Source organism: Pseudomonas sp. JC1203 (assembly GCF_056175065.1).
Map to the genome: position 1 here is coordinate 55431 of NZ_JBWCAM010000026.1, position 46511 is coordinate 101941.

At 65.0% G+C, this 46511-nt stretch carries 42 protein-coding genes (1 of these 42 only partly in view); 30 read left to right on the forward strand and 12 right to left on the reverse strand.

From position 1 onward, the window contains the following. A protein-coding gene (locus tag AC0SZ7_RS28770; RefSeq protein WP_475507565.1) for a type II and III secretion system protein family protein crosses the window boundary here: on the reverse strand, positions 1-299 show its beginning. It extends 940 nt beyond the left edge of the window; only the first 299 of its 1239 coding nucleotides appear in the window; its start codon is at positions 297-299; its stop codon lies beyond the left edge, outside the window. 20 nt (positions 300-319) lie between these two features. Continuing rightward, the gene (gene cpaB, locus AC0SZ7_RS28775; RefSeq protein WP_475507566.1) at positions 320-1258 is read right to left on the reverse strand and encodes a Flp pilus assembly protein CpaB; all 939 of its coding nucleotides are present in this window, start codon (positions 1256-1258) and stop codon (positions 320-322) included. A 321-nt stretch (positions 1259-1579) separates the two neighbouring features. Here cpaB and AC0SZ7_RS28780 point away from each other — a divergent pair, with 321 nt between their 5' ends. The 4 genes from AC0SZ7_RS28780 to AC0SZ7_RS28795 all read left to right on the forward strand — a co-directional run bounded on the left by AC0SZ7_RS28780 (position 1580) and on the right by AC0SZ7_RS28795 (position 4140). Further along, positions 1580-1780: a Flp family type IVb pilin gene (locus AC0SZ7_RS28780; protein WP_475507567.1), complete on the forward strand. Its 201-nt coding sequence runs from the start codon at positions 1580-1582 to the stop codon at positions 1778-1780. Positions 1781-1861: 81 nt separating this feature from the next. Then, the gene (locus AC0SZ7_RS28785; protein WP_416422240.1) at positions 1862-2275 is read left to right on the forward strand and encodes a response regulator; all 414 of its coding nucleotides are present in this window, start codon (positions 1862-1864) and stop codon (positions 2273-2275) included. Between the two features lie 194 nt (positions 2276-2469). Next, complete coding sequence (locus tag AC0SZ7_RS28790) at positions 2470-2763, forward strand: hypothetical protein (protein ID WP_455924164.1); 294 nt, start codon at positions 2470-2472, stop codon at positions 2761-2763. 39 nt (positions 2764-2802) lie between these two features. Further along, complete coding sequence (locus AC0SZ7_RS28795) at positions 2803-4140, forward strand: MATE family efflux transporter (RefSeq protein WP_475507568.1); 1338 nt, start codon at positions 2803-2805, stop codon at positions 4138-4140. Positions 4141-4173: 33 nt separating this feature from the next. On the opposite strand, the gene AC0SZ7_RS28800 is transcribed toward AC0SZ7_RS28795, so the two are convergent. From AC0SZ7_RS28800 to AC0SZ7_RS28820, 5 genes are all read right to left on the reverse strand, one after another. Then, the gene (locus AC0SZ7_RS28800) at positions 4174-5016 is read right to left on the reverse strand and encodes an alpha/beta hydrolase (protein WP_475507569.1); all 843 of its coding nucleotides are present in this window, start codon (positions 5014-5016) and stop codon (positions 4174-4176) included. A 36-nt stretch (positions 5017-5052) separates the two neighbouring features. Continuing rightward, positions 5053-6966: an arginine decarboxylase gene (speA, locus tag AC0SZ7_RS28805; protein WP_475507570.1), complete on the reverse strand. Its 1914-nt coding sequence runs from the start codon at positions 6964-6966 to the stop codon at positions 5053-5055. Between the two features lie 139 nt (positions 6967-7105). Beyond that, complete coding sequence (locus tag AC0SZ7_RS28810; protein WP_475507571.1) at positions 7106-7477, reverse strand: translation initiation factor Sui1; 372 nt, start codon at positions 7475-7477, stop codon at positions 7106-7108. Between the two features lie 299 nt (positions 7478-7776). Beyond that, on the reverse strand, positions 7777-8307 hold the full coding sequence (locus tag AC0SZ7_RS28815; RefSeq protein WP_475507572.1) for an NUDIX hydrolase: 531 nt from the start codon (positions 8305-8307) through the stop codon (positions 7777-7779). Positions 8308-8310: 3 nt separating this feature from the next. Further along, positions 8311-9399 (reverse strand): DUF2333 family protein, encoded by a 1089-nt coding sequence (locus AC0SZ7_RS28820; RefSeq protein ID WP_475507573.1) that lies wholly within the window; start codon positions 9397-9399, stop codon positions 8311-8313. Between the two features lie 244 nt (positions 9400-9643). On the opposite strand from AC0SZ7_RS28820, the gene AC0SZ7_RS28825 reads away from it, so the two are divergent. The 12 genes from AC0SZ7_RS28825 (at position 9644) to AC0SZ7_RS28880 (ending at position 26206) form a co-directional block, all read left to right on the forward strand. Further along, positions 9644-11257: a GGDEF domain-containing response regulator gene (locus AC0SZ7_RS28825; protein ID WP_475507574.1), complete on the forward strand. Its 1614-nt coding sequence runs from the start codon at positions 9644-9646 to the stop codon at positions 11255-11257. A 170-nt stretch (positions 11258-11427) separates the two neighbouring features. Beyond that, entirely contained in the window at positions 11428-13203 is a 1776-nt protein-coding gene (locus tag AC0SZ7_RS28830; protein ID WP_475507575.1) for a protein-disulfide reductase DsbD, read from the forward strand. 447 nt (positions 13204-13650) lie between these two features. Then, a complete protein-coding gene (gene accB, locus AC0SZ7_RS28835; RefSeq protein WP_475507576.1) occupies positions 13651-14106 on the forward strand; it encodes an acetyl-CoA carboxylase biotin carboxyl carrier protein in 456 nt (151 codons plus the stop codon). A 17-nt stretch (positions 14107-14123) separates the two neighbouring features. Next, complete coding sequence (accC, locus tag AC0SZ7_RS28840; RefSeq protein ID WP_475507577.1) at positions 14124-15485, forward strand: acetyl-CoA carboxylase biotin carboxylase subunit; 1362 nt, start codon at positions 14124-14126, stop codon at positions 15483-15485. 176 nt (positions 15486-15661) lie between these two features. Next, positions 15662-16540: a 50S ribosomal protein L11 methyltransferase gene (gene prmA, locus AC0SZ7_RS28845; RefSeq protein ID WP_475507578.1), complete on the forward strand. Its 879-nt coding sequence runs from the start codon at positions 15662-15664 to the stop codon at positions 16538-16540. A gap of 40 nt (positions 16541-16580) precedes the next feature. After that, positions 16581-17822: a DUF3426 domain-containing protein gene (locus AC0SZ7_RS28850; RefSeq protein ID WP_475507579.1), complete on the forward strand. Its 1242-nt coding sequence runs from the start codon at positions 16581-16583 to the stop codon at positions 17820-17822. A gap of 245 nt (positions 17823-18067) precedes the next feature. Continuing rightward, positions 18068-19081, forward strand: a complete 1014-nt coding sequence (dusB, locus tag AC0SZ7_RS28855) for a tRNA dihydrouridine synthase DusB (protein WP_455924176.1) — start codon at positions 18068-18070, stop codon at positions 19079-19081. Then, positions 19078-19398 carry a DNA-binding transcriptional regulator Fis gene (fis, locus tag AC0SZ7_RS28860; RefSeq protein ID WP_008368706.1) on the forward strand — a complete coding sequence of 107 codons (321 nt, stop codon included), beginning with the start codon at positions 19078-19080 and terminating at the stop codon, positions 19396-19398. The genes dusB and fis overlap by 4 nt, the downstream gene beginning before the upstream one ends. 79 nt (positions 19399-19477) lie before the next feature. Then, positions 19478-21085 (forward strand): bifunctional phosphoribosylaminoimidazolecarboxamide formyltransferase/IMP cyclohydrolase, encoded by a 1608-nt coding sequence (purH, locus tag AC0SZ7_RS28865; RefSeq protein ID WP_475507580.1) that lies wholly within the window; start codon positions 19478-19480, stop codon positions 21083-21085. A gap of 138 nt (positions 21086-21223) precedes the next feature. Further along, positions 21224-22510, forward strand: a complete 1287-nt coding sequence (purD, locus tag AC0SZ7_RS28870; protein ID WP_475507581.1) for a phosphoribosylamine--glycine ligase — start codon at positions 21224-21226, stop codon at positions 22508-22510. Between the two features lie 126 nt (positions 22511-22636). Then, complete coding sequence (locus AC0SZ7_RS28875; protein WP_475507582.1) at positions 22637-25411, forward strand: response regulator; 2775 nt, start codon at positions 22637-22639, stop codon at positions 25409-25411. 198 nt (positions 25412-25609) lie between these two features. Then, positions 25610-26206, forward strand: coding sequence for a MarC family protein (locus tag AC0SZ7_RS28880; protein WP_475507583.1), 597 nt, complete (start codon positions 25610-25612; stop codon positions 26204-26206). 10 nt (positions 26207-26216) lie between these two features. On the opposite strand, the gene cobJ is transcribed toward AC0SZ7_RS28880, so the two are convergent. From cobJ to cobG, 4 genes are read right to left on the reverse strand one after another with little or no spacing between them, the layout of a single operon-like run. Next, positions 26217-27917, reverse strand: coding sequence for a precorrin-3B C(17)-methyltransferase (gene cobJ / locus AC0SZ7_RS28885; protein WP_475507584.1), 1701 nt, complete (start codon positions 27915-27917; stop codon positions 26217-26219). Next, positions 27917-28648 (reverse strand): precorrin-2 C(20)-methyltransferase, encoded by a 732-nt coding sequence (locus AC0SZ7_RS28890; RefSeq protein ID WP_473006809.1) that lies wholly within the window; start codon positions 28646-28648, stop codon positions 27917-27919. Before AC0SZ7_RS28890 ends, cobJ begins: the two co-directional genes overlap by 1 nt. Beyond that, positions 28648-29274, reverse strand: a complete 627-nt coding sequence (locus tag AC0SZ7_RS28895) for a precorrin-8X methylmutase (RefSeq protein ID WP_027979650.1) — start codon at positions 29272-29274, stop codon at positions 28648-28650. Before AC0SZ7_RS28895 ends, AC0SZ7_RS28890 begins: the two co-directional genes overlap by 1 nt. Next, complete coding sequence (gene cobG / locus AC0SZ7_RS28900) at positions 29271-30569, reverse strand: precorrin-3B synthase (RefSeq protein ID WP_475507585.1); 1299 nt, start codon at positions 30567-30569, stop codon at positions 29271-29273. The genes AC0SZ7_RS28895 and cobG overlap by 4 nt, the downstream gene beginning before the upstream one ends. 118 nt (positions 30570-30687) lie before the next feature. On the opposite strand from cobG, the gene cbiE reads away from it, so the two are divergent. The 7 genes from cbiE (at position 30688) to AC0SZ7_RS28935 (ending at position 38270) form a co-directional block, all read left to right on the forward strand. Continuing rightward, entirely contained in the window at positions 30688-31899 is a 1212-nt protein-coding gene (gene cbiE / locus AC0SZ7_RS28905; RefSeq protein ID WP_475507586.1) for a precorrin-6y C5,15-methyltransferase (decarboxylating) subunit CbiE, read from the forward strand. Further along, the gene (locus tag AC0SZ7_RS28910; protein ID WP_475507587.1) at positions 31892-32977 is read left to right on the forward strand and encodes a cobalt-precorrin-5B (C(1))-methyltransferase; all 1086 of its coding nucleotides are present in this window, start codon (positions 31892-31894) and stop codon (positions 32975-32977) included. Before cbiE ends, AC0SZ7_RS28910 begins: the two co-directional genes overlap by 8 nt. Next, positions 32974-33684: a cobalt-precorrin-6A reductase gene (locus AC0SZ7_RS28915; RefSeq protein ID WP_475507588.1), complete on the forward strand. Its 711-nt coding sequence runs from the start codon at positions 32974-32976 to the stop codon at positions 33682-33684. The genes AC0SZ7_RS28910 and AC0SZ7_RS28915 overlap by 4 nt, the downstream gene beginning before the upstream one ends. Before the next feature lie 141 nt (positions 33685-33825). After that, on the forward strand, positions 33826-34272 hold the full coding sequence (locus AC0SZ7_RS28920; protein WP_475507589.1) for a copper chaperone PCu(A)C: 447 nt from the start codon (positions 33826-33828) through the stop codon (positions 34270-34272). Between the two features lie 3 nt (positions 34273-34275). Further along, a complete protein-coding gene (locus AC0SZ7_RS28925) occupies positions 34276-34692 on the forward strand; it encodes a DUF2946 domain-containing protein (RefSeq protein WP_475507590.1) in 417 nt (138 codons plus the stop codon). Positions 34693-34780: 88 nt separating this feature from the next. Further along, entirely contained in the window at positions 34781-36838 is a 2058-nt protein-coding gene (locus AC0SZ7_RS28930) for a TonB-dependent copper receptor (protein WP_475507591.1), read from the forward strand. Positions 36839-36896: 58 nt separating this feature from the next. Continuing rightward, positions 36897-38270: a PepSY-associated TM helix domain-containing protein gene (locus AC0SZ7_RS28935; protein ID WP_475507592.1), complete on the forward strand. Its 1374-nt coding sequence runs from the start codon at positions 36897-36899 to the stop codon at positions 38268-38270. A 159-nt stretch (positions 38271-38429) separates the two neighbouring features. Here AC0SZ7_RS28935 and tenpIN read toward each other — a convergent pair whose 3' ends face one another. Continuing rightward, a complete protein-coding gene (gene tenpIN / locus AC0SZ7_RS28940) occupies positions 38430-38873 on the reverse strand; it encodes a type III toxin-antitoxin system TenpIN family toxin (protein WP_475507593.1) in 444 nt (147 codons plus the stop codon). 538 nt (positions 38874-39411) lie between these two features. Here tenpIN and AC0SZ7_RS28945 point away from each other — a divergent pair. The 7 genes from AC0SZ7_RS28945 (at position 39412) to AC0SZ7_RS28975 (ending at position 46497) form a co-directional block, all read left to right on the forward strand. Continuing rightward, complete coding sequence (locus AC0SZ7_RS28945; protein WP_475507594.1) at positions 39412-39669, forward strand: DUF3077 domain-containing protein; 258 nt, start codon at positions 39412-39414, stop codon at positions 39667-39669. 288 nt (positions 39670-39957) lie between these two features. Next, positions 39958-41223 carry an urea ABC transporter substrate-binding protein gene (gene urtA / locus AC0SZ7_RS28950; protein WP_475507595.1) on the forward strand — a complete coding sequence of 422 codons (1266 nt, stop codon included), beginning with the start codon at positions 39958-39960 and terminating at the stop codon, positions 41221-41223. A gap of 104 nt (positions 41224-41327) precedes the next feature. After that, complete coding sequence (gene urtB, locus AC0SZ7_RS28955) at positions 41328-42869, forward strand: urea ABC transporter permease subunit UrtB (RefSeq protein WP_475507596.1); 1542 nt, start codon at positions 41328-41330, stop codon at positions 42867-42869. Continuing rightward, positions 42869-43948: an urea ABC transporter permease subunit UrtC gene (gene urtC / locus AC0SZ7_RS28960; protein ID WP_475507597.1), complete on the forward strand. Its 1080-nt coding sequence runs from the start codon at positions 42869-42871 to the stop codon at positions 43946-43948. Before urtB ends, urtC begins: the two co-directional genes overlap by 1 nt. Then, positions 43945-44805, forward strand: a complete 861-nt coding sequence (gene urtD, locus AC0SZ7_RS28965) for an urea ABC transporter ATP-binding protein UrtD (protein WP_473005215.1) — start codon at positions 43945-43947, stop codon at positions 44803-44805. Before urtC ends, urtD begins: the two co-directional genes overlap by 4 nt. 123 nt (positions 44806-44928) lie before the next feature. After that, positions 44929-45627: an urea ABC transporter ATP-binding subunit UrtE gene (urtE, locus tag AC0SZ7_RS28970; RefSeq protein ID WP_475507598.1), complete on the forward strand. Its 699-nt coding sequence runs from the start codon at positions 44929-44931 to the stop codon at positions 45625-45627. Between the two features lie 30 nt (positions 45628-45657). Continuing rightward, on the forward strand, positions 45658-46497 hold the full coding sequence (locus tag AC0SZ7_RS28975; RefSeq protein ID WP_475507599.1) for an urease accessory protein UreD: 840 nt from the start codon (positions 45658-45660) through the stop codon (positions 46495-46497). The last annotated feature ends 14 nt before the right edge of the window (positions 46498-46511 follow it).

Consider the following 46511-nt stretch of genomic DNA (forward strand, 5'->3'; position numbering starts at 1 on the left):
GTGGAGCAGACCGTCCACACCATCAGGCTGGTGGTGCCCTGGGCGACACCGGTGAGCAGAAAGCCGCTGTCGCCCGCCGGGTGCACATCGGCGATTTTCGGGTCGCCGATGGCCACGCGGGTGATGGCAACCGGGCTGTGCAATTCGTTCTGCAGGCCCTGCTGCACTTCGAACACGCCGGGCAAGGCGGACAGTTGCGCGCACCCCGCCGGGGCGGCCTGCACCGCAGGCACACAGAGCCCCGCCAACATCACGCTGTAGATCAATCGCTGGAAAACCGGCACGGTACGACAGCTCATTCAAGGCATCCTTGCTGTATTCAGGGCGTTTGCGCAGTGGCCTGGTCGGCAGGCTGGTTGCCACGTATCACTTCCATGCCGCGCCGGGCGGGGCTTTCCGCCTGCCCTGTACGCTGCGGTGTGGGGTTGCTCAAGGCCAGTTGGCTGAACTGCAGCAACTGCCGGTTGGTACTTTCCACCACGGGCGCGGTGTCGTCCTGATTGGCCCAGTAGCGGGCCAGGCGTTTTTCCTCGACGCTGCGCACGGCCAGGCGCAGGGTGCCGGCCTGGGCCGCCAGCATCAGGCGGCTGACCAGGGTTTGTGGCACCGCCAGCACCACGGTGCGGGCGCCACGGGTGTTCCTGCTGTCGCTGGCCGCACCAGGCGCCGCCGGGTGGCCATCGTTGGCCAGGCCCACCAGGTCGCCAACGCTCAATACCCGCACGGCCGGCACCACCACCTGGGCCGAGGCCGCCGGGTTGTTCTGCTCTTGCCGCAGGTACAGCATCACGTCCACGTAGTCGCCGGGGGCCATTTGCCCGGCGGCGCCGATCACTTCGTCCACGGCAACGGCCAGGGCGCGCTCATCGGGGCGGATCATGCGCGCCAGCGGGCCGCCGGGGCTGAAGGCATCGTCGCTGAGCCAGGTGCCAGCGGGCAGCGCCCGCCAGGTGGAGCGGCCCACGGCCTTTTCGACGCTGGCGAAGCTGCCCGGCGGGGCAACGCGCACGCGCTCAACCACAAGGTCGGCGGCGGTCAGCGGGGTATAGGGGGCTATTTCATGGGCCAGCACCACCACCGGCTGCAACAGGTCTGGCGCCGGCGCTGCGGCCGGTGCCGGCTCGGCGGCCACTGGTTCTGCCGCTACAGGCGCAGGGGGCGGCGCGGCCGGCTTGCTGAGCACGATACCCCAATACCCGGCCACCAAGGCACCCACCAGGAAAAGGCCGGCCAGGATCATGGTGAATCGACTGCTCATCGAGGGCGCCTCCTTATGCCTTGAAACCGTCTGCCGTCCGAAGCGTGGTCATGTGCAGGTGTTAAGTGCGTGAAACTATTTCGCTATTTCAAGGTAGTAGAGGTAGGACGAAACGCCATTACTGGAGCGAACAAAATCAACGCAAACGTTGGCGGGTTGTAAAAACAACGACTTGTTGACGCGCGGGGGCTGAGCACAACTTTAGCGCTAATGCTTTCTTACAGTTGTGGGGCGTCAGGTTGTTGTCGATGCTGCTGTTGAAGGGAACTACGTCGCAAATTCTGGAGTAGCAGCGTCATCAAGCGCTAAGGAGAGGTCCGCATGTCCCTCATCAAGTTTTTTGTTCAGGCGCAAGTCAAGGTGCAGGCTTTTCTCCAGGACCAGGAGGGGGCATCGGGCATCGAATACGCAATTATCGCGGCCATGGTTGCGGTGATCATCATCGGCTTCAGCACCGACATTCAAAATGGTATCACCAACGTCTTCACCCAGATCAAAGACGCACTGCCTGCTGCGTCCTGAGCGAATTGTCCTACACTGTGTTGAACCCCTTGTCCTGACATGGCTTCAACTCATGATTTCACCTTGCACCAGGTATTTCCTATGAGTCCCTCTCCTCCCCCACGCCAACAACTGCTTCTCGTGGACGACGAGGAGGACGCGCTGCTGGAGCTCGCCGAGCTGCTGGAAGGCGAAGGTTTCTGCTGCTTCACGGCGACCTCGGTCAAGCTCGCCCTGCACCACCTCACCCGCAACCCCGACATCGCGCTGGTCATCACCGACCTGCGCATGCCGGAGGAAAGCGGCATGTCGCTGATCAAGCGCCTGCGCGAACACACCTCGCGCCAGCACTTGCCGGTGATCGTCACCTCGGGCCACGCCGACATGGAGGACGTCAGCGACATGCTGCGCCTGCAGGTGCTGGACCTGTTCCGCAAGCCCATCTACCACGTGCGCCTGCTGGAAACCCTGAACAACCTGTTCCCCGAGCCGAAAATCCATCTCGTTGGCCATTAGAGCTGCCACCGCAACCTCTTCTTACCTCCTGTAGCAGCTGCCGAAGGCTGCGTCACGCCCTGACGCAGCCTTCGGCAGCTGCTACAGGTCGGCGCGTTGAGCGTCATCCGGCTACGATGTAGTTGAACTTGGTGCCGTTGGTCGTGCCCAAGGCTCTGGCCGGCAGCACGCCGGTAATCGATCGGGAAACACACATGCACGCAGACGGTTTTTTCGAATGGCTGGGCCAGGCGCTGGGCGCCATCATTCGTTTCGTGGTCGACAGCCTGAGCTGGCTGTTCAATCTGCTGGCCCACGCCGGGGGCAATTTCGTCGATGGGCTGTCGCGCACGCTGGGCATGGACGCCTCGCTGATCAGCATCATCGCCCTGGTCATTGGCCTGATGTTCCTGTACTCGGCGCTGCGCGCGTTCATGCGCGCCTCGATCTTCCTCGGCGTGATCTGGCTGATACTGGGCCTGTGGCTGCTGAGCTGGATCATTCACTGACGCCAATCAGGTAGGATGGCGGGCCCGCAAGGAGCCTGCATGAGCACACTGCTGAACGACTGGCGCGACCGCCCCACCCACCGCCGGGTATGGGCGCTGGCCGCGCCGATGATCCTTTCCAATATTTCCGTGCCGCTGGTGGCGCTGGTGGACAGCACCGTCATCGGCCACCTGCCGCACGCCCATCAACTGGGTGCGGTGGCCGTGGGCGCCAGCCTGTATGGCTTCCTGGCGTGGGTGATGGGTTTCCTGCGCATGGGCGCCACCGGCTTCGCCGCCCAGGCCGCCGGGCGCAACGATGGCGCCGGGCTGCGCCAGGTGCTGGCGCAGGGCCTGATTCTGGCGCTGCTGTTCTCGCTGTTGCTGTGGCTGCTGGCCCTACCCTTCAGCCACCTGGCCCTGAGCCTGATGCAACCTTCCGCGTCATTGGCGCAAAGCACCCAGGCATTCTTCCAGGTGCGCCTGCTGGGGCTGCCGGCGGCGCTGGCCAGCTATGCGTTGGTGGGCTGGTTCCTGGGCACCCAGAACGCCCGCGCGCCGCTGGCGATTCTGCTGGTGACCAACATCACCAACATCATCCTCAACCTGTGGTTCGTGCTTGGCCTGGGCTGGGGCGTGATCGGCTCGGCCTGGGCTTCGGTGCTGTCGGAATGGCTGTCGGTGGCCATCGGCCTGGCGCTGACCCGCCCGGCCCTGCGCGCCTACCCCGGGCAGGTGGCATGGGCAGCACTGCGGGTGTGGCAGAACTGGAAGCCGATGCTGGTGGTGAACCGCGACATCTTCCTGCGCAGCCTGGCCCTGCAACTGGTGTTCTTCCTGATTACCGTGCAGGGCGCGCGCCTGGGCGACGCCACCGTGGCGGCCAATGCGCTGCTGCTCAATGGCCTGATGGTGACCGCCTACGCGCTGGACGGCCTGGCCCATGCGGTGGAGGCCCTGTGCGGCCACGCCATCGGCGCCGGCAAGCGCGACGAACTGCGCCGTTCCATGACCGTGTCCTGCGGCTGGTCGCTGCTGGCCAGTGTCGCTTTCGCGCTGGTGTTCCTGTTGGGCGGGCACCTGTTCATCGCCGCGCAGACCAACATCCCCAGCGTGCGCGCAACCGCAGACATCTACCTGCCGTACCTGGCGGTGCTGCCGCTGATTGCCGTGGGTAGCTATTTACTCGATGGGCTGTTCATTGGCGCCACCCGCGCGCGGGAAATGCGCAATGCCATGCTGCTGAGCGTGGCGTTGATGCTGCCGGTGGGGGTGGTGACCATGGGGTTGGGCAACCACGGGTTGTGGTTGAGCTTCCTGTTGTTCATGGCGCTGCGCGCCGTGACTTTGGGCGTGGTCGGCTGGCGCCTGCATCAGCGCGACGGCTGGTTTAACTGACAGCCCGTGGGAGCTGGCTTGCCAGCGAGATTTTCAGGGTCTCGAAGAACTCGCTGGCAAGCCAGCTCCCACAAAGGCAACCACATCGGGCAGCACCGGGGCCAGCCAGCGCAGCGGCTTGGCCAGGCTGCCCACCAGGGTGATGTGGTTGACGCGGCCGTAGTAGAAGTCCTGCACCGGCACGCCCAAGGCACGCAACCGCCCCGCCAATTGATGGGTATTGCGTTGCGGGTTCACCAGGTTGTCACTGTTGGCGGCGATCAGCAGCGCCGGCGGCGCGCTGGCACTAAGGTGGTTGATGGGCTGGGAATCGGGCGGTTCGTGCGGGGCGAAGAACACCGGCTTGGCCTCGGGGTTTTCAATGGGCAGGAAATCATACGGCCCCGCCAGGCCTATCCAGCCGTGCAGAACCGCCGGGCTCAACCCTTCGGCCGCCAACCAGCGCGGGTCCAGCGCCAGCATCGCGGCGTTGTAGGCCCCCGAGCTGTGGCCCATGAGGAAAAAGCGCTGGGGGTTGCCACCGTAGTCGCCGATGTGGCGGTAGGCCCAGGCCACTGCCGCCGCGTTATCCTTGAGAAAATCCGGGTAGCGCACCTGTGGATAAAGCCGGTAGTCGGCCACTACCGCCACCACGCCTTGCGAGGCCAGCGCCTCGCCGACAAAGCGGTATTGCTGGCGCGAGCCGCTGTTCCAGGTACCCCCATAGAAAAAAACCACCACCGGATGATCCGGCAGTGGTTTCAAGGGCTGGTAGATGTCGAGCATCTGCCTGGGGTCGGGGCCGTAGGCCACCCCCGCGGTCAGCCGGTAGCTGTCCGTGGGGGTGACGCGGTCCACCAGTTTCAGCGGCGAGCAGGCGGCCAGGGCAGCCAGCATCACGCCGCCCAGGACTGCCAGCAGCCCCTTCACAACTTACGACGACAGGTACGAGGAACGGGTCAGGCCCAGGCGCAGCGCGTCCAGGTACTGGGTGCGTTCACGCGGGCTGATCTTGGCGCTGGCCACCTTGTCGCGGTAGTGGTTCATCAGCTCCTCGGGCGACAAGTGCACGTAGCGCAGCATGTCCTCGATGGTGTCGTGGGTCTCGATGCCGGCGCTGTAGGCGCTGCCGTCGGCGTTCTGGTAGATGTTCACCGAGTCGGTGTCACCGAACAGGTTGTGCATGTCACCGAGGATTTCCTGGTAGGCGCCCACCAGGAAGATGCCCAGCAGGTAGTCTTCGCCCTCGTTCACCGAGTGCACCGGCAGGCTGGTCTCGATGCTCTGCTCGTCGACGTACTGCTTGATCTTGCCGTCGCTGTCGCAGGTCAGGTCCTGCAGCACGGCGCGGCGCAGGGGCTCTTCGTCCAGGCGATGCAGCGGCAGGATAGGCAGCACCTGGCCGATGGCCCAGGTGTCGGGCAGGCTCTGGAACACCGAGAAGTTGCAGATGTACTTGTCGGCCAGCTTGTCGTTGAGCTCGTCCAGCACCATGCGGTGCGAGCGCTGGCGCGCTTTCAGCGAGTTGTGCAGGCGGCGGCACACGGCGAAGTAGCACTGTTCGGCCAGGGCTTTCTGCGCCAGGGTGATCTTGCCGTCAGCGTACTGGGTGGCCACGTCGCTCATGTAGTGCGTGGCGCGCCAGTAGGTCTCGGTGACCATCTCGATGTCGGTCGGGCCCAGCAGGTCCACCAGCCACTGCACGGTTTCGGGCAGGCTTTCCTTGTCGGCGATTTCCGGCACTTCGTCGTTGTGCTTCTCGACGTCGGTCACCTGCACCACCAGCATGGCGTGGTGCGCGGTCAGCGAGCGGCCGCTTTCGGAGAAGATGTGCGGGTGCGGCAGGCCCTGCGCGTCGCAGAACTCCTTGAGCATGCCCACCACCACGCCGGCGTAGTCATCCATGTCGTAGTTGATGGAGCTGGCGTTGCGCGAGTGGGTACCGTCGTAGTCCACGCCCAGGCCGCCGCCCACGTCGATGTGGTCCACGGGCAGGCCCAGGGCGCGCAGTTCGCCGTAGTAGCGAATGGCTTCCTTGAAACCGTGCTGGTAGTCGGCCAGGTTGGCGATCTGCGAGCCCATGTGGAAGTGCAGCAGGCGGATGCCGTCGTCCAGGCCCGCAGCGCGGAAGCGCTCCACCACCGAGATCAGCTGCGCGGCCGACAGGCCGAACTTGGACTTCTCGCCACCGGTGTCGGCCCACTTGCTCGAAGCCAGGGACGACAGGCGCACGCGCAGGCCGACCTGCGGCTTGACCTTGAGCTCGGCGGCCTCTTCGATCACCAGGCCCACTTCCGATTCTTTCTCGATGACGATGAAGACGTTGTGGCCCAGTTTCTGGCCCATCAGCGCCAGGCGAATGAATTCGCGGTCCTTGTAACCGTTGCAGACGATGGTGCCGCCCTTCGGCGCCAGGGCCAGCACGGCCAGCAGCTCAGGCTTGGAACCGGCTTCCAGGCCGATGGACACGTCCTGGGTGGCGATGATGTTTTCCACCACCGCTTCCTGCTGGTTCACCTTGATGGGGTACAGCGCGGTGTACTTGCTCTGGTATTCCAGGCGCTCGATGTTGGCATCGAAGGCGCCGGTCAGCTGGCGCACGCGGTCTTGCAGAATGTCCGGGAAGCGCACCAGCAAGGGCAGCGACAGGCCGCTCTTGCGCAGTTCGTCTACCTGTTCGAACAGGTCGATGGGCGCGCTTTGCGGCCCATTGGGACGCACTTCCACGCGCCCGGCCTCGTTGATCGCGAAGTAACCGGCCCCCCAATGGCGTATCCCATAAACGCTGCGGCTGTCCGCAACTGTCCATTGGCTGCCATCGTCTTTGCGTGTGCGTCGTACGGACATCGAAGTCCCCTATAGAAAGTCAGAATCCACCGGTGATTCGGCCGGTGCAGTGTAATAAGCGAAGATGACGATTACCTGCCAGTGCAGGGTAGACCCTGCTGGCCGCGTCAAGTTTAGAAATGGAAACGCGTGGGGCTGGTCAGCCGCCAGACTTTTTGGCCTTGAAACCCTGCTTGACCAGTTCGGCGAGCAGCAGCTCGACGTGGTCGCCCTGGATTTCAATCACGCCATCCTTCAGCGCGCCGCCGGTACCGCAGCGGCGCTTGAGGGTGGTGGCCAGTTCCTTGAGGTCGTCGGGCGCCAGCGGGACGCCGGTGATGGTGGTCACCGTCTTGCCGCCCCGGCCCTTGCTTTCACGACGCACACGGGCAATCCCGTCACCTTCGGGGATGACGGTCTGCTTGCAGGTGCAGGCATCCATGGGTTGACGACAGTCCGGGCAATGCCGGCCAGCATCGGTGGAGAACACCAGGCCGCCGAGAGCGGCGAAGGATGTGGTTTTCTTGGCCACTGGCAATCCTCAGTTGAGGACGAAAAAACTGGCCGGCGCACGGGGCGGGTCCGACCGCGAAGCCCCACTCAGGCAGGGGCAGCGCTACTGCGCCATGGGGATGGCTGCAGCTTGAAAAGGTCGCGCAGTGTAACGGCAAATGCAAGGCTTGCTAAGTGCCAAAACGCGCCATTTATCAAAGGATTCGCGACGTGCACGACCGGTGAATGTGGGAGCGGGCTCTGCCCGCGAAAAGCACACCGCGCCCTGTCATGGAATATGCGGCGCCATTTTCGCGGGCAGAGCCCGCTCCCACGGGCTTATGGCGCGACTACGCGTTGCAGGGCCACCAGGGAATCGGGGCAATAAGGCCGCGTCTCGCTTTCAGCGAGGGCCTGGGCCACGGGGATGAATTTTGCCTCCAGCACCTCTTCCGGCTGCACGTTCAACGGCCCGTCCCACACCGCGGAAAACACCGCGCACCAGGCGCGGTTCTCGGGCTGGTCGAAGAAGAACTGGCCGTGGGGCGTCAACGGCACTCCCGTCACGCCCAATTCCTCGTGCAGCTCGCGCGCTGCCGAGTCGGTGTAGCTTTCGCCGGCGCTGACCATGCCGCCCGCAGCCACGTCCCAGTAACCGGGGTAGACAGCCTTGCTCAAGGTGCGCCGGTGCACGCACAGCTCACCGGCGGAGTTGAACAGCAGGATGAACGTGGCGCGGCCGATCAGGCCACGCTCGCGCAGTTGCTGGCGCGGCAAGGCGCCCAGCACGTGGTCCTGCTCGTCGACCCAGGCGATGGCCTCGGCGTCAGAGGCGGCGCGGTGCGCCGCTTCTTTATCGGAGTACGACATCCATTACCCCTGCGACAGCAGTTGGCGCAGGTCGATCACCGCGGCATTGGCCCGCGAGATGTAGTTGGCCATCACCAGCGAGTGGTTGGCCAGGATGCCGAAGCCGCTGCCGTTGAGAATCATCGGGCTCCACACCGGTTCCTGCGAGGCTTCCAGCTCGCGGATGATCTGGCGCACGCTGACCGTGGCGTTCTTCTTCGCCAGCACGTCGGCGAAGTCGACCTCGATGGCGCGCAGCATGTGCGACAGCGCCCAGGCCTGGCCGCGGGCTTCATAGAAGACGTTGTCGATCTGCATCCACGGCGTCTCGACGATTTCCTCGTCAAGCTGCGGCGCCTGGCCCGGCACGATGGTCTCGGTCTTCGACGTGGTGTTCAGTTTCACCCGGCCCACGCTTGCCGACAGGCGCTGGGACAGCGAGCCGAGGCGCGTGGCGACGTCGCCCAGCCAGTTGTTGAGGTTGTCGGCACGCGGGTAGAACAGCGCGCCGGTCTGGTTAGGGTCGGACAGGCGGGCCTGGTAGCGGCTCAGGGAATTGATGCCGTCCTGGAACTCGGACTCGCTGGACGGCCAGATCCAGCTTTTGTTGTCGAAGTTGAACTTGGGCTCGGCGCGCACCAGGTCGGCGTCTTCGGCAGACTGCGATTGCGAACGGGCGAAGTCCTTGCGCATGGCGCGCGACAGGTCACGCACCTGCACCAGCACGCCATATTCCCAGCTGGGCATGTTGTCCATCCACAGGCCAGGCGGGAAGCGGTCGTTGGAGATGTAGCCACCGGGCTTGTTCAGCAGGGTGCCGGCCACGGTCTTCAGGGTTTCCACGGTGGTGTAGCCCACCACCATCTTGTGCCCCTCGCGGGCGGCGGCTTCCTGGGCGTGCTGTTGCACCGGGAACAGCGCCGGCTCTTCACTCCAGTACCAGCCCAGCAGGCCGGTGACCACCAGGTACAAACCCACCACCGTCAACAGCGCGCGGCTGACCAGCAGGCCGCCCAGGTAACTGCGCGGTGCGGCCTTGGCAGGGCCCTTGCTGTTGCTGTCGGCGGGCTCGCGCGGTTCGCCTTTGCCTGTGCGGTTCTTCCAGTCCAGCATGGCTATATCCTTTCGATCACTGAATTCAAAGGTTCGACCGCAACCCCTTTGCATCGTGCCAGTGGGGCTGTCGATCCTGGGTGCACTATAAAGGATGCGACGCCGCTGGCATAAGCGACTGGACAGTCATTAAATGAATACACAAAGTGAAGGGTTATTTGCCAGATGGCAGTCGCGTGACAGGAAATGAGTGCTAGCATAGAGCCACTATCGAGTCGCAGCACCCCCAACAAGTAGTCAGAACATGACCGAAGCAGACGAGTCCGGCCGCGAGCGCCTCAAGCATCACTTTGCCCAGCGGGTCATCCACCAGGCCCGGCAAATCCTCGAGATCTGGCAGCGCCTGCAGCGCAGCGAATGGTCGAGCGACGACCTGTGCGAGCTGAACGAGGCCAACCTGCGGCTGCTGCGCTTTGCCGAACGCTTCGAGCAACCCGAACACATCGCCATCGCCCGCCACCTCAACCAGGCCCTGCTGGCCGTGGAGGACAACCGCGGGCGCCTGAGCAGCGAGCTGATCCACGAACTCAACCGCCTGATGCAACGCCTGTCGCGCACCGGCCTGCGCCACGGCGACGAGCTGGGCCAGACCCTGCTGCCGCCGCTGCGCAAGCCGGTGTACGTGCTGCTGCAGGACGCCGAGCGCGGCGAGCGGCTGGCCATGCAGCTGGAATTCTTCGGCCTGCACGCCCAGGCGCTGGCCACTGCGGCGGCGTTCCAGGCCTCGATGCAGGAATGCACGCCGGCAGCCATTGTCATGGACGTGGACTTCGGCGGTTGCGGCGCGGGCCTGCAACTGGCGGCCCAGGCCCAGCAAGGCCAGCAGCCGAAACTGCCGCTGCTGTTCTTCAGCCTGCTGGAAACCGACACCCCTACCCGCCTGGCCGCCGTGCGCGCTGGGGGCCAGGAGTTTCTTTCCGGGGCGCTGGAGGCGTCGAGCCTGCTGGAGAAGATCGAAGCCCTGACCTGCGTTGCCCAGTACGAGCCGTTCAAGGTGCTGATCATCGATGACTCGCGCGCCCAGGCCATGCACACCGAGCGCCTGCTCAACGGTGCCGGCATCGTCACCCGCACCCTCACCGACCCCATCGGCGCCATGGCCGAGCTGGCCGATTTCCAGCCCGACCTGATCATTCTCGACCTGTACATGCCGGCCTGCACCGGCCCGGAACTGGCCAAGGTCATCCGCCACAGCGACCGCTACGTGAGCGTGCCGATCATCTACCTGTCCGCCGAGGATGACCTGGACAAGCAGCTGGACGCCATGAGCGAGGGCGGCGACGACTTCCTGACCAAGCCGATTCGCTCGCGGCACCTGATCACCACCGTGCGCAACCGTGCCTCGCGGGCGCGCAACCTGAAGTCGCGGATGGTGCGCGACAGCCTCACCGGGCTGTACAACCACACCCATATCCTGCAACTGCTGGAGGACTGCGCGTTCCGCGCACGCCGCGAAGGCAAGCCGCTGAGCTTCGCCATGCTCGACATCGACCATTTCAAGAAGGTCAACGACAGCCACGGCCACCCCATGGGCGACCGGGTGATCAAGAGCCTGGCGCTGTTCCTCAAGCAGCGCCTGCGCAAGACCGACTTCATTGGCCGTTACGGCGGCGAGGAATTCGCCATCGTCATGCCCGACACCGACCTGGCAGCAGCAAGGGACGTGCTGGACGAGATCCGCCAGCGCTTCGCCGAGATCCATTACCCGGCGCAGCCCCACGACCTGCGCTGCACCTTCAGCGCCGGCGTGGTACAGATGACGACCGCCAGCGACAGCCTGAGCATGGCCGCCCAGGCGGATGAAGCGCTGTACCGCGCCAAGGGCGCTGGCCGCAACCATGTGCAAACGATCGCGTAGCAGCCGCTGTTTTTGTGGGAGCTGGCTTGCCAGCGAGTTTTCAGGGCCGCAACAGCTCGCTGGCAAGCCAGCTCCCACAAAGGCTGCGACACGGCAGGTAACAACCCTGTCACCTGCACGGCAATCCTTGCTGGGCTATGATGCGCAGACTTTTGTGTTGCGAGATTGCCATGCGCCGCCTGCTCTGCCTTCTGTTACTGGTGCTGACCCTGCCTGCCATGGGCGCCGGCCTGCTGGACAGCCGCCCCAGCGCCACCCTGGGCAGCGCCCTCAACAACAGCAGCGATTTCCTGCCGGTGCACCAGGCGTTCCAGCTCAACGTCACCAAGACCACGCCTGACGCCATCACCTTGCAGTTCGTGGCCACCGACGGCTATTACCTGTACCGCCACCGCTTCGCGTTCAAGCCCACGCCGGCCGATATCAAGCTGGGCGCGCCACAGATTCCAGACGGCGAGAAGAAGCACGACGACTACTTCGGCGACGTCGAGGTGTACCACGGCATCGTCGAGATCACCCTGCCCCGCGACCCCGCCGACCAGCGCCCCTTCACCCTGGCCGTGACCTACCAGGGCTGCGCCGACAAGGGCCTGTGCTACCCGCCGGAAACCGAAAAACTGGCCATCGATGGCGGCGCCGCCGAAACCGTTGCCACGCCGGCCACTGCGCCCGTCAAGGGTTGGGACTGGAAAGAGCTGCTGCTGTACCTGCTGGGCGGCATCGGCCTGACCTTTACCCCGTGCGTGCTGCCCATGCTGCCGATTCTCTCGGCCGTGGTGATGCGCGGGCAGACCAGCCGCCTGCGCCGCTACAGCCTGGCGTTGGCCTACGTGCTGCCCATGGCCCTGTGCTTCGCTGTCCTGGGCGCGTTGATGGGCCTGTTCGGCGCCGGCCTGAACCTGCAGGCGCGCCTGCAGTCGGCCTGGGTGCTGGGGCCGTTCGCGCTGTTCTTCGTGCTGTTCGCGGTGTCGATGTTCGGCGTGTTCGAACTCAAGCTGCCGGCCGCCCTCACCCACCGCCTGGACCGCATCGCCGGCAACACCCAGGGTGGCTCGCTGTGGGGCGCTGCCGTGATGGGCGTGCTGTCCAGCCTGCTGGTGTCGCCCTGCGTGTCGGCGCCGCTGGCCGGCGCGCTGCTGTACATCAGCACCACCGGCGATGCCGTGGGCGGCGCCTTGAAACTGTTCGCCCTGGGCCTGGGCATGGGCATTCCGCTGATGCTGGTGGCCATTGGCGGCGTCACCTGGTTGCCGAAAAGCGGCCCGTGGCTGGTGGTGGTCAAGAACGCCATCGGGGTGTTGCTGCTGGGCCTGGCCATCGGCCTGCTCAGCCGCGTGCTGCCAGGGCCGGTCACGCTGTTGCTGGTAGGGTTGCTGGCCGCAGGTGTCGGGCTGTTCCTGGGCGCGCTGGAATTTATCTACAAGGCGCCGCGTCAGCGCCTGGCGCAACTGCTGGGGCTGCTGCTGATGGTCTACGGCCTGGCCTGCTGGTATGGCGCGCTCAGCGGCCAGGGCGACCCGCTGCGGCCGCTACCCGCGCCGGCGAATACCAGCGCCGCCACGGCGCCTGCCAGCAGCTGGCAGACCGTCACCACCCCGGCGCAACTGGAGCAGGCGCTTGCCGCGGCCAAACAGGCCGGCAAGCCCCTGGTGCTGGACTGGTACGCCGACTGGTGCATCAGCTGCAAGGTCATCGAGCACGAGGTGCTCACCGACCCCGAGGTCAAGGCGCGCCTGGCCGGCTACCAGCAGGTACGCTTCGACGTCACCGACAGCAACGCCGAGCAACGCGCCCTGCTGGACCGCTACAAGCTGTTTGGCCCCCCCGCCCTGATGTTCTTTGCCGCCAACGGCGATGAAATACCCCAGGCCAAGGTCATCGGCGAGATCAATGCCGCCGACTTCGTGCAGAAGATCGCCATTGCCGACGGCAAAAAGGCGTTATAACCCGTCAGGCCGGTGCCATACCGGCCTGAATGACCGTTTTTAGCAAGTTAGTCACAAATTTTATGCGAACATCGGGCAACGTGCTGGCTATTGTGCTTGACTGGACAGTCGTCGCCCCATTGCGGCATAGTCACCCCGCCAGCACCATCTGGCCCATGCAGGGAGCCCGCGAATGAAGATGATCCACCGGTTTTCGCTTGAGTTGCCCTTGGTATCAACGCAAAACGTGACGCGCCGCGAAGAGTGAGCATCCCACTCTTCGACGTGCGATTGTCCGACAGGCCATTCGCAGAAATCTTTGCCATCGCCCCGGCACGGCCTCACGGCCACTGGGGTGATCAGCGACCTTGGCGCCAGCGCACACGCAGACTGGCTGGGAGGTCGCCCTGGAACTGCTTGAACACACTACCTGAACGCCCCTGACCGACCCTTGGGAGTTGATGATTAATGGATATTCGCAAAGTAAAAAAACTGATCGAGCTGCTGGAAGAGTCCGGCATCGACGAGCTGGAAATCCGTGAAGGCGAAGAATCCGTACGGATCAGCCGTCACAGCAAGACCCCGGCCCAGCAGTACTACGCGCCAGCCCCGGTTGCCGCGCCAGTAGCCGCCCCGGCTGCCGCTGCTCCTGCCGCTGCCGCCGAAGCGCCAGCCGCACCGAAACTGAACGGCACCGTTGCCCGTTCGCCAATGGTCGGTACCTTCTACCGTAAAGCTTCGCCAGCCTCGCCAGCCTTCGTTGAAGTCGGCCAGACCGTGAAGAAAGGCGACACCCTGTGCATCGTCGAAGCAATGAAGATGATGAACCACATCGAAGCTGAAACCAGCGGTGTGATCGAGTCGATCCTCGTTGAAGACGGCCAGCCGGTTGAGTTCGACCAGCCGCTGTTCACCATCGTTTGAATCGCGGAGAGCCAACGATGTCCCAACCTGCGAAATTGGAAAAAGTCCTGATTGCCAACCGCGGCGAAATCGCCCTGCGGATCCTGCGCGCGTGCAAGGAAATGGGTATCAAGACTGTTGCCGTCTACTCCAAGGCCGACAAGGAGCTGATGCACCTGGGCCTGGCAGACGAATCCGTTTGCATCGGTCCGGCACCGGCTGCGCAATCCTACCTGCACATCCCGGCCATCATCGCGGCCGCCGAAGTGACTGGCGCCACTGCCATTCACCCAGGCTACGGCTTCCTGGCTGAAAACGCCGACTTCGCCGAACAAGTGGAGAAATCCGGTTTCGCCTTCATCGGCCCGAAAGCCGACACCATTCGCCTGATGGGCGACAAGGTATCGGCCAAGCACGCCATGATCGAAGCTGGCGTTCCTACCGTTCCAGGTTCCGACGGCCCGCTGCCGGAAGACGAGGAAGAAGCCCTGCGCATCGGCCGTGAAGTCGGCTACCCGGTGATCATCAAGGCCGCCGGTGGCGGTGGTGGTCGCGGCATGCGCGTGGTGCACAAGGAAGAAGACCTGATCGCCTCGGCCAAGCTGACCCGTACCGAAGCCGGTGCTGCGTTCGGCAACCCGATGGTGTACCTGGAGAAGTTCCTGACCAACCCACGCCACGTGGAAGTTCAGGTACTGTCCGACGGCCAGGGCCACGCCATTCACCTGGGCGACCGTGACTGCTCGCTGCAGCGCCGTCACCAGAAGGTGCTGGAAGAAGCGCCGGCCCCGGGCATCGACGAAGAAGCCCGGCAGATGGTCTTCGCCCGCTGCGTCAAGGCGTGCATCGACATTGGCTACCGTGGTGCCGGTACTTTCGAGTTCCTGTACGAGAACGGCGCGTTCTATTTCATCGAAATGAACACGCGCGTCCAGGTAGAGCACCCGGTTTCGGAAATGGTCACCGGTATCGACATCGTCAAGGAGATGTTGAGCATCGCGGCCGGCAACCCGCTGTCGTTCACCCAGGATGACGTAGTCATTCGCGGGCACTCGCTGGAATGCCGTATCAACGCCGAAGACCCGAAGAACTTCATTCCGAGCCCAGGCACGGTCAAGCACTTCCACGCCCCAGGCGGCAACGGCGTTCGCGTCGATTCGCACCTGTACAGTGGTTATGCCGTTCCGCCGAACTACGATTCGCTGATCGGCAAGCTGATCACCTACGGCAAGGACCGCGACGAAGCCATGGCGCGCATGCGCAACGCCCTGGACGAGATCGTGGTGGACGGGATCAAGACCAACATCCCGCTGCACCGCGACCTGACCCGCGACGAAGGCTTCTGCAAGGGTGGTGTCAACATCCACTACCTGGAACACAAGCTGGCTGCCCAGAAGTGATCCACGGTTGTAGATAGCTGCAAAAAGAACCGGCCCCAGTGGCCGGTTTTTTTATGCCCGTGGGAGCTGGCTTGCCAGCGAGCTTTTGATGCCCATTAAAGCTCGCTGGCAAGCCAGCTCCCACAATTTCCAGTAAACTGCGCCTCTTTTGCTCTACTTATCCAAAGGTACCCGCCATGCCCTGGCTACAAGTCCGTCTGGCCATCAGCCCAGAACAAGCCGAAACCTACGAAGACGCCCTGCTGGAAGTCGGCGCCGTTTCGGTCACCTTCATGGACTCCGAAGACCAGCCTATCTTCGAGCCAGAGCTGAACACCACGCCCCTGTGGACCCACACCCACCTGCTGGCGCTGTTCGAGGCCGACGCAGAACCTGCCAGCGTGTTCGCCCACCTGGAACTGTTGACCGGCGCCGCGTTGCCCGAGCACCACGCCGAAGTCATCGAGGACCAGGACTGGGAACGCAGCTGGATGGACAACTTCCACCCCATGCGCTTCGGCCAGCGGCTGTGGATCGTGCCAAGCTGGCACGCCGCCCCCGAGCCTGGCGCGGTGAACCTGCTGCTGGACCCGGGCCTGGCGTTCGGTACCGGCACCCACCCCACCACCGCGCTGTGCCTGGAATGGCTGGACGGCCAGGACCTGGCCGGCTGCAACGTGCTGGACTTCGGCTGTGGCTCGGGCATCCTGGCCATCGCCGCGCTGCTGCTGGGCGCCGAGCACGCCGTGGGCACCGACATCGACGTGCAGGCCCTGGAAGCCTCGCGTGAAAACGCCGGGCGCAATGGCGTGGCCGAAGCCAAATTCCCGCTGTACCTGCCTGAAGACCTGCCGCAGGTGCAGGCCGATGTGCTGGTGGCAAACATCCTCGCCGGCCCGCTGGTGTCGCTGGCACCGCAACTGAGCACCCTGGTGAAGAGCGGTGGCCGCCTGGCGCTGTCGGGCATCCTCGCCGAACAGGGTGAGGAAGTGGCTGCCGCCTACGCCGCCGACTTCGACCTGGACCCAATCGCCAACCGCGATGGCTGGGTACGCATCAGTGGTCGTCGCCGCTGAGAGGCCCTAGAATGGCTGTCTGCATAAACCGGATCCGCGCATGACCGACAGTTTCGTCACCCAGTGCCCCCATTGCCAGACCAGCTTCCGCGTCAGCCACAATCAATTGAGCGTGGCCCGCGGGGTGGTGCGTTGTGGCGCCTGCCTGCAGGTGTTCAACGCTGCGCGCCAGTTGCTGGAGCAAAGCACCGGCCGCCAGGAGCCCAGCGCGCCCGAGCCGGCACCGGCCACCCAGGAACGGCGCGCCACGCCCATCAGCCTGCGCGAGTGGTCGGCCAACGAGCTGGACCTCGACAAGTTGGACCTGGACGGCGAACTGGCACGCCTGGAGCAGCGCGAAATCCAGCCGGCCAAGGCTTTCCGCGACCAGCCTGGGCGCGAAGAGTCGTTCAGTGCCAGCCGCGACGAAGCGCCGGACGAATGGCACGACAAGCCGTTCGGCACCCACGGTGACGAGCACGAGCTGCACGAGGACGATCCGGCGCCGCCGATCATCGAACGCGACCCGCCGCTGGACGAAGAGCCGGCGGCCGCCCCGGAACGCACCGAGCCGTCGCTGACCCTGGCGCCGGTGGAAACCAGCGAGCCGAGCATTGGCGCCCTGCACGCCGACGATGACGTGCCCGCCGGTGAACGCCTGTCGGCACTGGACGCCGATGACGAGGATGACGAGCCGTTCGAGGCGCCCGTGCGCCAGGGCAAGCAGAAGCAGGAGCGCAGCGAACCGAACCTGCGTGACGCGCCGCTGCTGGACCTGGTGGACGACCCGCTGCAACTGGACTGGCAGAAGCGCCGCACCCCCTGGGGCAAACGCCTGCTGTGGCTGGCGTTGACCGTGATCGCCGCCGCGGCCCTGGCCGGGCAGTACGTGTGGTACCACTTCGACGAGCTGGCCCGCCAGGACCAGTACCGCCCGTGGTTCCAGCAACTGTGCCCAAGCCTTGGCTGCAGCGTGCCGTCCAAGGTCGACATCGACAAGATCAAGAGCAGCAACCTGGTGGTGCGCAGCCACCCGGACTTCAACGGTGCGCTGGTGGTGGATGCGATCATCTACAACCGTGCGCCGTTCTCCCAGCCGTTCCCGCTGCTGGAGCTGCGCTTCGCCGACCTTAACGGCCACCTGATTGCCAGCCGTCGGTTCAAGCCGGGCGAGTACCTTTCGGGCGAACTGGCCGGCCAGGATGAAATGCCGCCGCAGACGCCGATCCATATCTCCCTCGATATTCTGGATCCGGGGCCGAAAGCCGTGAACTATAGCCTCAGCTTCCGCTCCCCCGAGTAGCCGGCACCCCGCCGTTTCCAGGCCTTGTGGGAGCTGGCTTGCCAGCGAGCTTTTCATCAGCCCCAAAAGCTCGCTGGCAAGCCAGCTCCCACAATTTAGACGCTTCAGGGCAACCGAACGCTTGGGCATAAGCAAATAGTTGTTCAGATTTTATCCAAAACGACCTTTATCCGGTCACCGAGAGCGGGTATTATGCCCACCCTTTTTCGAACTCTAATGATCCGGCCCCACAACAGGGAACACCTATGTCGGCGGTACGCATCGGCCCATATACATTGAACAACGCCCTGATCCTTGCCCCGATGGCAGGGGTCACGGACCAACCCTTCCGTCAACTTTGCCGACGGATGGGTGCAGGCCTGGTGGTCTCGGAAATGGTCACCAGCGACATGAGCCTGTGGAACAGCCGCAAGTCGCGCCTGCGCATGATTCACGAAGGTGATCCCGAGCCCCGCTCGGTACAGATCGCCGGTGGTGACGCGCAGATGCTGGCAGCGGCGGCACGGGCCAACGTCGAGATGGGCGCCCAGATCATCGACATCAACATGGGCTGCCCGGCCAAGAAAGTCTGCAACAAGGCGGCAGGTTCCGCTTTACTGAAAGACGAGGCACTGGTGCAGGAAATCCTGCACGCCGTGGTAGCCGCCGTCGAGGTGCCGGTCACCTTGAAGATTCGCACCGGCTGGGACCGGGCGAACAAGAATGGCATCACGGTTGCACGCATTGCCGAACAGGCGGGCATCAGTGCCTTGTCTGTCCACGGGCGCACACGCGCCGACCTGTACACCGGTGAAGCCGAGTACGACACCATCGCTGCCATCAAGCAGGCGGTGTCGATCCCGGTGTTTGCCAACGGCGACATCACCTCGCCGCAAAAGGCCCGTCAGGTCCTCGACGCCACCGGCGCCGACGGCTTGCTGATTGGCCGGGCCGCCCAGGGGCGGCCGTGGATATTTCGCGAGACCGAGCATTACCTGCGTACCGGCGAACTGCTGCCGGCACCGCAATTGAGTGAAGTGGAACAGATTCTGCTGGAGCACCTGGCTGCGCTGCACGCCTTCTATGGCGATGTGATGGGCGTTCGAATCGCCCGCAAGCACGTCGGGTGGTACCTGGCAACCTTGCCGGGCGCCAAGGAATTTCGCGCCCAGTTCAATCGTTTGGAAGATACGGAAGCGCAGTGCGCCAACGTTCGCCGGTTCCTCAGCGAATGTAACGAGAGCCCTGTGAAAGGGGACGGACAGGGGGTGGCCGCATGACGATGATGACCGAGACTTTAGTGAGTGGAACAACGCCCGTGAGCGACAACGTCAACTTGAAACAGCACCTCAACACGCCCAGCGAAGAGGGTCAGACCCTTCGTGGCAGCGTCGAGAAGGCGCTGCACAATTATTTCGCCCATCTTGAGGGCGCTGCCGTCACTGACGTGTACAACCTGGTGCTTTCCGAAGTCGAGGCCCCCTTGCTCGAAAGCGTGATGAATTACGTCAAGGGCAACCAGACCAAGGCCAGCGAGATGCTGGGCCTGAATCGCGGTACCTTGCGCAAGAAGCTCAAGCAATACGATCTGCTGTAAGCATGCATTCAAACCAGAAAAGGCGACCTGTCCAGGGTCGCCTTTTTTGCTGACTCCTCTGCTTTAGACGGAAATTGAAATGACCGACCAGACTACCCGCCTGCCCGTCCGCCGCGCCTTGATCAGCGTTTCCGACAAGACCGGTATCCTTGAATTCGCCCGTGAACTCGAAGCCCTGGGCGTCGAGATCCTGTCCACCGGCGGTACCTTCAAGCTGCTTGCGGACAACGGCGTTGCCGCAGTGGAAGTGGCGGACTACACCGGTTTCGCTGAAATGATGGACGGCCGGGTGAAAACCCTGCACCCGAAAATCCACGGCGGCATCCTGGGCCGTCGCGGCATCGACGATGCCATCATGAGCGAGCACGGTATCAAGCCGATCGACCTGGTCGCGGTCAACCTCTATCCGTTTGAAGCCACCATCAGCAAGCCAGGCTGCGACCTGCCGACCGCCATCGAGAACATCGACATCGGCGGCCCGACCATGGTCCGCTCGGCGGCCAAGAACCACAAAGACGTGGCCATCGTGGTCAACGCCAGCGACTACGGCCAGGTGCTGGCCAGCCTGAAAGACGGCGGCCTGACCTACGCCCAGCGCTTTGACCTGATGCTGAAGGCGTTCGAGCACACCGCTGCCTACGACGGCATGATCGCCAACTACATGGGCACCGTGAACCAGGCTGCCGAGACCCTGAGCACCGAAGGCCGCAGCGAATTCCCGCGCACCTTCAACAGCCAGTTCATCAAGGCCCAGGAAATGCGCTACGGCGAGAACCCGCACCAGAGCGCGGCGTTCTACAAGGAAGCCAAGCCGGCCGAAGTGGGCATCGCCACCGCCGAGCAACTGCAGGGCAAGGAACTGTCCTACAACAACGTCGCCGATACCGACGCTGCCCTGGAATGCGTGAAGAGCTTCGTCAAGCCTGCCTGCGTCATCGTCAAGCACGCCAACCCGTGCGGCGTGGCCGTAAGCCCTGACGCCGAAGGCGGCATCCGCCAGGCCTACGAGCTGGCCTACGCCACCGACACCGAATCGGCTTTCGGCGGCATCATCGCCTTCAACCGCGAACTGGACGCCGAGACCGCCAAGGCCATCGTCGACCGTCAGTTCGTGGAAGTGATCATTGCCCCGTCGGTCAGCGCCGAAGCCCGTGCCATCGTTGCCGCCAAGGCCAACGTGCGCCTGCTGGCGTGTGGCGAGTGGTCGGCCGACCGTGCCGCCGCCTGGGACTACAAGCGCGTCAACGGCGGCCTGCTGGTACAGAGCCGTGACATCGGCATGATCAGCGCCGACGACCTGAAGGTTGTGACCAAGCGCGCGCCAACCGAGCAAGAGATTCACGACCTGATCTTCGCCTGGAAAGTGGCCAAGTACGTGAAGTCCAACGCCATCGTCTACGCCAAGAACCGCCAGACCGTCGGTGTCGGCGCCGGCCAGATGAGCCGCGTCAACTCCGCGCGCATCGCCGCCATCAAGGCCGAGCACGCCGGCCTGCAGGTACAGGGTTCGGTCATGGCCTCGGACGCGTTCTTCCCGTTCCGTGACGGTATCGACAACGCAGCCAAAGTGGGTATCACTGCCGTGATCCAGCCAGGCGGCTCGATGCGCGACGCTGAAGTCATTGCTGCCGCCGACGAAGCCGGCATCGCGATGGTATTCACCGGCATGCGCCACTTCCGCCACTGATCGAAAGCAGGCGGTTGACGTTGCACTGAATGTGGGAGCTGGCTTGCCAGCGAGCTTTTGAGGCCCTGAAAAGCTCGCGGGCAAGCCAGCTCCCACAGTGCAAGTGGAACCGCCCCACACAGAATTCGAGGTTTTGACATGAACGTATTGATCATCGGCAGTGGCGGCCGTGAACACGCCCTGGCCTGGAAAGTCGCCCAAGACCCACGCGTAGCGAAAGTCTTCGTGGCCCCCGGCAACGCCGGCACCGCCATTGAAGCCAAGTGCGAAAACGTCGCCATCGACGTGCAGGCCATCGAGCAGCTGGCCGACTTCGCCGAGAAGAACGTTGCCCTGACCATCGTCGGCCCGGAAGTACCGCTGGTGGCTGGCGTCGTCGACCTGTTCCGCGCACGCGGCCTGGACTGCTTCGGCCCGACCAAGGGCGCGGCCCAGCTGGAAGGCTCCAAGGCGTTCGCCAAGGACTTCCTGGCGCGCCACAAGATCCCGACTGCCGAATACCAGAACTTCACCGAAATCGAGCCTGCGCTGGCCTACCTGCGTGAAAAAGGTGCGCCAATCGTGATCAAGGCCGACGGCCTGGCCGCCGGCAAGGGCGTTATCGTCGCCATGACCCTGGCCGAAGCCGAGGACGCGGTACGCGACATGCTGGCTGGCAATGCCTTCGGCGATGCCGGTTCGCGCGTGGTGATTGAAGAGTTCCTGGACGGCGAGGAAGCCAGCTTCATCGTCATGGTCGACGGCAAGAACGTCCTGCCAATGGCCACCAGCCAGGACCACAAGCGCGTCGGCAACGGCGACAGCGGCCCGAACACCGGTGGCATGGGCGCCTACTCCCCGGCCCCCGTGGTGACTGCCGATGTGCACCAGAAGGTCATGGACCAGGTCATCTGGCCAACCGTGAACGGCATGGCTGCCGAAGGCAACGTCTACACCGGCTTCCTGTACGCAGGCCTGATGATCGACAAGGCCGGCAACCCGAAAGTCATCGAGTTCAACTGCCGCTTCGGCGACCCGGAAACCCAACCGGTGATGCTGCGCCTGCAATCGAGCCTGGTGCTGCTGGTGGAAGCCGCCCTGGCCCAGGCCCTGGACAAGGTCGAGGCCCAGTGGGACCCGCGCCCGAGCATGGGCGTGGTACTGGCCGCCGGCGGCTACCCTGGCGACTACGCCAAAGGCGCCGCCATCGGTGGCCTGGACGCCGCTGCCCAGCTGCCTGGCAAGGTGTTCCACGCCGGTACCGCGCTGAAAGACGGCCAGGTCGTGACCTCCGGCGGCCGCGTGCTGTGCGCCACCGCCCTGGGCAACACCGTGGGTGACGCCCAGCAGCAGGCCTACGCCCTGGCCAGCAAGATCGACTGGGACGGCTGCTTCTACCGCACCGACATCGGCTACCGCGCCATCGCCCGCGAAAACGGCGAGTAAAACCCCCTGCCCTCCCCCTGAAGTATCGGGTTTTCCCCGGTACTTCAGGCCGTTCGACCACTAGCCCTACGCTTTCTCTGCCACGCATAGTTATACTCAGTCATTAACCTTCGAAGGGATTTCGCTGTGCGCTGGCTCAGGATCGCCATTTCATCGATAGTCAGTGTGCTGACACTGCTCTGCGTGTACCCGGCCCAGGCCGAGTCGAGCAGTGGCTGGTCGGTATTGCTCGATGAACACGCGCGCCTGCAACTGAGCGACGTGCGCTCCGACCGTTACCAGAACCAGTTCAGCCCCATCGAGCTCAGCCAGCTGGTGCCCAGCGGCCCCAACGCCGCGCAGTGGCTGCACTACCATTTGCCCCCCGCAGCCCATGAACAGGTGCTGCGCATCTACGCCCCCGACCTGGCCGACCTGGACTTCTACGTGCTGGACGGCGACACCGTCATCCGCCAGGAACGCAACGACGCCGGCAGGCCAGGTGGCGAACCGTCGTTCGCCAACACCGACATCCTGCTGCCCGTGCCGGTCAGCCAGAAGCCGCTGGACCTCTACCTGCGCCTGGCCTCCGAGCACCAGTTGCGCCCCAGCGTCAGCATGCTGCCGGCGCTCAGCGCGGCCGCCGACCAACGCCAGACCCTGATCATGGGCCTGCTGTTCGGCTGCCTGGGCATGCTGGTCATCCACAACCTGGCGCGCTACACCTACAGCCGTTCCAGCAGCAGCCTGTGGCTGGCCGGCGCCGAGACACTGCTGACCCTGAGCGCAGCCATCCTGCTGAACCTCAGCGGGCCCTGGTTCGACACCTGGCATTCGCTGCGCACCACCGGCAGCTTCGTCACCCTGATGCTGGCGGCCATCTGCTGCCTGATGTTCACCCAGCGCTTCTTCGCGCCGCGCTCCACCGCGTTGATCGACCGCCTGCTGACGGCGGCCAAGCTGCTGATCGGCCTGAGCGGGCTGATGGTGCTGCTGATGGACGGCCTGCCCATCAACTCCATCACCTACGCCATGATGGTGGTGGGTGGCCTGGGCATGCTGCTGACCTCCGCCTACCACTGGCAACAGGGCTACCGCCCGGCGCGGCTGTTCACCTGCGCCATGCTGCTGCTCAACCTGGGCGTGCTGATCGTGCTGCCGGCCTTGCTGGTGCTGACCCGCACCCCGCCGCAGTGGCTGGTGCTGGGCCTGATGGCCGTGGGCGCGCTGACCGGGTTGATGCTCAACACCGCCCTCAGCGAGCGCCTGCGCAACATCAGCGAGGACCGTTTCAGCGCCAGCCGCGAGCTGGCCGCCAGCAATGCCGAGGTCAACGCCAAGGCCGAGTTCCTGGCGCGCATCAGCCACGAGATCCGCACCCCCATGAACGGCGTGCTGGGCATGACCGAGCTGCTGCTCGGCACGCCCTTGTCGGTCAAGCAGCGCGACTATGTGCAAACGATTCACAGCGCCGGCAACGAGCTGCTGACGCTGATCAACGAGATTCTCGACATCTCCAAGATCGAATCCGGGCAGATCGAGCTGGACGATGTGCAGTTCGACCTCAGCGCGCTGATCGAGGACTGCCTGAACATCTTCCGGGCCAAGGCCGAGCAGCAGAACGTCGAACTGATCAGCTTCACCCAGCCGCAGGTGCCACAGGTGATCAGCGGCGACCCCACGCGCCTGCGCCAGACCCTGCTGGCGCTGCTGGACCACGCCCTGAAGAAGACCGACGAAGGCGAGATCCTGCTGGTGGTGGCCCTGGACCAGCGCAGCGGCGAGCCGCGCCTGCGCATTGCCGTGCAGGACAGCGGCGTGCCCATCCCGCGGGACGAGCGCGAAGCGCTGCTGCACAGCGAACTGCACAGCAAGAACCTGCTGTCGGGCAACGAGGTGGGCGGCCACCTGGGCCTGGTCATTGCCCGCCAGCTGATTCTGTTGATGAAGGGCGAGTTCGGCGTCAAGAGCGGCAGCCAGCAGGGCAGCACCTTGTGGCTGACCCTGCCGCTGGACCCCGAGCGCCTGGAACACCCGACCCTGGACCTGGACAGCCCCCTGCGCGGCGCGCGGGTGCTGGTGGTGGACGACAACGACACCTGCCGCAAGGTGCTGGTGCAACAATGCGGCGCCTGGGGCCTGAACGTAAGCTCGGTGCCCTCGGGCAAGGAGGCCCTGGCGCTGTTGCGCACCAAGGCGCACCTGCGCGACTACTTCGACGTGGTGCTGCTGGACCAGAACATGCCCGGCATGACCGGCATGCAACTGGCGGCCAAGATCAAGGAAGACCCCAGCCTCAACCACGACATCCTGATCATCATGCTCACCGGCATCAGCAACGCGCCGAGCAAGATCATCGCCCGCAATGCCGGGGTCAAGCGCATATTGGCCAAGCCGGTGGCCGGCTACACGCTCAAGACCACCCTGGCGGACGAGCTCGCCCAGCGCGGCCAGAACCAGCCCCAGCACGCCCCGCTGCCGTCGGCGGCGGCCACCGCCATCACCGTGCCCGCCGACTTCCGCATTCTGGTGGCCGAGGACAACAGCATCTCCACCAAGGTGATCCGCGGCATGCTGGGCAAGCTCAACCTGTCCCCCGACACCGCCAGCAATGGCGAGGAAGCCCTGCGCGCCATGAAGGCCCAGCGCTACGACCTGGTGCTGATGGACTGCGAAATGCCGATACTCGATGGCTTCTCCGCCACCCAGCAGCTGCGCGACTGGGAGCTGGGGACCCAGCGCGAACGCACGCCGGTGGTGGCGCTGACCGCGCACATTCTCACCGAGCACAAGGAACGCGCGCGCCAGGCCGGCATGGACGGCCACATGGCCAAGCCCATCGAGCTGTCGCAACTGCGCGAGCTGATCGAGCACTGGGTGGCGCAGCGCGAGATGGGCCAGGACCAGGCCAGCAATTCCTGATACCCCCGGGGACGCAGCCTTCGGCAGCTGCTACCTCCTGGGGGCGGGGGCGTGCCAGCGAGCTGTTGGGGCCATAAGAGCTCGCGGGCAAGCCAGCTCCCACAAGACAGTTGCTGCTACGGGAAATACGCAAAGGTGGTGGCTGGGCGGCCCGCGCTATAGACTTTGCCATCGCCCACTCCTGCACGAGCCTTGCCCATGCTTCACACGTTGTTCAGCGTTTACCTGAAGATGCTGGTGCTCTACAGCCCGTTCTTCGTGCTCTCGTGCTTCATCGGCCTGTCACGCGGTTATTCGCTGAAGGAGCGCAAGCGCCTGGCGTGGAAGGTGGCGTTGGGGGTGCTGGTGTCCAGCGTGCTGCTGTACCTGTTCGGCCGGGTGATATTCAGTGTGTTCGGCATCACCGCCGACGCCTTCCGCATTGGTGCCGGCAGCGTGTTGTTCATCTCGGCACTGGGCATGGCCCAGGGCAAGTCGGGGGTGCAGACCGACAACGTGCAGCAGGACGTGACCATCGTGCCGCTGACCATCCCCATCACCGTCGGCCCCGGCACCATCGGCGCCCTGCTGGTGATGGGCGTCAGCCAGCCGCATTGGGACGACAAGCTGATGGCCATCCTCAGCATCGCCCTGGCAAGCGCCACCGTGGGGCTGACGCTGTACCTGTCCAACCGCATCGAACGCCTGCTGGGTGAACAGGGGCTGCAGATCGTCAGCCGGTTGATGGGGCTGTTCGTCTGCGCCTTGGCGGCGCAGATCATCTTTACCGGGATCAAGGGTTACCTGGTGCCCTGAGCGTGGAAGCTCAGGGTTTGTTCGGGTACCAGCGCGGCGTGTACACCCAACTTCCACCTTCCGCACGGGGGAACGTGCAGGTGGTGGAAGAGCCCACCAGCACCATGGTGCGCATGTCCACCTGTTCAGGTGTCAGCTCACCCAGGGTGATGTTGCGCAAGGTCTGGCCCGGGCGGCCGATGTCGCGGCCCAGCACCACCGGTGTGGCCGGGGTGCGGTGCAGGCGCACGATTTCCAGGGCGCGGCCCAGCTGCCAGGGGCGCGAGCGCGAGATGGGGTTGTAGAACGCCAGCGCCAGGTCGGCCTGGCAGGCCAGGTCCAGGCGCTTCTCGATCACGTCCCACGGTTTGAGGTTATCCGACAGCGACATCACGCAGAAGTCATGCCCCAGCGGCGCGCCGGCCTGGGCGGCGGTGGCCAGGCTGGCCGAGACGCCCGGCAGGATCTCCAGCTCGACGTTGTGCCAGGCGCCGTCGCTGGACTCGTGCAGCGCTTCCAGCACTGCCGCCGCCATGGCGAACACGCCCGGGTCGCCGGACGACACCACCACCACCGAACGGCCTTGGGCGGCCAGTTCGAAAGCATGGCGGGCGCGCTGCATTTCCTCGCGGTTGTCGGTGCAGTGCATTACCTGGTCGGGGCGGAACGGCCCGGCCATGCGCACGTAGGTCTCGTAGCCAAGAATGTCGTTGGCACGCGCCAGTTCGGCCTTCACGGCCGGCACCATCAATTCTGCCGCGCCCGGGCCCAGGCCGATCACGGCCAGGCGGCCACGCACGCGGCCAATGCTGGCCACGTCCAGCGGCTGCTTGGCCACGGCAATCGCCAGTTGCGGGTTGACGCTGAGCGCCGGCAGCAGTTGCGGCACCGCCTGTTCGGCCAGGGCGCTGATGCTGGGCGCAGGCGGGGCGAAACGCAGGGCCACGCCCAGCTCAGCGGCGGCGTTACGCAAGGCGGCGCTGGCCATCTGCGTGTCGCTGGCCAGCAGGCAGGCCAACGATGGCAACGCGATGCGTGCCTGCTGCAGGGCAACGCGCACGCTGGCGGCGATGTCCGCCAGTTCGGCGTCGACGGCCACCAGCACGTTCTTCGGGTAGATCAGCAGCTCGTTGGCCGCAGGCTCCCGGGCGGTGCAGCCAACGTGGATGGCCAGTTGCGCGTGCTCATCCTCAGGCAAGTGGGCCTGGGCCAGCCATGGCGCGGCGCCTTCGATGCGCACGCTTTCGCCGGCCAGCAGGTCGCTGACAAAGCGCTTGCCCAGTTCCAGGTCTGCCAGGGCGTAGCCGGCGGGCGGGTTGAGCAGGCAGGTGCCAAAGCGCAGCTCGCCGCTGGTGGTGATGGCCGCAGCCACCCCCAGCCCGGCACCCAGTTGCCGGGCGATGACGTTGACACCGCCCAGGCCGCCGAGCAGCGGCACCACGGCGCTGCCGTCCTCGGCCACGGCCAGTACCGGCGGCTCGGCGCCCTTGTCGAGCAGCACGCTGGCCAGGCAGCGAATGACGATACCGGCGGCGCACAGGGCGATGATCGGCGTGTCCTGCTGGTACAGCTGGCGCAGGGTGTCGCCGAAGTCGTGGTATTCACGGTCGGCGCCTTCCACCCGCGCGGCCAGGCCGTGAATCAGGGCGTCAGGGTAGATCTGCTGGATACGGCGCGCGGTCGCCAGGCTGCCATTGCCGAGGATGACGATGGCCGGTGCATTGGAATTCATCAGCCCTGCCACCTTTCGCCCGGTACAATGATCAGCGAGAAGTACGGCGACGACGTCGGGTCCACCTCACTGATGGGCACGATCTTCTGGTTGGCCATGGTCGCGCGTTCCACGTACAGCGCGCGTTCGGCCAGGCCCAGTTCGGCCAGCACCTCGCGCACCTTGGGGAAGTTGCGCCCCAGCTTCATGATCACCGCCGCATCGGCGTCGGCCAGGCGACGCTTGAGTTCGTCGGCCGGCAGCACGCCGGACAGCACCGACAAGCTCTGGTTGCGGTACACCAGCGGCGCACCCAGCACCGAGGCACCACCGAGCATGGAGCACACGCCAGGAATGACCTGGGCCTCATAACGGTCGGCCAGGCGGTCGTGCAAGTACATGTACGAGCCATAGAACATCGGGTCGCCTTCGCAGATCACCGCCACGTCGCGGCCGGCGTCCAGGTGCGCGGCCACGTCCAGGCTGGCGCTGTCGTAGAAGTCGCTGATCACCTGTTCATAGGACAGCGGCGCCGGCAACACCTCGGTGGTCACCGGGTACACCAGCGGCAGCAGGGTCTGCGCCTGTTGCAGGTGCGCCTCGATAATGCCGAAGGCGTTGCCCTTCTTGCCCTTGGCGACGAAATAAGCCACCACCGGCGATTCACGCAGCAGGCGCAGGGCCTTGACCGTGATCAATTCCGGGTCGCCCGGGCCTACACCCAGGCCCAGCAAACGTCCGCGAGCCTGCATCATTCGACCTCCGTGGCCAAGGCGTTGACCGCGGCCGAGGCCATGGCGCTGCCGCCGCGGCGCCCTTCGACGATCACGAAGGGGATGCCGCGGCTGTCGGCAGCCAACATGGCCTTGGATTCGGCGGCACCGACAAAGCCTACCGGGAAGCCGAGGATCAGTGCTGGCTTCGGCGCGCCGGCGTCGATCATTTCCAGCAGGTAGAACAGTGCGGTCGGCGCGTTGCCGATCACCACCACCGCGCCTTCCAGGTGCGGGCGCCACAGTTCCAGGGCCACCGCCGAGCGGGTGTTGCCCAGCTCCTGGGCCAGGGCCGGCACGCTTTCGTCGCGCAGGGTGCAAATCACTTCGTTGTTGGCGGGCAGGCGTGCACGGGTGATGCCCTCGGCCACCATGCGCGCGTCACACAGAATAGGGGCGCCCTTGGCCAGCGCGTCACGGCCGGCCTTGCCGGCACCGGGCGAAAAGCGCAGGTACTGCACCACGTCCACCAGGCCGCAGGCGTGAATAACCCGCACGGCGAGCTTTTCCAGGTCTGCGGGGATGCCGCTCAGGTCCGCCTCGGCGCGAATAATGGCGAAGGAGTTGCGATAGATCTCCTGACCGTCGCGGATGTAATCAATCATCGGTGTTGCTCCGTGGGCAGGCGTGCCAGCAGTTCGCTGGCGGCGTGCAGGTCTAGATTGCGCGCGCGCAGGGCACCGAAGCCCGGTTGCCCGGCGTCACGCAGATACAGGTCGTAATGGCCGGCCGAGGTGGCCAGCAGGGTGGCCGGCGCCACATGGGCGGCGGCGCAGGATCGGTTGCAGCCACTCAGGTGCACGGCTTGCGCGGCAGGCAGCAGGGTGGCCAGCAGGCGGGCGTCGGCCTTGGTGTCGGCCAGGCCCTTCTTGCAGCCATCGCTGCCGGTGCAGGCGATCAGCCTGGCCAGCGGCTGGCTGGCGCTGCACAGCAGGCCCAATGCCTGCAGCTCAAGCGTCAACGCCAGGGCGTCGACCACATGGGGCAGGATCACGCTCTGCCAGGGTGTCAGGCGCAGCGTGCCATCGCCGTATTGCTCGGCCAGCCTGGCCAGCCCGCGTAGCATCAGCGGGTCGAGACGGCCCAGGGCCGGCGCGGCGCCGACGAACAACTTGCCCGCCTGGCGCTGTGGATAAGTGCCCAAACAGTCGCTGCCCGCCTTGCGTACCGGGAACGGGCCCAGGCGCAGGGTGACGGCCAGCGGGGCGATGAAGTCCTCGGCACTGACCTGCTCCAGCACATGGCGCATGCGCGTCTGCTCCGGGCTGGCCAGGTCGAGGAAGCGCTCCAGCACGGCCATCACCAGGTCATGGCCCTGGTGCAGCGGCACGGCGGCCAGCGCCTGCCCTGGGCAGCCCGCCAAGCCGAAGCCGAGCCAGGTTTCACCCTCCAGATTCAACGGCGCCAGCCACAGGTCGTGCGCGTGTTCATGCATGGCCAGGGCCTCGCCGCCGTCCAGCAGCACAGCGAACTTGGCCGACAGCTCATGCAGACGCTCGCGGCTTTGCAGGCTGTCGAGAATCTGCGCGGCCAGCGGCCGGGTGTCGAACAGCATCTGCGGGTCGATACCGGCGGCGGGGCTGAGCATCAGGTTGCGCACATCGTCACCGCCGCTGCTGCCGCTGTTGCGTGGCCCCAGTCCGGCGGCCAGCAGGCCTTCCAGCATCGCCGGGTGCGAGCCGGTGATGCCGCGAATCTGCAGGTTGGCGCGGTTGGTGGCTTCCACAACACCGCCGGCATAACGCTCGGCAGCCTCGGCCACGGCGCGCGCTTGTGCAGCGCTCAACTCGCCACCCGCCAGCTTGATGCGGCAAATGCCGCCATCCAGCGCCTGGACGATGCGCAACAACCCCGGGCAGGCCGAGGGGCGGATCGAAGCAGGGGGCTGAGGTGGGGTCAAGAGGGCATCCGGCAATCGTGAAAAGGCGTTGTCAGTGTAGAAGGCGCGGTATTATGCCTGCTTTGTCCGAGCGCATGAAAAGCCTGCCGGTCGGATTAGCTGGTTATGAGGAAGATTCATGTCACCCTGGCTGACTATCGTGGGGATTGGCGAGGACGGTTACCCCGGCCTCGGCAAGGCCGCGCGCCACGCCCTGTTGAACGCCACACGTGTTTTCGGCAGCCCGCGCCAGCTTGAACTGCTGCCCCACTGCATCCGCGCCGAACGCCAGCAGTGGCCCAGCCCGTTCGCCCTGGCGCCGGTGCTGGCGCTGCGGGGCAGCCCCGTGTGCGTGCTGGCCAGCGGCGACCCGATGCTGTTCGGCGTGGGCGCCAGCCTGGCGCGCCAGGTGGCCGAAGACGAACTGCTGATCCACCCGGCGCCCTCCTCGCTGTCGCTAGCCGCCGCCCGCCTGGGCTGGCCGCTGCAGGACGTGGTGACGCTGTCGGTGGTCGCCCGCCCGGTGGCTGCGCTGAATGCACCGCTGGCCAACGGCGTGCGCCTGCTGGTGCTGAGCAACGACGGCGGCAGCCCCGCCGCCATCGCCCGGTTGCTGCGCGAGCGCGGCTACGGCGCCAGCCTGATGACCGTGCTCGAACACCTGGGTGGCCCGGCCGAGCGCCGCCAGGCCTTTACCGCCAACGACTGCCCCGAGGCGCCGCTGGCCGACCTCAACGTGGTGGCCATCGACTGCCGCGCCGCCGTCGACGCCCCGCGCCTGTCGCGCCTGGCCGGCCTGCCCGATAGCGCCTTCCGTCACGACGGCCAGCTCACCAAGCGCGATGTGCGCGCCATCACCCTCGCCCGCCTGGCGCCGCAGCCCGGTGAACTGCTGTGGGACGTGGGCGCTGGCAGCGGCTCCATCGGCATCGAGTGGATGCGCGCGCACCCCAGTTGCCGCACCCTTGCGGTCGAAAGCGACGACGGCCGCCAGCAGTTGATCGAGCACAACCGCGACGCCTTGGGCGTGCCCGGCCTGCAACTGGTCCGTGGCCGCGCGCCCCAGGCGCTGGAAGGCCTGGAGCGCCCGGACGCGATTTTCATCGGCGGCGGCGTTACCCGCGAAGGCGTGTTCGACGCCTGCTGGCAGCAGCTCAAGCCCGGCGGCCGCCTGGTGGCCAACGCAGTCACCCTGCAAAGCGAGCTGGCCCTGGCGCACTGGCGCGAGCAGCACGGCGGCGAGCTCACCCGCATCCACGTGGCCCAGGCGCAGCCGCTGGGCGCGTTCGACACCTGGCGCCAGGCGCTGCCTATCACCCTGCTGGAACTGGTCAAACCCCTCGATGCGTGACGAAACCGCCGAACAACCCGCGCCCCTGCGCAGCGGCCTGACCACCGGCAGCTGCGCCACCGCCACCAGCCTGGCTGCCGCGCGCCTGCTGCTGACCGGCCAGGCCCTGGACGCCGCGCAAATCACCTTGCCCAAGGGCAAGCAGGTGGAGATGCGCCTGGAATTCTGCCGGCTGCTGGATGGCGGCGCCGAAGCCGGCACGTTGAAAGACGCCGGCGACGACCCGGACGTGACCCACGGCGCCCTGCTGTATTCACGGGTACGCCTGATCGACGCGGGCATCCGCTTCGTCGCCGGTGAGGGCGTAGGCACCGTCACCCGCCCCGGCCTGGTGCTGGGCGTGGGCGAGCCGGCGATCAACCCGGTGCCGCGGCGCATGATCACCGAGCACCTCACCGCGCTGGCGCTGGAATGCGGCTACGGCGGCGGCTTCGAAGTGACGGTCAACGTGCAGGACGGCGCCGCGCTGGCCCTGAAAACCATGAACCCGCGCCTGGGCATCCTCGGCGGCCTGTCCATCCTGGGCACCAGCGGCATTGTCCGGCCGTTTTCCTGCGCGGCTTACATCGCCTCGATTCACCAGGGTATCGACGTCGCCACCACCAACGGCTTCATGCACATCGCCGCCTGCACCGGCAACGCCAGCGAGGACACCATGCGCCGGGTGTACAACCTGCCGGAAATAGCCTTGATCGAGATGGGCGATTTCGTCGGCGCGGTGCTCAAGCACCTGCGCAAGGTGCCTGTGGATAAACTCAGCCTGTGTGGCGGCTTCGGCAAGATCAGCAAATTGGCGGCCGGGCATATGGACCTGCACAGCCGCCATTCGAGCATCAACCTTGAGCAGCTGGCGCAGTGGGCGGCCGATATCGGCGCCGATGCCGACCTGCAGGCCGCCATCCGCGCCGCCAACACCAGCCAGCAGGCGTTGGCCATGGCCAGCACGGTCGGGGTCAAGCTGGGTGATGAAGTGTGCCGCCATGCCCTGGCCTTCGCCCGCAGCGTGGTGCCGGCGCAGGTACAGGTTGAAGTCTTCGCCATCGACCGGGTCGGTGGCATCGTCGGGGAAGCGCGTTGAAACGAATTTTGCTGCTGGGTGGGGTCACCGAGGCGCTGGCGATTGCGCGCACGCTTGGGCCGGAACATATCTACAGCCTGGCCGGCGTGGGCCGCGTACCCGCCGACCTGCGCTGCCAGGTACGGGTTGGCGGCTATGGCGGTGCCGAAGGGCTGGCGGCGTTCATACGCGCCGAGGGGGTGGACCTGCTGATCGACGCGACTCACCCCTATGCGGCGCAGATCAGCGCCAATGCCGTGTTGGCGGCCTCACTGGCGAGCGTGCCCTGCTGGGCCTTGCGCCGCCCGGCCTGGCAGGCACAGGCCGGCGATGACTGGCGCGAGTTTGCCGGTTGGCCGGCGTTGATCACGGCGTTGAAGCCGTTTAAGCGCCCCTTGTTCACCCTGGGCCGCGAGCCCTTGCAGCATTTGCACGAGGTTCCCGAGCATCAGTTCTGGACCCTGCGCGCCCTGGAAAGCTGCGCGGGCAACGAGCGCTGCGAAGTGATCGGCGCGCGCGGGCCGTTTCGTATCGAGGATGAGCGGGCGTTGTTCGAACGTCGGCAGATTGATGTGTTGATCAGCAAGAACAGCGGTAGCAGTGCCACTGAGCCCAAGCTTGAAGTAGCGCGGGAAAGAGGCGTACCGGTGCTGGTCCTGGGGCGCCCGCTGTTGCCCGCCACAGACCGGGAGTTTTATTCAGTTACAGATCTGCTGCAGGCCCTGTAGGAGCCGACCTTGGTCGCGATGCAGGCACCGCGAATCGGCGGTGATGCCATCGCGGCCAAGGCCGGCTCCTACACTTGAACACGCCTATCGTGGATAATCCCCCGCTGCCGTCATCCCACACGCTGCTCATGGAAAGCCACCATGCTCAAGAAAGTGCTGTTAGCGTTGACCCTGCTGCTGCCCGCCTTCATGGCCCAGGCCAAGGACATCCAGGTGCTGCAACCCTGGTCCCAGGAACTGCCGCCCAACGCCCCCACCGTGGCGGCGTATTTCACCATTCGCAACGATGGCAACAGCGCCGACCGCCTGCTGGGCGCCGAAAGCCCGATTGCCGGCAGCGCCGAGATCCATCAGCATATGGACAGCGACGGCATGATGAAAATGGCCCCCGTGGAGGCCGTGAACATCGGCGCCGGCGAACAGGCCACCTTCCAGCCCATGGGCTACCACGTGATGCTGCTTGATTTAAGTGATCGCAGCCAGCTGCAGGATGGCGGGCATTTCCCGCTGACACTACACTTCAAGCAAGCCGGTGATATCACCGTGCAAGTAGTGGTCATGAAACAGCCCCCGGTAGCCAACCCCTAAACCATGAGCCGCGCGCACCACCACAGGCCCCACGCGCCGCCCACCACCCGGGCGACCTGGCTGAGCCTGTTCGCCATGCTGATGATGTTCATCGGCCCGCTGGTTTCCCAGTCGATGCCGATGGACCACGACCGCGCCATGCCCATGGAAATGTCCATGGCCATGCCGGGCATGGACATGCCGGGCCACGACATGGCCCAGCACCATGGCGACCCCACGCTGCACCCCCTCTGGGAAAAGTGCGGCTATTGCAGCCTGTTCTTCCACACCCCGGCCCTGCCCCAGGCGCCCGGCTTCCTGCCCCTGGCCAAACCGTTGCCGGTGGCCGGCCTCATTGCCCCCACCCACCAGGGCCACGCCGCCCAGGCAGTGTTTCCCGGCGCCCGTACCCGCGCGCCACCCACTATCCGCCTCGCCTAGCTCCTGATCACGTCGTGCCTGCCACGCTGCCTACTGCAGCGGCGGCCGCGCACCCGTGCCTTTGTGACTGATCGAAGTTGGATAAACCATGTCCAGGTCCACTGCTACCTCGTTGCTGTCCCGTAAACGGACGGCCGCCGCGCTGTGCGGCACCCTTTTCTGCCCTGCGGCCTTTGCCGCCGAACTGGTCGGCGCCGCCGAGCTGAGCCCCACGGTGATCACCGCCGTGGCCCCCAGCTCGCCGCTGACCGTGGTCACCAACCCCAAGGACCCACGCCAGCCGGTACCGGCCAGCGATGGCGCCGATTACCTGAAGACCATTCCCGGCTTCTCGGCCATTCGCAGCGGCGGCACCAATGGCGACCCGGTGCTGCGCGGCATGTTCGGCTCGCGCCTGAATATCCTCACCAACGGCGGCAACGTGTTGGGCGCCTGCCCCAACCGCATGGACGCGCCCACCTCGTACATATCCCCGGAAACCTTCGACCGCCTGACCGTGATCAAGGGCCCGCAAACCGTACAGTGGGGCCCCGGCGCCTCGGCCGGCACCATCCTGTTCGAGCGCGAGCCCGAGCACTTCGGCGAACTGGGCAGCCGCTTCAACGCAAGCGTCCTGGCCGGCTCCAACGGCCGCTTCGACAAGGTGGTGGACACCGCCGTGGGCAACGCCGACGGCTACGCGCGCTTCGTCGGCAATACCTCCCAGGCCGATGACTACAAGGATGGCAACGGCGCCACCGTGCCCTCGCGCTGGGACAAATGGAACGGCGACGTGGCCCTGGGCTGGACGCCCGACGCCGACACCCTGCTGGAGCTGACCGCCGGAAAGGGCGATGGCGAATCGCGCTACGCCGGGCGCGGCATGGACGGCACCCAGTTCAAGCGCGAAAGCCTGGGCCTGCGCTTCGAGAAGTCGAACATCGGCGAGGTGCTGGACAAGGTCGAGGCCCAGGTCTACTACAACTACGCCGACCACGTGATGGACAACTACACCCTGCGCACCCCGTCCGGCACCGGCATGATGGCTGGCGCCATGGCCAGCAACCCTGACCGCCGCACCCTGGGCGCGCGCATCAAGGCCACCTGGAAATGGGCCGACTGGCAACTGCTGAGCGGCATCGACGCGCAGACCAGCCAGCACCGCAAGCGCAGTGCCATGGGCGTTGACGCCTACAAGGACGTGCCGCGCAGCAAGGACGCCGAGATGCAGGACGTCGGTGTGTTCAGCGAGCTGACCTGGTACGCCAGCGGCAACGACCGCGTCATCGGCGGTGCCCGCGTAGACCGCGCCCAGGCGCGCGACTATCGGCAAACCACCGGCTCCGGCATGAGCACAGCCGCCAACCCCACCGCCGATGAAACCCGCGAACAGACGCTGCCCAGCGGTTTCCTGCGCTACGAACATGACCTGGCTGCCGTCCCCGCCACCACCTACATCGGCCTCGGCCACGTGCAGCGCTTCCCGGATTATTGGGAGCTGTTCTCCCCCACCTCCGGCCCGGGCGCGGTCAACGCCTTCCATGACCTGAAACCGGAAAAGACCACCCAGCTGGACTTCGGCGTCCAGTACAAGACCGAACAGCTTGAAGCCTGGGCCTCCGGCTACGTCGGCCAGGTGCGCGACTTCATCCTGTTCGACTACAGCGGCATGAGCTCCCAGGCGCGCAACATCGACGCACGCATCATGGGTGGCGAACTGGGCGCGGCCTACAAGCTCAGCGACCGCTGGAAAGCCGACGCCACCCTGGCCTACGCCTGGGGCAAGAACAGCAGCGACGGCCGCGCCCTGCCGCAGATGCCACCGCTGGAGTCGCGACTGGGCCTGACCTACGGCCGGGAAAACTGGAGCGCCGGCGCCCTGTGGCGCCTGGTGGCTGCGCAGGACCGCGTGGACATCAACGCCGGCAACGTGGTGGGCAAGGACTACGAGAAAAGCGCCGGCTTCGGCGTGTTCTCGCTCAACGGCGCCTACCGCATCAACCAGCACCTCAAGGTCAGCGCCGGCGTCGACAACCTGCTCGACAAAAACTATTCGGAGCACCTGAACCTGGCGGGCAACGCCGGCTTCGGCTACCCGGCCAGCGACCCGCAGGCCGTGAACGAAACCGGCCGCACGTTGTGGACCAAGGTCGACTTCAGCTTCTGAACCCTTTTGGCGGCGCGCCTGGATCGCGCCGCCCTTTGCAACCGTGGAGCGCTTTGTGATGAACAAGCCAACTACAAATTTCTATAACCTGGCCTGGCGCTGGCACTTCTACGCCGGGCTGTTCGTCGCCCCGTTCATGATCCTTCTGGCGATTACCGGCATCATCTACCTGTTCAAGCCGCAGCTCGACCCGCTGATGTATCGCTCGCTGATGGTCGTCACCCCCGCCGAGCACGCGCTCAGCGCCGATGAACTGATGCAACGGGTACACAGCACTTATCCACAGGACGGCATCACCCAATACCTGCCCGCCACTGCCGCCGACCGCAGCGCGCAATTCGTGCTGAGCGCCAAGGGGCGTGAACTGAACGTGTTCATCAACCCCTACACCGGCGCGGTGCTGGGCGACCAGGACGCCAAGCTCAACCTGCAGGCCATCGCCCGCGCGCTGCATGGCGAGCTGATGATCGGCACGGTCGGCGACTGCCTCGTTGAACTGGCAGCTGGCTGGGGCATTGTGCTGGTAGTGTCGGGCCTGTACCTGTGGTGGCCGCGCGGCAAGGCCGGCGCCGGCGTGCTGTGGCCACGCCTGAACGCCCGCGGCCGGTTGTTCTGGCGCGACCTGCATGGCGTGCTGGGCTTCTGGGGTTCGGCTTTCCTGCTGCTGATGCTGCTCAGCGGCATGACCTGGACCGGCCTGTGGGGCAAGCAATTCGCCCAGGTGTGGAACACCTTCCCCGCCGCCATGTGGGACAACGTGCCCACCTCCGACGTGCAGGCCGGGCAGTTGAACCAGGCCAACCGCCAGACCGTGCCCTGGGCGCTGGAAAACACGCCCATGCCCATGTCCGGCGGTGCCCACGCCGAGCACATGGCCCATGGTGGGCATATGCAAATGCCTGCAAGCCCGGCGATCAGCCTGCAGCAGGTAGTGGACCTGGCCACCGCGCACCGCGTCGAACCCGGCTACAGCATCACCCTGCCGACCACCGATACCGGCGTGTTCACCATCGCGGTATTCGCCGACGACCCGCGCAACGACGCCACCCTGCACATCGACCAATACAGCGGGCAAGTGCTGGCCAATGTCGGCTGGAAAGACTACGGCCCCGTTGCCCGCGCCACCGAGGCCGGGGTCATGCTGCACGAAGGCAAGATGTTCGGGCCGTTCAACCAGTTCGTGATCCTGCTGGTGTGCCTGATGATTCTGCTGGGCTCGGCGAGCGGCTTGATCATGTGGTGGAAACGCCGGCCCGTGGGGCAACTGGGGGTACCGCCGCTGCGGCATGATTTGCCGAAGTGGAAGGTGGCGATCGGCGTCATGGTTGCGCTGGGGTTGGCATTTCCGCTGGTGGGGGTGTCGCTGGCGGTGGTGTGGGCAATCGAGTGGGGCTTGGCGCGAATTCCAAGCTCGAGCGCGGTGCATTCGTAGCCGCAGCCTTCGGCAGCGGCTACGGGCTAGAGGCACGAGGTACTTGCGCATCAACCGGAAATAAAAACAGGGCTAACAATCAAGGATCAAACAATGTCGTTTATTTCCTGAGATAGCATCCGAAGCCCGCAGGAGAGCGATCTCTGCGGGCTTTCGTGTTCATAGCCCTAGCTCCAGATGATAATTTCGCAACGTTGAAAATTTATAGTTACGTTCCAAGACATTTCTGTCCTGCTTCGCGACGACCTCGACATACCTGCCTACATACTTTGAAAACTTTCGCTGAATAATGTGAGCAGCATCCTTGATTTTAACAAACTCAGCAGCTGGAATCATGAATGGAGAAGATGAGATATATTCATCCTTGAGAAGCAGCAGGGCCTTTGAAAAATCAAGACCTTTGTTATCAGCCGTTTTGAAACAAAATTTATGGTTGATATGAGAGCGGAGCGGTATGCCAAAACGCAGGCTATTCAGCTCGATAAGCAAAATTCCGTAACCTCGCTTCTTCTCCTCGTTCCAGACACCATGCTTTTTGTCCAGAACCTCTTGGAGATATGCGTTCTCAGTGAAAAATGATTGTTCTAATTTTTTTATCAGCATATTTCCTTTGCCCAAAAAAAAAGCCCCAATTAAGGAGCTTTTTCATTCAAGATGGATAACTTCTTTTTTTAACGTGGGAATTATCCTTCCACCACATCTTTCAACTGGGGACTTCTTTATTTAACGTGGGGATCACCCTTCCACCACATCATCGGCATTAATTCTATGGCTCATGGTCTGCTGCGTCAATCGCTCCCCATCAGGAAAAATGTAACAGCTCATGCTTTTACTATACGTCCTACAAGGTAACGTCATTTTCGGAAACGTCTGACTTGAGGTCATGGGGTACCAGGGATAGGCTCCCCGCGTCGCTGAAAATCAGTGACCGGGCGTGCAAGCCTGAGGGATTTCCACAGCTGCTGTAGAATACTGGCTGGCGTATTTTTACGCCTTCAAGAAACTATGGTGGCTGTACGCGGGAGGGCTTAGGCCCTGCTGGGTTGGAGATCCCCAGTCTTGCACACCTGCGTCCAGCCGCCACCTTGTCGAATGCAAGCGACGAGGGGTGTCATACCCATGATCTCCGAGTCTCTTGAATATGAATTTTGATCTTCCCACTACCCGCCTCCATCACTTCGGCCCCCTGGACCGAAACAACCAACCCCTCTTCTCCGTCCGCCCAGGCACGAACGCCGACGACGCGCTTGCCCATGCCTCGCTGTTGCTCGGCTACGCCGGGGCCATTGCCTATGAAGCCGCCGACTGCGATGGCATGGACGGCAAGTTGCTGGCCCGCGGCGTCATGCCGTTGATTGATGCCGCCAAGGCGCTGGTGGACGCCTGCACCGCAGGCTGATCGCGGCGGGGCCGGACGCCGCCTGGCGGCAGCTGCTACGAACCGTGTAGCAGCGGCCGCAGGCCGCGTCCGCGGATGTTCAGCAATACCGCTAGCAATGCACCAGCAACGCCCACCCCCACGCACCACCGCGCCAAACGCGCACCAGCCCGGTGCAGGCCTGCGACCTCCACCGCCCCCAAAGCGCCATCCCACGGCCCCGCACCACTTCGGCACACCCCTTGCAATCTCCCTGGCAGAAGTCGCCATCTGCCCCACTAAAAAATCAAATCATTTGGAGATTGCACCATGAAGCGTCGTAGCTTGATCAAGGCGTTTACCCTCACGGCGTCCATCGCCGCCATGGGCATGAGCTGGACTATCCAGGCCGCCGAGACCATCAAGGTCGGTATTCTGCATTCGCTGTCGGGCACCATGGCAATTTCCGAAACCTCGTTGAAAGACGTGGCGCTGATGACCATCGACGAGATCAACGCCAAGGGCGGCGTCAACGGCAAGAAGCTGGAACCGGTGGTGGTGGACCCTGCGTCCAACTGGCCGCTGTTCGCCGAAAAGGCCCGCCAGTTGCTGACCCAGGACAAGGTGGCCGTGGTGTTCGGCTGCTGGACCTCGGTGTCGCGCAAGTCGGTGCTGCCAGTGTTCGAAGAGCTCAACGGCCTGCTGTTCTACCCGGTGCAGTATGAAGGCGAAGAGATGTCGCCGAACGTGTTCTACACCGGCGCCGCGCCGAACCAGCAGGCCATTCCTGCCGTGGAATACCTGATGAGCGAGGACGGCGGCAGCGCCAAGCGCTTCTTCCTGCTGGGCACCGACTACGTCTACCCGCGCACCACCAACAAGATCCTGCGCGCCTTCCTGCACTCCAAGGGCGTGAAGGACAGCGACATCGAAGAGGTCTACACCCCGTTCGGCCACGCCGATTACCAGACCATCGTCGCCAACATCAAGAAGTTCTCGGCCGGTGGCAAGACCGCGGTCATCTCCACCGTCAACGGCGACTCCAACGTGCCGTTCTACAAGGAATTGGCCAACCAGGGCCTGAAGGCTACCGACGTACCGGTGGTGGCGTTCTCGGTGGGCGAGGAAGAACTGCGCGGCATCGACACCAAGCCGCTGGTGGGCAACCTGGCCGCCTGGAACTACTTCGAGTCTGTGGATAACCCGGTCAACACCAAGTTCGTCGCCGACTGGAAAGCCTACGCCAAGGCGCACAACCTGCCGGGCGCCGACAAGGCGGTGACCAACGACCCGATAGAAGCCACCTACGTGGGCATCCACATGTGGGCCCAGGCCGCCGAGAAAGCCAAGTCCACCGATGTGGATAAAGTGCGCGAAGCCATGGGCGGCCAGACCTTCGCCGCGCCGTCGGGCTTTACCCTGACCATGGACAAGACCAACCACCACCTGCACAAGCCGGTGATGATCGGCGAGATCCAGGACGACGGTCAGTTCAACGTGGTGTGGCAGACCAAGGAGCCGATCCGCGCCGAGCCGTGGAGCCCGTTCATTCCAGGTAACGACAAGAAGCCTGATTACGCAGTGAAGAGCAACTAAAGCACGGCCCTCTACCTGTAGCAGCTGCCGTAGGCTGCGTCGCGGCCCGACGCCGCCTGCGGCAGCTGCTACAGGATTCTCGACGTTTGCCCCAGGACGCTGCCATGTCCCTTTATCGCCTTCTGCTCTCCCTCATCCTGCTGCTGCCCCTGGCGGCCCATGCCAGCGACGGCGACGATTTCGTCGCCGGTGACTCTGCGCAGCAGGCACAACTGCTGGAAACCTGGGCTGCCCAGCCCATCCCCGAACGCCTGGAGCTGCTGCAGGCCCTGCAGGACGGCCGCGTGGCCATGGACGCCGACAAGCACGCCGTCATCGAAAAGGCCAACGCCACCAGCGACAGCAACCTGCGCAAAGTGCGCCTGAACAACCGCCTGCGCGGCCTGGTGGACAACGCCATGGCCAGCCAGCAACTGCTCGATAACGACAAGGCGGTGCGCCTGGCCGCCGCCCAACAGCTGCAGAAAAGCGCCCAGCCCGCGCAACTGAAACTGCTGGACCACGTGGTGGCCGGCGAGCAGGACAGCACGGTCAAGACCGCCCTGAGCCTGGCCCTGGCCAACCTGCAACTGGTAGACCCCGACCCGGCCGTGCGCCTGGCTGCCGTGCGCCTGCTGGGCGACACCGGCGAGCCGCTGGCCCGCACCCGCCTGGAAAACCTGCTGCAACCCGACGTGGAAAAAGACCCCGGCGTGCGCACCGCCGCCGAAACCAGCCTGGTGCAGGTGAAACGCAAGCTGATGATCGGTGACCTGCTGGGCCAGGCCTTCAGCGGCATGTCCCTGGGCTCGATCCTGCTGCTGGCGGCGCTGGGCCTGGCCATCACCTTCGGCCTGCTGGGCGTGATCAACATGGCCCACGGCGAAATGCTGATGATCGGCGCCTACTCCACCTACGCCGTGCAGCTGCTGTTCCAGCGCCTGGCCCCCGGCGCCATCGAGTTCTACCCGCTGGTGGCGCTGCCGGTGGCGTTCTTCGTCACTGCCTGCATCGGCATGGCGCTGGAACGCACCATCATTCGCCACCTGTACGGCCGCCCGCTGGAAACCCTGCTGGCCACCTGGGGCATCAGCCTGATCCTGATCCAGGCGGTGCGGCTGATCTTCGGCGCGCAGAACGTGGAAGTGGCCAACCCCGAATGGCTGAGCGGCGGCATCCAGGTGCTGCCCAACCTGGTACTGCCCTATAACCGCATCGTCATCATCGCCTTCGCGCTGTTCGTGGTGGTGCTGACCTGGCTGCTACTGAACAAGACCCGCCTGGGCCTGAACGTGCGCGCCGTCACCCAGAACCGCAACATGGCGGCCTGCTGTGGCGTGCCCACCGGGCGCATCGACATGCTCGCCTTCGGCCTGGGCTCGGGTATCGCCGGCCTTGGCGGCGTGGCCTTGAGCCAGATCGGCAACGTCGGCCCGGAACTGGGCCAGGGCTACATCATCGACTCGTTCCTGGTGGTAGTGCTGGGCGGCGTCGGCCAGTTGGCCGGCAGCGTCTCGGCGGCGTTCGGCCTGGGCATCGCCAACAAGATCCTGGAACCGCAGATTGGCGCGGTGCTGGGCAAGATCCTGATCCTGGCGCTGATCATTCTGTTTATCCAGAAACGTCCGCAGGGCCTCTTTGCATTGAAAGGACGGGTGATCGACTGATGAACCAACCATTGATGGTAACCGCCGCGCAAAAGGCCGGCCCCAAGGCGACTATCGCCATCGGCGCCCTGGTGGTGCTGGTGCTGGTGGCCCTGGCGCTGATGTCGCTGCTGCCTGAAACCAGCAGCCTGCAGGTATCGGCCTACACCCTGACCCTGGTGGGCAAGATCCTCTGCTACGCCATCGTCGCCCTGGCCCTGGACCTGGTGTGGGGCTACGCCGGCCTGCTGTCGCTGGGCCACGGCCTGTTCTTCGCCCTGGGCGGCTACGCCATGGGCATGTACCTGATGCGCGAATCGGCCGGCGACAGCCTGCCGGCGTTCATGACCTTCCTGTCGTGGACCGAATTGCCCTGGTACTGGACCGGTACCCAGCATTTCCTCTGGGCCATGTGCCTGGTGGTGCTGGCCCCGGGCCTCCTGGCGCTGGTGTTCGGTTTCTTCGCCTTCCGTTCGCGGATCAAGGGCGTGTACTTCTCGATCATGACCCAGGCGCTGACCTTCGCCGGCATGCTGCTGTTCTTCCGCAACGAGACCGGCTTTGGCGGCAACAACGGCTTCACCAACTTCCGCACGCTGCTGGGCTTCAACATCACCTCGCAAGGCACCCGCGCCGTGCTGTTCCTGCTGACGGTGGCCTTGCTGGTGGGCAGCCTGCTGCTGGGCTGGCGCCTGGCACAAAGCAAGTTCGGCCGCGTGCTGACCGCCCTGCGCGACGCCGAGAACCGGCTGATGTTCTGCGGCTACGACCCGCGCGGCTTCAAGCTGTTCATCTGGGTGCTGAGCGCGGTGCTGTGCGGCCTGGCCGGGGCGCTGTACGTGCCGCAGGTGGGCATCATCAACCCCAGCGAAATGTCGCCCACCAACTCCATCGAGGCCGCCGTGTGGGTAGCCCTGGGCGGCCGCGGCACGCTGATCGGCCCACTGCTGGGCGCAGGCCTGGTGAACGGCATGAAGAGCTGGTTCACCGTGGCCTTCCCTGAATACTGGCTGTTCTTCCTGGGCGCGCTGTTCATCATCGTCACCCTGTACCTGCCCAAGGGCGTCATCGGCCTGATCAAGAAAAGGGGCGAACAATGAAAACCACGCCTACCCCCGAATTCATGCTGGAGCCCATCCTGGAACCCAACCGCGACGCCGGCACCAGCCGTGACGCCATCGGCCTGGGCCAGCGCGTGGACGGTGCGCTCAGCGCCCGCCACGGCACCATCCTGACCCTGGAAGACATCAGCGTCAGCTTCGATGGCTTCAAGGCGCTGAACAACCTCAACCTGTACATCGGCGTGGGTGAGCTGCGCTGCATCATCGGCCCCAACGGCGCGGGCAAGACCACGCTGATGGACGTGATAACCGGCAAGACCCGCCCCAGCCACGGCAAGGCCTGGTTCGGCGAAACCCTGGACCTGACCAAGATGAGCGAGGTGCAGATCGCCCAGGCCGGCATTGGCCGCAAGTTCCAGAAGCCGACGGTGTTCGAGGCGCTGAGCGTGTTCGAGAACCTGGAGCTGGCGCAGAAGACCGACAAGTCGGTGTGGGCCAGCCTGCGCGCGCGCCTGACGGGCGAGCAGAAGGACCGCATCGACGAGGTGCTCGACACCATTCGCCTGACCACCTCGGTGCACCGCCCCGCCGGCCTGCTGTCCCACGGCCAGAAGCAGTTCCTGGAGATCGGCATGCTGCTGGTGCAGGACCCGCAGCTGTTGCTGCTGGACGAACCGGTGGCGGGCATGACCGACGCCGAGACCGAGTTCACCGCCGAACTGTTCAAGCGCCTGGCCGGCAAGCACTCGCTGATGGTGGTGGAACATGACATGGGTTTCGTCGACACCATCGCCGACTACGTCACCGTGCTGCACCAGGGCAGCGTGCTGGCCGAAGGGTCGCTGCAGCAGGTGCAGGCGGATGAGCGGGTGATCGAGGTTTACCTGGGCCGCTGAGCCTGCCCTTTTTTGATGGAAGCACTGCTGTTGTGGGAGCTGGCTTGCCAGCGAGTTTTCAGGGCCTCAAAAGCTCGCTGGCAAGCCAGCTCCCACAAGGTCCATATGCGGAGAGTTTGAACCATGCTCCAGGTCGAAAAGCTTCACCAATACTACGGCGGCAGCCACATCCTGCGTGGCCTGTCCTTCGATGTGAAAGTCGGCGAGGTCACCTGCCTGCTGGGCCGCAACGGCGTGGGCAAGACCACGTTGCTCAAGTGCCTGATGGGCCTGATCCCGTCCAAGGAAGGCAGCGTGCAATGGGAAGGCAAGCCCATCACCGGTTTCAAGCCGCACCAGCGCGTGCACGCCGGTATCGCCTACGTGCCCCAGGGCCGGGAAATTTTCGGCCGGCTTACCGTCGAGGAAAACCTGCTGATGGGCCTGTCGCGCTTCAGCGCCAGCGAGGCCAGGGAGGTGCCGGCGTTCATCTACGAGCTGTTCCCGGTATTGCTGCAGATGAAGCACCGGCGCGGCGGCGACCTGTCCGGCGGCCAGCAGCAACAGCTGGCCATCGGCCGCGCCCTGGCCAGCCGCCCGCGCCTGCTGATTCTCGACGAGCCCACCGAGGGCATCCAGCCGTCGGTGATCAAGGAGATCGGCGCGGTGATCAAGAAGCTTGCCGCGCGCGGCGACATGGCGATTCTGCTGGTGGAACAGTTCTACGATTTCGCCGCAGAATTGGCCGACCAGTACATCGTCATGTCGCGGGGCGAAATCGTGCAGCACGGCCGCGGTGAAAATATGGAGGCCGAGGGTGTACGCGGCCTGGTAACCATTTAATCTGCACACAAACCAATAACGAACAAGCCTATGAACCTGCCCGCTTCCACCGCCCTGTACACGCCGAGCTGGCACGCCGAGCTCGAACTGGGCTACGGCCGTTTCGGCGACACCACCCGCCCCACCCAGCGCCGCCACCTGGGCCCGCTGCGGGTGCAGAAGCACCTGTACGCCGAGGGCCCCGAGGTGTGCCAGCACATCATCGTGCACCCGCCCGGCGGCATTGCCGGCGGTGACCGCCTGGCCATCAGCGTGAGCGTCGGCGACGGCGCCTGGGCGCAGTTGACCAGCCCGGGCGCGGCCAAGTGGTACCGCGCCGCCGGCCCCGCCTACCAGACCCTGAACCTGGCCGTGGCGCCCGGTGCAACGCTTGAGTGGCTGCCGCAGGAGACCATCGTCTACAGCGCCGCCCAGGCAGAACTGCACACCAGCATCGAGCTGCAGGGCGACGCCCGCCTGGTGTATTGGGACATGGTCGCCCTGGGCCGCCCGGCGGCGGACGAGCGCTTCGAGCGCGGGCATTTCCAGAGCCGCGTGGACATCCGCCGGGACGGCGAACTGCTGTGGCACGAGCGCCAGCGCGTGGTCGGCAACGACGGCCTGCTGGACTCGCCCATGGGCCTGGACGGCCACACGGTGTTTGCCACCTTGCTGGTGACGGCCGACATCAGCCCCGAGTTGCTTGAACAATGCCGGGCCGTGGAAGGCCAGGTGCGCGGCGACCTCAGCCAGCTGCCTGGCCTGCTGGTAGCCCGCTGCCTGGCCCATGAAGGCCTGCACGCCCGCGATTGGCTGATTGCCCTATGGAAAATATTGCGCCCCGAGGTGCTGGGCAAAGAAGCCCTGCCCCCAAGAATCTGGAGCACCTGATATTTTGTGGGAGC

Excerpts from the sequence above, each read along its gene's own strand:
- cpaB (WP_475507566.1), bottom strand. The coding sequence starts at position 1,258 with ATGAGCAGTCGATTCACCATGATCCTGGCCGGCCTTTTCCTGGTGGGT.
- AC0SZ7_RS28780 (WP_475507567.1), top strand. The coding sequence starts at position 1,580 with ATGTCCCTCATCAAGTTTTTTGTTCAGGCGCAAGTCAAGGTGCAGGCT.
- AC0SZ7_RS28785 (WP_416422240.1), top strand. The coding sequence starts at position 1,862 with ATGAGTCCCTCTCCTCCCCCACGCCAACAACTGCTTCTCGTGGACGAC.
- AC0SZ7_RS28790 (WP_455924164.1), top strand. The coding sequence starts at position 2,470 with ATGCACGCAGACGGTTTTTTCGAATGGCTGGGCCAGGCGCTGGGCGCC.
- AC0SZ7_RS28795 (WP_475507568.1), top strand. The coding sequence starts at position 2,803 with ATGAGCACACTGCTGAACGACTGGCGCGACCGCCCCACCCACCGCCGG.
- AC0SZ7_RS28800 (WP_475507569.1), bottom strand. The coding sequence starts at position 5,016 with ATGCTGGCTGCCCTGGCCGCCTGCTCGCCGCTGAAACTGGTGGACCGC.
- speA (WP_475507570.1), bottom strand. The coding sequence starts at position 6,966 with ATGTCCGTACGACGCACACGCAAAGACGATGGCAGCCAATGGACAGTT.
- AC0SZ7_RS28815 (WP_475507572.1), bottom strand. The coding sequence starts at position 8,307 with ATGTCGTACTCCGATAAAGAAGCGGCGCACCGCGCCGCCTCTGACGCC.
- AC0SZ7_RS28820 (WP_475507573.1), bottom strand. The coding sequence starts at position 9,399 with ATGCTGGACTGGAAGAACCGCACAGGCAAAGGCGAACCGCGCGAGCCC.
- AC0SZ7_RS28825 (WP_475507574.1), top strand. The coding sequence starts at position 9,644 with ATGACCGAAGCAGACGAGTCCGGCCGCGAGCGCCTCAAGCATCACTTT.
- AC0SZ7_RS28830 (WP_475507575.1), top strand. The coding sequence starts at position 11,428 with ATGCGCCGCCTGCTCTGCCTTCTGTTACTGGTGCTGACCCTGCCTGCC.
- accB (WP_475507576.1), top strand. The coding sequence starts at position 13,651 with ATGGATATTCGCAAAGTAAAAAAACTGATCGAGCTGCTGGAAGAGTCC.
- accC (WP_475507577.1), top strand. The coding sequence starts at position 14,124 with ATGTCCCAACCTGCGAAATTGGAAAAAGTCCTGATTGCCAACCGCGGC.
- prmA (WP_475507578.1), top strand. The coding sequence starts at position 15,662 with ATGCCCTGGCTACAAGTCCGTCTGGCCATCAGCCCAGAACAAGCCGAA.
- AC0SZ7_RS28850 (WP_475507579.1), top strand. The coding sequence starts at position 16,581 with ATGACCGACAGTTTCGTCACCCAGTGCCCCCATTGCCAGACCAGCTTC.
- dusB (WP_455924176.1), top strand. The coding sequence starts at position 18,068 with ATGTCGGCGGTACGCATCGGCCCATATACATTGAACAACGCCCTGATC.
- fis (WP_008368706.1), top strand. The coding sequence starts at position 19,078 with ATGACGATGATGACCGAGACTTTAGTGAGTGGAACAACGCCCGTGAGC.
- purH (WP_475507580.1), top strand. The coding sequence starts at position 19,478 with ATGACCGACCAGACTACCCGCCTGCCCGTCCGCCGCGCCTTGATCAGC.
- purD (WP_475507581.1), top strand. The coding sequence starts at position 21,224 with ATGAACGTATTGATCATCGGCAGTGGCGGCCGTGAACACGCCCTGGCC.
- AC0SZ7_RS28880 (WP_475507583.1), top strand. The coding sequence starts at position 25,610 with ATGCTTCACACGTTGTTCAGCGTTTACCTGAAGATGCTGGTGCTCTAC.
- cobJ (WP_475507584.1), bottom strand. The coding sequence starts at position 27,917 with ATGAATTCCAATGCACCGGCCATCGTCATCCTCGGCAATGGCAGCCTG.
- AC0SZ7_RS28890 (WP_473006809.1), bottom strand. The coding sequence starts at position 28,648 with ATGCAGGCTCGCGGACGTTTGCTGGGCCTGGGTGTAGGCCCGGGCGAC.
- AC0SZ7_RS28895 (WP_027979650.1), bottom strand. The coding sequence starts at position 29,274 with ATGATTGATTACATCCGCGACGGTCAGGAGATCTATCGCAACTCCTTC.
- cbiE (WP_475507586.1), top strand. The coding sequence starts at position 30,688 with ATGTCACCCTGGCTGACTATCGTGGGGATTGGCGAGGACGGTTACCCC.
- AC0SZ7_RS28910 (WP_475507587.1), top strand. The coding sequence starts at position 31,892 with ATGCGTGACGAAACCGCCGAACAACCCGCGCCCCTGCGCAGCGGCCTG.
- AC0SZ7_RS28920 (WP_475507589.1), top strand. The coding sequence starts at position 33,826 with ATGCTCAAGAAAGTGCTGTTAGCGTTGACCCTGCTGCTGCCCGCCTTC.
- AC0SZ7_RS28925 (WP_475507590.1), top strand. The coding sequence starts at position 34,276 with ATGAGCCGCGCGCACCACCACAGGCCCCACGCGCCGCCCACCACCCGG.
- AC0SZ7_RS28930 (WP_475507591.1), top strand. The coding sequence starts at position 34,781 with ATGTCCAGGTCCACTGCTACCTCGTTGCTGTCCCGTAAACGGACGGCC.
- AC0SZ7_RS28935 (WP_475507592.1), top strand. The coding sequence starts at position 36,897 with ATGAACAAGCCAACTACAAATTTCTATAACCTGGCCTGGCGCTGGCAC.
- tenpIN (WP_475507593.1), bottom strand. The coding sequence starts at position 38,873 with ATGCTGATAAAAAAATTAGAACAATCATTTTTCACTGAGAACGCATAT.
- AC0SZ7_RS28945 (WP_475507594.1), top strand. The coding sequence starts at position 39,412 with ATGAATTTTGATCTTCCCACTACCCGCCTCCATCACTTCGGCCCCCTG.
- urtA (WP_475507595.1), top strand. The coding sequence starts at position 39,958 with ATGAAGCGTCGTAGCTTGATCAAGGCGTTTACCCTCACGGCGTCCATC.
- urtB (WP_475507596.1), top strand. The coding sequence starts at position 41,328 with ATGTCCCTTTATCGCCTTCTGCTCTCCCTCATCCTGCTGCTGCCCCTG.
- urtC (WP_475507597.1), top strand. The coding sequence starts at position 42,869 with ATGAACCAACCATTGATGGTAACCGCCGCGCAAAAGGCCGGCCCCAAG.
- urtD (WP_473005215.1), top strand. The coding sequence starts at position 43,945 with ATGAAAACCACGCCTACCCCCGAATTCATGCTGGAGCCCATCCTGGAA.
- urtE (WP_475507598.1), top strand. The coding sequence starts at position 44,929 with ATGCTCCAGGTCGAAAAGCTTCACCAATACTACGGCGGCAGCCACATC.
- AC0SZ7_RS28975 (WP_475507599.1), top strand. The coding sequence starts at position 45,658 with ATGAACCTGCCCGCTTCCACCGCCCTGTACACGCCGAGCTGGCACGCC.